Annotated in this window: 68 protein-coding genes and 1 pseudogene; 52 read left to right on the top strand and 17 right to left on the bottom strand. The window is 70.2% G+C overall.

Going from position 1 to position 53,996, the window contains the following annotated elements; translation table 11 throughout:
• Positions 1–32: 32 nt before the first annotated feature.
• Positions 33–1,109: a hypothetical protein gene (locus tag IF47_RS0121845; protein WP_031510617.1), complete on the bottom strand. Its 1,077-nt coding sequence runs from the start codon at positions 1,107–1,109 to the stop codon at positions 33–35.
• 144 nt (positions 1,110–1,253) lie between these two features.
• Positions 1,254–2,033 carry a helix-turn-helix domain-containing protein gene (locus IF47_RS0121840; RefSeq protein WP_031510616.1) on the bottom strand — a complete coding sequence of 260 codons (780 nt, stop codon included), beginning with the start codon at positions 2,031–2,033 and terminating at the stop codon, positions 1,254–1,256.
• Between the two features lie 321 nt (positions 2,034–2,354).
• Here IF47_RS0121840 and IF47_RS0121835 point away from each other — a divergent pair, with 321 nt between their 5' ends.
• Positions 2,355–3,188, top strand: coding sequence for an alpha/beta fold hydrolase (locus IF47_RS0121835; protein ID WP_031510615.1), 834 nt, complete (start codon positions 2,355–2,357; stop codon positions 3,186–3,188).
• An 86-nt stretch (positions 3,189–3,274) separates the two neighbouring features.
• Entirely contained in the window at positions 3,275–3,664 is a 390-nt protein-coding gene (locus IF47_RS28075) for a hypothetical protein (protein WP_037733112.1), read from the top strand.
• Positions 3,665–3,695: 31 nt separating this feature from the next.
• On the opposite strand, the gene IF47_RS0121825 is transcribed toward IF47_RS28075, so the two are convergent.
• Both IF47_RS0121825 and IF47_RS0121820 read right to left on the bottom strand, forming a co-directional pair.
• Positions 3,696–5,465, bottom strand: coding sequence for a pentapeptide repeat-containing protein (locus tag IF47_RS0121825; RefSeq protein WP_031510613.1), 1,770 nt, complete (start codon positions 5,463–5,465; stop codon positions 3,696–3,698).
• A gap of 184 nt (positions 5,466–5,649) precedes the next feature.
• Positions 5,650–6,276 (bottom strand): hypothetical protein, encoded by a 627-nt coding sequence (locus tag IF47_RS0121820; protein ID WP_157840017.1) that lies wholly within the window; start codon positions 6,274–6,276, stop codon positions 5,650–5,652.
• Between the two features lie 77 nt (positions 6,277–6,353).
• Here IF47_RS0121820 and IF47_RS30840 point away from each other — a divergent pair, with 77 nt between their 5' ends.
• The 4 genes from IF47_RS30840 to IF47_RS0121805 all read left to right on the top strand — a co-directional run bounded on the left by IF47_RS30840 (position 6,354) and on the right by IF47_RS0121805 (position 10,085).
• Positions 6,354–6,704 carry a hypothetical protein gene (locus tag IF47_RS30840; protein ID WP_157840016.1) on the top strand — a complete coding sequence of 117 codons (351 nt, stop codon included), beginning with the start codon at positions 6,354–6,356 and terminating at the stop codon, positions 6,702–6,704.
• A 124-nt stretch (positions 6,705–6,828) separates the two neighbouring features.
• Positions 6,829–7,716 (top strand): helix-turn-helix domain-containing protein, encoded by an 888-nt coding sequence (locus IF47_RS0121815; protein ID WP_051718075.1) that lies wholly within the window; start codon positions 6,829–6,831, stop codon positions 7,714–7,716.
• Positions 7,713–7,919: a DUF397 domain-containing protein gene (locus tag IF47_RS0121810; protein ID WP_031510609.1), complete on the top strand. Its 207-nt coding sequence runs from the start codon at positions 7,713–7,715 to the stop codon at positions 7,917–7,919. The genes IF47_RS0121815 and IF47_RS0121810 overlap by 4 nt, the downstream gene beginning before the upstream one ends.
• Before the next feature lie 276 nt (positions 7,920–8,195).
• On the top strand, positions 8,196–10,085 hold the full coding sequence (locus IF47_RS0121805) for a DUF2075 domain-containing protein (protein ID WP_031510608.1): 1,890 nt from the start codon (positions 8,196–8,198) through the stop codon (positions 10,083–10,085).
• A gap of 20 nt (positions 10,086–10,105) precedes the next feature.
• Here the strand turns inward: IF47_RS0121805 and IF47_RS31110 are convergent, their stop codons facing one another.
• The 9 genes from IF47_RS31110 to IF47_RS0121760 all read right to left on the bottom strand — a co-directional run bounded on the left by IF47_RS31110 (position 10,106) and on the right by IF47_RS0121760 (position 16,221).
• Positions 10,106–10,273, bottom strand: coding sequence for a hypothetical protein (locus IF47_RS31110; protein ID WP_169745234.1), 168 nt, complete (start codon positions 10,271–10,273; stop codon positions 10,106–10,108).
• A 17-nt stretch (positions 10,274–10,290) separates the two neighbouring features.
• A complete protein-coding gene (locus tag IF47_RS0121795; protein WP_031510607.1) occupies positions 10,291–10,599 on the bottom strand; it encodes a DUF6881 domain-containing protein in 309 nt (102 codons plus the stop codon).
• A 1-nt stretch (position 10,600) separates the two neighbouring features.
• Positions 10,601–11,449, bottom strand: a complete 849-nt coding sequence (locus IF47_RS0121790) for a hypothetical protein (protein WP_051718047.1) — start codon at positions 11,447–11,449, stop codon at positions 10,601–10,603.
• 86 nt (positions 11,450–11,535) lie between these two features.
• Entirely contained in the window at positions 11,536–12,057 is a 522-nt protein-coding gene (locus tag IF47_RS0121785; protein ID WP_051718044.1) for an SUKH-3 domain-containing protein, read from the bottom strand.
• A gap of 60 nt (positions 12,058–12,117) precedes the next feature.
• A complete protein-coding gene (locus tag IF47_RS28890; RefSeq protein ID WP_051718041.1) occupies positions 12,118–12,591 on the bottom strand; it encodes an SUKH-3 domain-containing protein in 474 nt (157 codons plus the stop codon).
• 74 nt (positions 12,592–12,665) lie between these two features.
• Positions 12,666–13,625, bottom strand: a complete 960-nt coding sequence (locus IF47_RS0121775; protein WP_245641189.1) for an SUKH-3 domain-containing protein — start codon at positions 13,623–13,625, stop codon at positions 12,666–12,668.
• Complete coding sequence (locus tag IF47_RS0121770) at positions 13,622–14,011, bottom strand: YwqJ-related putative deaminase (protein WP_031510602.1); 390 nt, start codon at positions 14,009–14,011, stop codon at positions 13,622–13,624. Before IF47_RS0121770 ends, IF47_RS0121775 begins: the two co-directional genes overlap by 4 nt.
• On the bottom strand, positions 14,004–14,477 hold the full coding sequence (locus tag IF47_RS0121765; protein WP_031510601.1) for an SUKH-3 domain-containing protein: 474 nt from the start codon (positions 14,475–14,477) through the stop codon (positions 14,004–14,006). Before IF47_RS0121765 ends, IF47_RS0121770 begins: the two co-directional genes overlap by 8 nt.
• Before the next feature lie 25 nt (positions 14,478–14,502).
• Positions 14,503–16,221, bottom strand: a complete 1,719-nt coding sequence (locus IF47_RS0121760) for a YwqJ-related putative deaminase (protein WP_031510600.1) — start codon at positions 16,219–16,221, stop codon at positions 14,503–14,505.
• 693 nt (positions 16,222–16,914) lie between these two features.
• Here IF47_RS0121760 and rpsJ point away from each other — a divergent pair.
• The 34 genes from rpsJ (at position 16,915) to IF47_RS31255 (ending at position 37,983) form a co-directional block, all read left to right on the top strand.
• Entirely contained in the window at positions 16,915–17,223 is a 309-nt protein-coding gene (gene rpsJ, locus IF47_RS0121755; RefSeq protein ID WP_004571821.1) for a 30S ribosomal protein S10, read from the top strand.
• 14 nt (positions 17,224–17,237) lie between these two features.
• A complete protein-coding gene (gene rplC / locus IF47_RS0121750) occupies positions 17,238–17,885 on the top strand; it encodes a 50S ribosomal protein L3 (protein ID WP_031510599.1) in 648 nt (215 codons plus the stop codon).
• 8 nt (positions 17,886–17,893) lie between these two features.
• Entirely contained in the window at positions 17,894–18,547 is a 654-nt protein-coding gene (gene rplD, locus IF47_RS0121745; protein ID WP_031510598.1) for a 50S ribosomal protein L4, read from the top strand.
• Positions 18,547–18,870 carry a 50S ribosomal protein L23 gene (gene rplW / locus IF47_RS0121740; RefSeq protein ID WP_031510597.1) on the top strand — a complete coding sequence of 108 codons (324 nt, stop codon included), beginning with the start codon at positions 18,547–18,549 and terminating at the stop codon, positions 18,868–18,870. Before rplD ends, rplW begins: the two co-directional genes overlap by 1 nt.
• 40 nt (positions 18,871–18,910) lie before the next feature.
• Positions 18,911–19,747 (top strand): 50S ribosomal protein L2, encoded by an 837-nt coding sequence (gene rplB, locus IF47_RS0121735; RefSeq protein WP_031510596.1) that lies wholly within the window; start codon positions 18,911–18,913, stop codon positions 19,745–19,747.
• Positions 19,748–19,761: 14 nt separating this feature from the next.
• A complete protein-coding gene (gene rpsS, locus IF47_RS0121730) occupies positions 19,762–20,043 on the top strand; it encodes a 30S ribosomal protein S19 (RefSeq protein ID WP_031510595.1) in 282 nt (93 codons plus the stop codon).
• A gap of 46 nt (positions 20,044–20,089) precedes the next feature.
• The gene (rplV, locus tag IF47_RS0121725) at positions 20,090–20,437 is read left to right on the top strand and encodes a 50S ribosomal protein L22 (protein ID WP_037733110.1); all 348 of its coding nucleotides are present in this window, start codon (positions 20,090–20,092) and stop codon (positions 20,435–20,437) included.
• Positions 20,437–21,267 carry a 30S ribosomal protein S3 gene (gene rpsC / locus IF47_RS0121720; RefSeq protein ID WP_031510593.1) on the top strand — a complete coding sequence of 277 codons (831 nt, stop codon included), beginning with the start codon at positions 20,437–20,439 and terminating at the stop codon, positions 21,265–21,267. The genes rplV and rpsC overlap by 1 nt, the downstream gene beginning before the upstream one ends.
• Positions 21,268–21,272: 5 nt before the next feature.
• The gene (rplP, locus tag IF47_RS0121715) at positions 21,273–21,692 is read left to right on the top strand and encodes a 50S ribosomal protein L16 (RefSeq protein WP_031510592.1); all 420 of its coding nucleotides are present in this window, start codon (positions 21,273–21,275) and stop codon (positions 21,690–21,692) included.
• Complete coding sequence (gene rpmC, locus IF47_RS0121710) at positions 21,692–21,916, top strand: 50S ribosomal protein L29 (RefSeq protein WP_031510591.1); 225 nt, start codon at positions 21,692–21,694, stop codon at positions 21,914–21,916. Before rplP ends, rpmC begins: the two co-directional genes overlap by 1 nt.
• Complete coding sequence (rpsQ, locus tag IF47_RS0121705) at positions 21,916–22,206, top strand: 30S ribosomal protein S17 (RefSeq protein ID WP_031510590.1); 291 nt, start codon at positions 21,916–21,918, stop codon at positions 22,204–22,206. Before rpmC ends, rpsQ begins: the two co-directional genes overlap by 1 nt.
• Before the next feature lie 100 nt (positions 22,207–22,306).
• Positions 22,307–22,675, top strand: a complete 369-nt coding sequence (gene rplN / locus IF47_RS0121700; protein ID WP_031510588.1) for a 50S ribosomal protein L14 — start codon at positions 22,307–22,309, stop codon at positions 22,673–22,675.
• A gap of 3 nt (positions 22,676–22,678) precedes the next feature.
• Positions 22,679–23,002 (top strand): 50S ribosomal protein L24, encoded by a 324-nt coding sequence (gene rplX, locus IF47_RS0121695; RefSeq protein ID WP_031510587.1) that lies wholly within the window; start codon positions 22,679–22,681, stop codon positions 23,000–23,002.
• Positions 23,002–23,565 carry a 50S ribosomal protein L5 gene (gene rplE / locus IF47_RS0121690; protein ID WP_031510586.1) on the top strand — a complete coding sequence of 188 codons (564 nt, stop codon included), beginning with the start codon at positions 23,002–23,004 and terminating at the stop codon, positions 23,563–23,565. The genes rplX and rplE overlap by 1 nt, the downstream gene beginning before the upstream one ends.
• A gap of 3 nt (positions 23,566–23,568) precedes the next feature.
• Positions 23,569–23,754 carry a type Z 30S ribosomal protein S14 gene (locus IF47_RS0121685; RefSeq protein ID WP_014144326.1) on the top strand — a complete coding sequence of 62 codons (186 nt, stop codon included), beginning with the start codon at positions 23,569–23,571 and terminating at the stop codon, positions 23,752–23,754.
• 268 nt (positions 23,755–24,022) lie between these two features.
• Complete coding sequence (gene rpsH, locus IF47_RS0121680) at positions 24,023–24,421, top strand: 30S ribosomal protein S8 (protein ID WP_031510585.1); 399 nt, start codon at positions 24,023–24,025, stop codon at positions 24,419–24,421.
• Between the two features lie 24 nt (positions 24,422–24,445).
• Complete coding sequence (rplF, locus tag IF47_RS0121675; protein WP_031510584.1) at positions 24,446–24,985, top strand: 50S ribosomal protein L6; 540 nt, start codon at positions 24,446–24,448, stop codon at positions 24,983–24,985.
• 3 nt (positions 24,986–24,988) lie between these two features.
• Positions 24,989–25,372, top strand: coding sequence for a 50S ribosomal protein L18 (gene rplR / locus IF47_RS0121670; RefSeq protein WP_031510583.1), 384 nt, complete (start codon positions 24,989–24,991; stop codon positions 25,370–25,372).
• Positions 25,373–25,416: 44 nt separating this feature from the next.
• Positions 25,417–26,022, top strand: coding sequence for a 30S ribosomal protein S5 (gene rpsE, locus IF47_RS0121665; protein WP_031510582.1), 606 nt, complete (start codon positions 25,417–25,419; stop codon positions 26,020–26,022).
• A complete protein-coding gene (gene rpmD / locus IF47_RS0121660) occupies positions 26,022–26,204 on the top strand; it encodes a 50S ribosomal protein L30 (protein WP_031510580.1) in 183 nt (60 codons plus the stop codon). Before rpsE ends, rpmD begins: the two co-directional genes overlap by 1 nt.
• Before the next feature lies 1 nt (position 26,205).
• On the top strand, positions 26,206–26,670 hold the full coding sequence (gene rplO / locus IF47_RS0121655; RefSeq protein WP_031510579.1) for a 50S ribosomal protein L15: 465 nt from the start codon (positions 26,206–26,208) through the stop codon (positions 26,668–26,670).
• Between the two features lie 198 nt (positions 26,671–26,868).
• A complete protein-coding gene (gene secY / locus IF47_RS0121650; protein ID WP_031510578.1) occupies positions 26,869–28,191 on the top strand; it encodes a preprotein translocase subunit SecY in 1,323 nt (440 codons plus the stop codon).
• The gene (locus IF47_RS0121645; protein WP_031510577.1) at positions 28,191–28,844 is read left to right on the top strand and encodes an adenylate kinase; all 654 of its coding nucleotides are present in this window, start codon (positions 28,191–28,193) and stop codon (positions 28,842–28,844) included. The genes secY and IF47_RS0121645 overlap by 1 nt, the downstream gene beginning before the upstream one ends.
• A 130-nt stretch (positions 28,845–28,974) precedes the next feature.
• On the top strand, positions 28,975–29,811 hold the full coding sequence (gene map, locus IF47_RS0121640; RefSeq protein WP_031510576.1) for a type I methionyl aminopeptidase: 837 nt from the start codon (positions 28,975–28,977) through the stop codon (positions 29,809–29,811).
• Between the two features lie 318 nt (positions 29,812–30,129).
• The gene (gene infA, locus IF47_RS0121635; protein ID WP_003948620.1) at positions 30,130–30,351 is read left to right on the top strand and encodes a translation initiation factor IF-1; all 222 of its coding nucleotides are present in this window, start codon (positions 30,130–30,132) and stop codon (positions 30,349–30,351) included.
• A gap of 59 nt (positions 30,352–30,410) precedes the next feature.
• Positions 30,411–30,524, top strand: coding sequence for a 50S ribosomal protein L36 (gene rpmJ, locus IF47_RS0121630; protein WP_003956441.1), 114 nt, complete (start codon positions 30,411–30,413; stop codon positions 30,522–30,524).
• A 199-nt stretch (positions 30,525–30,723) separates the two neighbouring features.
• Positions 30,724–31,104, top strand: coding sequence for a 30S ribosomal protein S13 (gene rpsM, locus IF47_RS0121625; protein WP_031510575.1), 381 nt, complete (start codon positions 30,724–30,726; stop codon positions 31,102–31,104).
• A gap of 63 nt (positions 31,105–31,167) precedes the next feature.
• The gene (gene rpsK, locus IF47_RS0121620; RefSeq protein WP_004571845.1) at positions 31,168–31,572 is read left to right on the top strand and encodes a 30S ribosomal protein S11; all 405 of its coding nucleotides are present in this window, start codon (positions 31,168–31,170) and stop codon (positions 31,570–31,572) included.
• Positions 31,573–31,600: 28 nt separating this feature from the next.
• Positions 31,601–32,227: a 30S ribosomal protein S4 gene (gene rpsD, locus IF47_RS0121615; RefSeq protein ID WP_031510574.1), complete on the top strand. Its 627-nt coding sequence runs from the start codon at positions 31,601–31,603 to the stop codon at positions 32,225–32,227.
• A gap of 126 nt (positions 32,228–32,353) precedes the next feature.
• Positions 32,354–33,376, top strand: coding sequence for a DNA-directed RNA polymerase subunit alpha (locus tag IF47_RS0121610; protein WP_031510573.1), 1,023 nt, complete (start codon positions 32,354–32,356; stop codon positions 33,374–33,376).
• 178 nt (positions 33,377–33,554) lie between these two features.
• Positions 33,555–34,118 carry a 50S ribosomal protein L17 gene (rplQ, locus tag IF47_RS0121605; protein WP_031510572.1) on the top strand — a complete coding sequence of 188 codons (564 nt, stop codon included), beginning with the start codon at positions 33,555–33,557 and terminating at the stop codon, positions 34,116–34,118.
• A gap of 90 nt (positions 34,119–34,208) precedes the next feature.
• The gene (truA, locus tag IF47_RS0121600) at positions 34,209–35,066 is read left to right on the top strand and encodes a tRNA pseudouridine(38-40) synthase TruA (protein WP_031510571.1); all 858 of its coding nucleotides are present in this window, start codon (positions 34,209–34,211) and stop codon (positions 35,064–35,066) included.
• Between the two features lie 153 nt (positions 35,067–35,219).
• Positions 35,220–36,143, top strand: coding sequence for a D-alanyl-D-alanine carboxypeptidase family protein (locus IF47_RS0121595; protein ID WP_031510570.1), 924 nt, complete (start codon positions 35,220–35,222; stop codon positions 36,141–36,143).
• Positions 36,144–36,261: 118 nt separating this feature from the next.
• The gene (locus IF47_RS31255) at positions 36,262–37,983 is read left to right on the top strand and encodes a hypothetical protein (RefSeq protein ID WP_211257246.1); all 1,722 of its coding nucleotides are present in this window, start codon (positions 36,262–36,264) and stop codon (positions 37,981–37,983) included.
• Between the two features lie 76 nt (positions 37,984–38,059).
• Here the strand turns inward: IF47_RS31255 and IF47_RS0121585 are convergent, their stop codons facing one another.
• Positions 38,060–38,926, bottom strand: coding sequence for a hypothetical protein (locus IF47_RS0121585; RefSeq protein ID WP_157840015.1), 867 nt, complete (start codon positions 38,924–38,926; stop codon positions 38,060–38,062).
• A 54-nt stretch (positions 38,927–38,980) separates the two neighbouring features.
• On the opposite strand from IF47_RS0121585, the gene IF47_RS0121580 reads away from it, so the two are divergent.
• The 5 genes from IF47_RS0121580 (at position 38,981) to IF47_RS0121560 (ending at position 44,081) form a co-directional block, all read left to right on the top strand.
• Positions 38,981–40,600: an ABC-F family ATP-binding cassette domain-containing protein gene (locus tag IF47_RS0121580; protein ID WP_031510567.1), complete on the top strand. Its 1,620-nt coding sequence runs from the start codon at positions 38,981–38,983 to the stop codon at positions 40,598–40,600.
• Between the two features lie 277 nt (positions 40,601–40,877).
• Positions 40,878–41,321, top strand: coding sequence for a 50S ribosomal protein L13 (gene rplM, locus IF47_RS0121575; protein WP_031510566.1), 444 nt, complete (start codon positions 40,878–40,880; stop codon positions 41,319–41,321).
• Positions 41,322–41,358: 37 nt separating this feature from the next.
• The gene (rpsI, locus tag IF47_RS0121570; RefSeq protein ID WP_031510565.1) at positions 41,359–41,871 is read left to right on the top strand and encodes a 30S ribosomal protein S9; all 513 of its coding nucleotides are present in this window, start codon (positions 41,359–41,361) and stop codon (positions 41,869–41,871) included.
• A 261-nt stretch (positions 41,872–42,132) separates the two neighbouring features.
• On the top strand, positions 42,133–43,491 hold the full coding sequence (gene glmM / locus IF47_RS0121565) for a phosphoglucosamine mutase (protein WP_031510564.1): 1,359 nt from the start codon (positions 42,133–42,135) through the stop codon (positions 43,489–43,491).
• Between the two features lie 53 nt (positions 43,492–43,544).
• Entirely contained in the window at positions 43,545–44,081 is a 537-nt protein-coding gene (locus tag IF47_RS0121560) for a GNAT family N-acetyltransferase (protein WP_051718038.1), read from the top strand.
• Here the strand turns inward: IF47_RS0121560 and coaA are convergent.
• Positions 44,064–45,107 carry a type I pantothenate kinase gene (coaA, locus tag IF47_RS0121555; RefSeq protein WP_051718069.1) on the bottom strand — a complete coding sequence of 348 codons (1,044 nt, stop codon included), beginning with the start codon at positions 45,105–45,107 and terminating at the stop codon, positions 44,064–44,066. The two genes, IF47_RS0121560 and coaA, sit on opposite strands and share 18 nt — an antisense overlap.
• A 223-nt stretch (positions 45,108–45,330) precedes the next feature.
• Between coaA and IF47_RS0121550 the strand changes: the two genes are divergently transcribed.
• From IF47_RS0121550 to tsaE, 7 genes are read left to right on the top strand one after another with little or no spacing between them, the layout of a single operon-like run.
• The gene (locus IF47_RS0121550; RefSeq protein ID WP_051718066.1) at positions 45,331–45,516 is read left to right on the top strand and encodes a hypothetical protein; all 186 of its coding nucleotides are present in this window, start codon (positions 45,331–45,333) and stop codon (positions 45,514–45,516) included.
• A gap of 35 nt (positions 45,517–45,551) precedes the next feature.
• Entirely contained in the window at positions 45,552–47,399 is a 1,848-nt protein-coding gene (gene glmS, locus IF47_RS0121545) for a glutamine--fructose-6-phosphate transaminase (isomerizing) (protein WP_031510560.1), read from the top strand.
• Positions 47,400–47,429: 30 nt separating this feature from the next.
• The gene (locus IF47_RS0121540) at positions 47,430–47,798 is read left to right on the top strand and encodes a holo-ACP synthase (RefSeq protein ID WP_031510559.1); all 369 of its coding nucleotides are present in this window, start codon (positions 47,430–47,432) and stop codon (positions 47,796–47,798) included.
• A gap of 43 nt (positions 47,799–47,841) precedes the next feature.
• The gene (locus IF47_RS0121535) at positions 47,842–49,386 is read left to right on the top strand and encodes an NAD(P)H-hydrate dehydratase (protein WP_078592032.1); all 1,545 of its coding nucleotides are present in this window, start codon (positions 47,842–47,844) and stop codon (positions 49,384–49,386) included.
• Positions 49,387–49,398: 12 nt separating this feature from the next.
• A complete protein-coding gene (alr, locus tag IF47_RS0121530) occupies positions 49,399–50,571 on the top strand; it encodes an alanine racemase (RefSeq protein WP_031510557.1) in 1,173 nt (390 codons plus the stop codon).
• A 7-nt stretch (positions 50,572–50,578) separates the two neighbouring features.
• Positions 50,579–51,838 carry an alpha/beta fold hydrolase gene (locus tag IF47_RS0121525; RefSeq protein ID WP_078592029.1) on the top strand — a complete coding sequence of 420 codons (1,260 nt, stop codon included), beginning with the start codon at positions 50,579–50,581 and terminating at the stop codon, positions 51,836–51,838.
• Positions 51,753–52,349, top strand: coding sequence for a tRNA (adenosine(37)-N6)-threonylcarbamoyltransferase complex ATPase subunit type 1 TsaE (tsaE, locus tag IF47_RS0121520; protein WP_051718037.1), 597 nt, complete (start codon positions 51,753–51,755; stop codon positions 52,347–52,349). Before IF47_RS0121525 ends, tsaE begins: the two co-directional genes overlap by 86 nt.
• Before the next feature lie 367 nt (positions 52,350–52,716).
• Here tsaE and IF47_RS0121510 read toward each other — a convergent pair whose 3' ends face one another.
• Both IF47_RS0121510 and IF47_RS0121505 read right to left on the bottom strand, forming a co-directional pair.
• On the bottom strand, positions 52,717–53,283 hold the full coding sequence (locus IF47_RS0121510; RefSeq protein WP_245641186.1) for a DUF6328 family protein: 567 nt from the start codon (positions 53,281–53,283) through the stop codon (positions 52,717–52,719).
• Between the two features lie 147 nt (positions 53,284–53,430).
• Positions 53,431–53,898 (bottom strand): annotated as a pseudogene (locus IF47_RS0121505) (SDR family NAD(P)-dependent oxidoreductase); the annotation flags it as partial.
• Positions 53,899–53,996: the final 98 nt, after the last annotated feature.

The following is a 53,996-nucleotide window of genomic DNA, read 5'->3' as shown; positions in this document are numbered from 1 at the left end:
CCACGGGAGGGTGTGTGGCAAGCCCCGGAAGCTCACTGGATCAGATCGGTGTGCGGGTGCTCGGGGGAGGTCGGGCAGACGTAGAGCTGCATGTTGTCGGTGCTGCCCACTTCCACCTTCGTCGGCTGCGCGGGGGACTGGCCGGCGCGATGGCCGGCGGCGTAGGCGGCGGCTTGGTCTTCGTACGGCGCCCAACCGCGTCGCTCGCCACCGTCCCATTCGAAGGAGGCGATGGTCAGCAGCGGGACCATCAGCGCCTCGCACACACCGCAGTACCGCGGGGAGGGGTCGGTGCGGTCCCAGGGCGGCCAACCGCCGACCTTCCAGCCGGGAGCGTCGGCCAGGTTGCCGTCGTAGAACTCCTCCGGATATTCCGCATACGCGCTGTCCACGCCCACGTCGGCCGCCTGCCAGCGACTCCAGTCGTTCACCGCCTGCCGCATCTCCGGGCTCAGATCGAGACTGCGGGGGTACTCGGTGACGGTTTCCGGTGCCAGTAGACACGGCTCCGGCACATAGCCTTCCCAGTCCGCCTCGAACGGTTCCGGCGGAGTGGCGAGGATGTCGACGACCTCGGCGGCGGACCGCCAGAACAGCGCGGTCGCGGGCTTGTAGTGCGGATAGTGGTCGTAGGGACACCAGAGGACCTGGAGCAGATCGGCCTGTCCGGGTGGCCGCAACAGGGGCACGTCACGCAGATACAACTGGGCCACGGGCAACAAGGGGACCGGGCGGTCCGCGGGCCACGGCGGGCCGGCGTCGAGTCGCTCCCCGCGTGCTTCGGCGTTCCGTTCCCTGAGCGCTTCTTCCTCGGGCGTGAACTCGGGACCACGAGGGTCCTGGTGCAGCCGGGCCCGCCTGCGCCTGTCGAGCCGCACTTCCGCCGGCGACCGGCGGAATCCACTGTCACGGTGCAGGTGCGAGTCCTCGCAGTGCGGCCACGGTTCCTCGGCCGGCCACAGCAACGGCCCCCCGACCGAGCTGTCCCGGACCGAAGGCGATCCCGGGCGGGGATGCAGCCGGATCGCGGGACGCGCCAACGGAGCCAGCTCGGGAAAGACCGCGGTCACATCGACAGGCCGCGGCGGAGTGGTGCGTACGAAGACCATGCCGGTGATCCTGTCACCGGCCACCGACAGCCCCTGCCGCCTCGACCGGTGTCGGCGCTCGACCGGCCGCACCACCCACCGACCCGGCCACGGTGACAACAGGTCTGCCCACGAGCCGGAGGCGACCGCCGGGGCGCGGGGACGTCAGGCGGCGGTGATCGTCACGCCCTGGGACAGCAGCCGGCTGGGCCGGAAGCCGAACATGGCGTGGAAGGAGCTGCTGAAGTGGGAGGGGCCGGCGAAGCCCGCTTCCACGGCCGCCGTGCTCAGGTCCGGCCGGGTGTCCAGCAGGGCGGCCACCCGCAGCATCCGCGCCCACAGCCGGTAGCGGCGGAACGTCGTCCCCGTCTGCTCCCGGAACAGCCGGAGGAACGCCGACACCGACAGCCCGGCCTCCGCGGCCAGTTCCGCCGCCGGAAGCCGCTGCCCGGCGTCCTCCGTCATCCGGCGGGTGACCTTCCGGATGCGGGGGTCCGGGGCGTGGGCGCGGTCGTCGGGGCCGGCGAGGTCCAGCCAGCGCCGGGCGGTCGCGGCCGGGGTGCCGCCGTCCATGGTGGCGGCCAGCCGCGCGAGCCGGTGTCCGTGCCTGTGTGCCAGGGCGAGTTCGGGGCTTCCGCCCGCCGTCATCAGGCGGCAGGCCCGCTCCCGAGCCGAGGCGGGGTCCAGGTAGCAGAACGCCATCCGTTCACCGTGGGTGGTGATGCGGTGCCGTACCCGGGCCGCGACCAGTGCGGTGCGGGCGGTGTGACGGGTGCCGTCCTCCAGGTGGACGGTGAACTCCGCGTCGACGCCCACCGCCAGGCAGCTCACCGTCCCCGCGTGGACGTCCAGCTCCAGGGACGGGCCGACGTACAGCGCCTGGCCGGGCCATAACCACAGCGCGGGCCGGTCGCGGCACGTTTTCGAAAGCGGCGCCGATGACATGCGGGCATGCTAGTGCTGCGACCGTACAGGTCCGCCGGGGTGGTGGTCGGAGCGGTTGGGTGGGTGGTGACGTCCGTTCCGTCTGCCGGAGGCGTGGTGGCCGAGCCTGTGCGGGTGGGCAAACCGACCGATCAGGAAGGGCGCGAGCTTCAGCGGATCGTGCGCCGGGGAAGTACCAACTCGTGCGCCGCCGGCGGGCGATGACGCTGCCGACGCCCCACTGCCGCATCCACGGTGCCGCCCGCTTCCACCGGACGCGGAAAGAACAAGGCCGAACCGTGCCTCATCCCCCACGGACGCAACCGAGAGGAACAGCCCCCCGTGAGTACATGGCAACTGTCCGAGACGTTCCGCAGCACATCGGGCGACGTCCGCTGGGGCAGCCTCGGCCACCCCGGCCAGGATCCGGTCGTGCTCCTGCACGGCACGCCCTTCTCCTCCTATGTCTGGCGTGCCGTCGCACGCGCGCTCGCCCGCCATCACCAGGTGTTCGTGTGGGACATGCCCGGTTACGGGGCCTCGGAGAAGTTCGCCGGCCAGGATGTCTCCCTGGCCGCCCAGGGCAGGGTCTTCACCGAGTTGCTGGCGCACTGGGGCCTTGAGGAACCATTGGTGGTCGCCCACGACTTCGGTGGTGCCGTCTCCTTGCGGGCGCACCTGCTGCACGGAGCTCGCTACCGAGCACTCGCGCTGGTCGACGCGGTCGCGTTGGCCCCGTGGGGCACCTCGTTCTTCCGACTCGTCGGCGAGCACTCCGAGGTCTTCGAACAACTGCCGCCCGCGCTGCACCACGCTCTGGTGCGCGAGTACACAAGCTCGGCCAGCAGTACCGGCCTGCAACCTGCCGTCCTCGACCGGCTCGTCCAGCCCTGGCTCGGTGACCTCGGTCAAGCGGCCTTCTACCGGCAGATCGCCCAGGCCGATCAGCTCCACACCGACGAAGTGCAGGACAAGTACGGCGAGATCGGCTTCCCGACGTTGGTGTGCTGGGGCCAGGACGACACCTGGCTCCCCCCGGAGAAAGGACGGGAACTCGCCGCCCGCATCCCGGGCGCGCGATTCGAACCGATTGCCGGTGCGGGCCATCTCGTCCAGGAGGACGCACCTGCCGAACTCACATCCGCTCTGATGGCCTTCCTCCAGCGCCCGCTCTGACGCCCGACACAAGCCGGTGGACCTTCCCGGTCACCGCACCGGTCGGTGCTCCGGCCGCCCCTCCTCGGCCCTCCGGAAGGATCTCCATGTGGCTCGACCGTGCCGCGACCGCCCTGCTCCTCCTCGTCGGGGCGGTGAACCTCCTCCCCGGCCTCGTCGCGTTCGCGCCGTCCCGGATCGCGACGGCGTACGGGGTGCGGGTCGACGGACCCGGCTCCGCCGACCTGACGGTCCTCCTCCGCCACCGGGCCGTCCTGCTGGGGCTCGTCGGTCTCGCCCTGCTCTGCGCGGCGTTCGTCCCGTCGCTGCGTGCCGTCGCCGTCACGGCCGGGGCGGTCAGCATGGGGTCGTTCCTGCTGTTCGCGTACTCCACGCCGGGTCTGGGCGGCGCGACGATGCGCGTGGCGCGGATCGACGTGGCGGCGCTCGCGCTGCTGGCCGTCGCCGCCGTCCTCACCTGGCGGGAGGGCTCCTGAGCCGCCCCCGGCCGGGCGCCGGTTCCGGCGGTCAGCGTTTGACGCGGCTGCGGACGGCCAGGACGGCGAGGCCGAGCAGGACGGGTTCGGCGAGACGGGAGGCCATCTCGGTGTAGGTGCCGGCGGTGGTCAACTCCTGGCCGGAGGAGCGGAACACCACCGAGTTGATCACCACCCGCAGGGACTTCTCGAACCGCTCGGTGGTGACGCGCTCGGGCCAGGGCCCGGTGGGGTTGACCGGGGCGGGGGTGTCGGTGGTGAGGGTGATGCGGTGGCCGGTGAGGGTGCCGGTGCCGGCCGGTTTCGGATCGTCCTGCGGCAGCCCCCACAACATCATCACCAGGACGGTGACGGCCATCGCGCCCAGCAGCCAGCCCAGCGCGCGGGAGGCCCGCAGCCCGTAGCCGGAGACCGCCCAGTACGCGGTGAGCAGGAAGCGTTCGGCGCGGGGGGTGCCGGCGCGGTCGTGGCGGCGCATCTCCATCTCGCCGTAGTAGAAGTCGGCCGCTCCCGGCTCGTTCTTGCCGTCCTCGAACGCCTTGCGCAGCGCCCGGTACACCGGGGCCAACACGACCGGCTCCAGCACCTCCTCCCCCTCCGGCGCGGGCGTCCAGCCGTCCGCTCCGATGTCGCGGGCGGCGCGCCAGTGGTGTTCTTCGGCCAGCGTCTGGCGCGGGGTCCAGCGCACCGGCCATATACCGCGCCGACGCAGCCCGGCAGGGACTGCGGCAAGACGGCAGTGCCCCTCCAGCCGCAGTTGGTCGAGGTGGATGGTCCCGGCGAACCGACACCCGGTGAGGTCGATGTCGGTGAGCACCAAGTGGGCCGCATCCACGCCTCGCAGCGACACCGCCCGCACCCGAGGGCCGGTCAGCCCGGACTCGGCCAGTTCCTCGCCGTTCACGATGAAAGGCCGGGCGTGGGCGGAGACGCTGACCGGGTACTCCATGACCGCGTCTGTGAGATCCACCTCGGCATGCCTCAACCGCAGCGCGGCGGTGGAGGCCCATCGTGTCCGGCGGCAGCGCACGGCCGCCGCTGCCGCCTCGATGGTCACGGCCCGCTCGAACACCGCCTCCGACAGATCCAACATCCCGGTGCACACCAGCGGTCCCACCATGGCTGCGTGTTCGAGCACCGCCCCGTGGAACAAGACGTCGCCGTTGACCTCTGCTCCATCGAACCCGACATCGCCACCGATCTCCGCGTCACGGAACCAGATGCCGTTACCAGCCCGCACCTTGCTGAACTCGATGTTGCCGTTGATCTTTGCTCTGTCGAACCCGGCATTGCCATCAACCCGTGCTTCGATGAACCAGGCGTTGCCGTTGATCTCTACTCCATCGAACCCGACATCGCCACCGATCTCCACTTCGACAAACCAGGCGTCGCCACTGATCTTCGCTTTGCCGAACCAGGCGTCGTCGCCGATTTCCGTTCCGACAAACCAGGCGTCGCCACTGATCTGCACCTTGTCGAAATCGACGCTGCCATCGAACTTTGCCACGCTGAACCGGGCGGTGCCGAGGCGGGGGTGTCCGGTGGTGGGGTCGCGTAGGGCGTCGAGTAACCGGTCCAGTAGATCTTCGGTGAAGTGGGTGCCGCTGTGGTTGATGTCGTCGCCGGGGGAGAGGGTGGCCAGGTAGGCGGCGAGGTCGGTCTCGTTCAGGTGGGCCAGGCAGGCGGTGTGGCCGGGGACGTGGATACCACGGCAGCCGACCGGGTCCTCTGCGGTGGCACCGTGGCCGCAGTGCGGCCAGTTCGGCGGGTCCGGGGGCGGTTCGGGGCTCGGGGTTGCCATACCCGGAGGACGATCGAGCGTGGTCGGATAGTTGCCCGCCCCGCTCCCGAGGCCGAGACACGGCGCGTCCCGGCTTCGCCGGAAGCGGTGAAGCCAGGACGCCGGGGGCCTGGAAGCGCGGACGTGGAGGGCGGTCTCCCCAGGGGATTCGCCCCGTGGTGGTGCCGCGCGGTGGCGGTGGTCGTCACATCAGGAGGTAGATGAGCCCCAACCCGATCGCTCCGCCCAGAACCATGCCACCGAGGAAGGCCGCCACGACCTTCCGTTCCGGGCCGGTGGTCATGCGTTCCACTTCTTCGCGGGCCTGGTCGTAGGCCTTGGTGCGGGTGGAGTCCGAGGAGTGTTCCCACTGTCGGATCCGTTCCGCGGTGTTCTGCAGGGTCTCCAGGGAGAGGGGGCCGTTGAGGTCCTGCTCGATGCGGCGTCGCAGCATCTCGCCTTCGACCAGGCCGTGGCGCAGCGTGGTGATGGTGCGGGGCACCGAGCCTTCCCCCGGCATTCCGATGGGAACCCCGATCCCCATCTGCCAGGAAGGTTCCTGAATGGTGTAGTGGGGGTGTCCCGGCCACCAGGGCGGGCACAGGTCCGGCATCAGCATCGCCTTGAACTGCGGCCACATCGAAGCCGCCAGGCGAATGGTGTCGTCCTCGGAGATGTCCTGGAAGCGCGATTCCAGGATCTGCTTGGTCCAGGCGATGTTCGGGTCGAGGGCGGCGAAGTGCTCGATGTCCTCCAGCCAGCGCTGGAACGCCTGTTGCGCGTCCAACTGGAGAGAAACACCGTTCCGCAGCCGATTTTCCTGGGTGGTCACACTCACTGCCGAACCCCCTGCAGTGTGGGAACTCCTGCTGTCTTCCCGGAGGGTTGGAATTCCGAGGAGACGCGTGTATGCGCGAGGTGACTGCCGGGCATGCCGTCGCAGCGCTGTTCACCATGCTGGCACGGGCACTCTCCGACCGCATCCCGAGACCGCTGTGGCCGACGGTGACCGATCGGCCACCCGGAGGGAATGGCCTACCGATTCCGGCGTCGGGATTTCCAAGGCGGGTTGACGCCGGTCGGAGTGCGGAGAAGGGCGGGCCGTCGCCGTCGTGTACCGCGCTGTACCAGCCGGAACATTCGAACCAGGAATCAGGTGTTTTTTACGACCCCTTAGAGGTTCGAATTGAAGCGGAATATCCGGTTCGAGTGATTTCCTGGTTTGTGCGTCGTGAAATGGCGATTCCGCGCCTAACGTGATCGGCAACGGCGTTCGTGCGGAGGGCGGTTGTACGAGTGCGGGCCGATTCTGTGCGGCTTGTGCGGCGTGACGTGCCGAGAGCGGGCGCTGTTGGACACGAGCACGAACGGAGGGAAGGGGCACATGACTGTGGACAGTGAGTACACGGCCCGCAAGGACCACACGACGGACGGCGCGGACGACGCGTCCTGGGAGGCCGACTGGGACGACGAGTACGGCCCGGTGGTGCGGGCCGCCGGCCGTCAGCTCAAGCTGTGGCGGGAAGCGGCCAACCTGACGCAGGCGGAGTTGGGCGAGGCCATCGGGTACAGCATGGCCATGGTCTCGGCCGTGGAGCGGGCCAAGCGTCTGCCACACCCGGAGTTTCTGGCCAAGGCGGACGAGTTCCTGGGCGCGGGCGGCAAGCTCGCCGCGCTGCGCAAGGACATGGAGGAGGCCCGCTACCCGAAGAAGGTCCGGGATCTGGCCAAGCTGGAGGCCGAGGCCGTCGAGTTGGGCGCGTACGGCAGCCACAACATCCATGGCTTGTTGCAGACGGAGGAGTATGCGAGGGCGCTGTTCGACATGCGGAGGCCCGCTTATTCCAAGGACGACCTCGAGCGGCACGTGGCGGCTCGTCTGGCTCGACAAGGGATCTTCGAGCGGACGCCTACTCCCACACTGACTTTTGTCCTGGACGAGGCAACGCTCCGACGCCCGCTCGGGGGCAGAATGGTCCTGCGCCGCCAGCTCGAACACCTGCTTGAGATCGGACAGTTGAGGCATGTCGAGATCCAAGTGATGCCGCTGAACCGTGAGGACCATGCCGGGATGGGAGGTCAACTCCAAGTGCTGAAGCTCAGGGACGGGGCAACGGTGGGGTACTCCGAGGCGCAGCTCATCACCCACCTGGTCTCCGATCCCAAAGAGGTGCAGGTGCTTGAGCTGAGGTATGGCATCATCCGCGCCCAGGCTCTCAGCCCACGGGAGTCGTTGGCCTTCATCGAGAAACTGCTGGGAGAGATCACATGACGCTCACGCCCTCTGCCGGAGACGGCTCCGCGCTGAACTGGGTCAAGAGCAGCTACAGCGGCAGCGACAACAACGACTGCGTCGAGGTCGCGACCACCCCTGGCACCATCCACGTCCGCGACTCCAAGAACGTCCAGGGTCCGCAGCTCGCCTTCGCACCGGGCGCGTGGGCTGACTTCCTGTCGCACGCGGCACGTCGCTGACGCCAACCGCCCGCGCCCCGTGCCCGACCCCCACCGGACACGGGGCGCGTCGCTGTGCGGGCGATCAGAAAAGCCCGCCAGAGTAGGCGGACAGCCCATCCTGGCACTCTTCAACCGGCTTTGAAGTCAAGGGAGAACCCCCCGCCATGCCCACCGCACGGGTACGCTTGATCGCATCGTCATAGCGGCCCGACGGGCTTCCGTTCCACCTCCGGTGGAGTCTCGAAGGACATGCCCCCACCCGCACGAGTTCTTCGTGTTGCCTGGGGGATTTCCTTGTTGTTCCGCGCGTCCGCCGGGACGGTTGCCGTCATGGCCCTTGACGGTTCACTCTTCTTGCATCTGACCGAGCAATTCGTCCACACACACGGCCATCGTCCCAGTTTCTCCGAGGCGCGTTCCTGGGAGCGGAGCATCCCTGTCCTGGCCTCGGCACTCAACGACGCGGGCCTTGGTGATGTGGAGGTCATGCTCGAGTACGCGCTGCCACTGAACAGCAAGCGTGCCGACGCCGTGCTCGCCGGAGTGCACCCGGTCACCGGAGAGCCGTCATACGTCGTGGTCGAGTTGAAGCAGTGGGGACAGGCCACACCGGACGAGGACGACCCGATGCTGTGCCATATCGACGCGTATACCCGTCCCGTCCTCAATCCCATCGAGCAGGTCCGCCGCTACTGCGACTACCTCGCCAACTTCAACGGGGCCATCGCCGATCATCCGGAGCGCCTCAGCGGTGTCGCCTATCTCCACAACGCCACCGAGTTCGGCGTGAGCGGTCTGCGCGAGGTCGAGACCGACGACCGCGGTCAGCTCTACACCGCCGAACGCAGGGGGGAGTTCATCGACTACCTCCGCGCCAAGCTGAGTGAGAAGCATTCCGGTGCCCATGCGGCCGACGAACTCTCCTCGGGCAGGAAAGTCCCCTCCAAGCAATTGATGTCCGTCGCCGCTCAAGAGGTACGCGAACGTGAGCAGTTCGTCCTCCTCGACGAGCAGCAGGTCGCTTACCGCATGGTGCTCAACGCTGTCCACAGGTCCAAGCAGTCCGACCACAAGGAGGTCGTGGTCGTCACCGGCGGACCCGGCACCGGCAAGAGCGTCATCGCACTCTCTTTGCTCGGTGAGCTGTACCGGCAGGGCATCCCGGCCCTGCACGCCACCGGCTCCCAGTCGTTCACCAAGACCATGCGCAAGGTCGCGGGCGCCCGCAAGCGCGAGGTACAGGATCTGTTCAAGTACTTCAACAGCTTCACAACGGCCGAGAAGAACTCCCTTGACGTCCTGATTTGCGACGAGGCGCACCGCATCCGCGAGACCTCCGCCAATCGCTACACCCCGGCCGCCCAGCGCACCGGCAAGCCGCAGATCGAGGAACTCATCGACGTCGCCCGCGTACCCGTCTTCCTCCTGGACGAGCATCAGGTCGTGCGGCCCGGCGAGATGGGCACGGTGGCCGAGATCAAGGCGGCTGCCGCCTCGAAGGGCCTCGCCTGCCGTGTGGTGCCGCTGGACAGCCAGTTCCGCTGCGGCGGCAGCGATGCCTACCTGCGATGGGTGGTACGGCTCCTCGGGTTGGAGCCTGGAGGACCGGTGATGTGGGAACCCGATGGACGGATGCGGCTCCTGGTCGCCGACAGCCCCGAGGAGATGGAGGCGTTCCTGGAGAGCCGCCGTGCCCAGGGCTACGGTGCTCGTATCTCCGCCGGCTACTGCTGGAAGTGGTCGCCGGAACCGAAGCCGGGCGATCCGCTCCCGGCGGATGTGGTGATCGGCAACTGGGCCCGTCCCTGGAACCTGCGGGGCGACCGCTCCGTCTCCGGCGCACCCCCGTCCGCCCTGTGGGCCACCGATCCGGCCGGTTTCGGCCAGGTCGGCTGCGTCTACACCGCGCAGGGCTTTGAGTACGACTGGTCGGGTGTCATCATCGGACCAGACCTGGTCTGGCGGGGCGATGGGTGGGTTACGGACCGTACGGCGTCGAAGGACCCGGTGTTCAAGAAGTCCACGCCGGACGCCGATGTGGACCGCCTGATCCGCAACACCTACAAGGTGCTGCTGACCCGGGGCATGGTCGGGACGGTGATCTACTCGACGGACCCGGAGACGCGGGAGAAGCTGCGGGAGTTGGTCGGGGCGGAGCGGGCGGTGGCCACCGCGTTCGTCTGACAGCACACCGTCCGGCGCTGTCAGACGCCTCGCTCGACAGTGTCGGATGCCGCGCCGCCGGACTCGTCGGGCTTGCTGGACCACAGCTCCGCGCGGAACAGCCGCAGACACATCTGCACCAGACGGTGGCCCAGGTGAAGCAGCACCACGTCCGTGCGGTCCCGGGCGTCCGACTCCTCAAACGCCACCGGGCGTTCAGCGCCGGTCAGCAGGTGGCGCAGGCTCTCGTTGCGGGCGTGGGCGGCGCGGCCCGCCGCCAGACGTCCTCGAACGCGCGGCGGTCGATCACACGGGCGGAGAACTCCTCCTGGGCCGCCACCTCGCCGATGTCGCCGAACGGGATCTCGGCGAGGAAGACGTCACCCGACTCGTGCTCGGCGTCCGCCCGCAGCAGACGCCCGTCCCGGTAGCCCTGCACCCTCCGCGTCTCCCACCGGTCGGGGCCGATCTCGCTGTAGAGGACCACGGGCTCCTCGGCGAAGCCGTGATGCCACTCGACCTTCCAGTACTCCACCTCACGCTCCTCCACGCTTCCGCACGCTCCCGACGGCGCGGCCCTGGTCCTCGACGGGACACCAGCTCTCGCTGCCGCCGTCCCACTCCTTGCTGTCGACGGTCAGCAGGAGCTCCATCGGCCGCCCGCACGAGGAGCAGTCCATGGGGGCGGGGTCGGTCAGGTGCCACGAGGCGAAACCGCCGACCTTCCAGCCCGGCGCGATGGAGAGGGCCACCTGGTAGAGGTCCATGTCGTCACAGCCCTCCCACTCCTCGATGCGCTCCTGGAGATTCTCGGGGAGCAGGCCGCGGAACTCGTGCTCCACCACCTGTTCGGGATGGAGCACACAGGGCTCGGGCAGATAGCCCCGGTAGCCGACGATCTCCGGCTCCGGCGGCTCGGCCGGCGGGCCGGGGACGTCCGAGGCCGCGCGCCACCGCAGGTGGACGCCCACGGTGCCCGACTCCCGGTGCCCGTCGTACGGGCACCACAGGAGTTGGAGGAGGTCGCAGCCCTCCGGCACCTTCAGGTCCGGGACGTCCCGGCGGAACAGTTGGGCGACGGGCAGCAGGGGAGTGGGGGCGGTCTCCCCCAGCCAGGGGGCGTGCTCGCCTGGCTCCAGACCGTCGAGGATCTCCCGCTCCGCCTCGGTGGGACCCGGCCGCTCGCCGTGATCGCGCCGGTGGCGCTCCCGGCACACCGGCCACGGCTCGTCCGCCGGCCACAGGAAGGGCCCGCCCACCGAGCTGTGGTGCGCGGTGGGCGTGCCGGGGCGCGGGTGGAGGCGTGTGGCGGTGCGTCGGTGGCGGGACAGTTCGGGGAACAACGCCTCGACGTCCACCGGGCGTCCGGGCGTGGTGCGCGGCATGGTGCGAGGGCTCCTCGTGTGGTGGGGGAGACAGGGTCAGGGGAAGGCGGCGTCCGGTCCGTGGCCGTCGAAGATCGCGAGGCGGGTCATGACGCGCCTCCGCCCGCCGGGGTGTCGAAAGCCTCCGGGGCGCGGTGGTCCTGGTGGTCCTCCACCGGAGCCTGGTCGCCGGTCATCAGACTCGACAGTGCCCGCGTCTCACCGGCGCCCAGGAACGACGGGCCGGTGTGGTGGAGGTAGAAGAACCGACCGAGGCCGTCGGCGAGCACCAGACCGTTCTCGACGGTCTCGTAACCCACGGGGAACAGGTCCCGCCCGAGGTACTCGGCCAGATCCGCGATCCGCTCGGCGTCGCCCTCGTAACCCACCGCGGGGTTGGCGACGAACCTCCTCTCCGGAGCCAGGGGGAGGGGGAATTCGAGGGGCGCGAACGACCGCAGGAAACGGATGGCCCGGTCGGACGGCCGCAGCGGGAATCCCTGGCGCGCCGAATCCTCCACCCGCCACCGGACGAGACGGTCCGCCTCGGCCGTCTCGTCCCGACCGGGGAACCAACCGCCCGCACGCAGCAGGCCGTCGATCGTCCGCCGGGGAAGCGGAGGTCTCACGGCGGGGGTTCCTTTCCCGCGACGCGGCGGCGATCGGGGTGTGGTGGTGCCGGGAGGCCGTCAGGCATAGAAGTCCTCCGCGTCCTGTGTGTCGCCCTTCTTGAAGTTCCAGACGGCCTGGAGCGCGTCGTCGGCCAGGTAGTAGTTGCCCGTGTGGTGCATGACGAAGAACCGGCCCAGGCCGTCCACCAGCAGAACGGCACCGTCGTAGGAGTCGTACCCCAGCGGGAAGAGTTCCTCGCCCAGCTCGCGGGAGAACTCCTCGATGTTCTCGGCGTCTCCCTCGAAGGCGAATCCGGGGTCCGCGTAGAAGTGGTTCTCGGGGGTGTAATGGAAGCGGATCTTGAGTCCCCCGTAGTTCCGCACGAAGGCGCGCGCGTGGTCCGAGGGGGTGTAGGAGACCCCGTACTCGGCCGCCTGCTCCTGCGCCTTCCGGATGAGCACGTCCGCCTCGGCGCCGATGTCACGCTCCGGGCTCCACCCGTACCGGCGGAACCAGGCCTCGGCCTCCTGCCGAGCGGAAGAACCCTTCATCGCCCTCTCTCCTCTCTCGACCTTGTCAAGCTCCTCCGCCCCTGCCCGAGTCGGGCGACGACCGCCGGGCGCGGTCACCGCGCGCCGGAGGCGTAGGCGTCGAGCGCGTGGGCGGCGGCCGTCACCGACTCCCCGGCCGAGCCGACGGACGCTCCGGGACCGGCGGTCAGGGTGAGGGAGAGGGGCGCGGCGGAGGACGAGCCGTCCACGGAGATCCGGCAGTCCACCGACGCCAACGGCATGGTGGCACGCGGCGGAGGCAGCACCGAGACGGCCAGTTCCGCGCCGTGCAGGGCGACCCCGGCCTTCTCCATGGCCTCGGACACCTCCCGTGCCAGGAGATCCGTGTTCTCCTCCAACGAGGAAGGGTGCAGATCGAACCGCTCGTCGAACGCCACGGCCCCGAAGCCGCGCAGCGTCGTGACGGTGACGCGCAACGCCCTGGCGCTGCGGACACCGTGGTGGTGCAGGACGTAGACGGCGACCATGGCCGCCCGCAGCGCGTCGCCCACCGGGGCGTCCCCGTCACGGGGAAGACGCCACTGCCACCGGCGGCTCTCCAGCCGGATCGGCGCGTGCCCCCACGCCAACGCTTCGAGACCGGCCGCCGGCGAGTCGCCCAGCAGCCACCATCCGCCGTGGTCCACGGCGAAGAGGCGGCCCGACTCGTCCACGGCGAGCAGCGAGTCGCCGTCCGTACGGCCGAAGGGGAAGAGACGCACGCCGAGCGCCTCCGCCAGTTCACCGAAAGCGCGGTGGGCGTGCTGGGCCAGGGCGGGATCGACGACGGCTCCCGTGGCGGCGCAGTCCCTTCCCGGGCCGGCCGGCGCGACACGCAGACCGTGGAACTCGCACAGCGCCCGCTCGGCGGCCCCGAAGAGTTCCCACCCCGAGGAGTTCCGCCCCGAGCGCAGGGGGACGACGCTCAGCACCTCCAACAGCGCCGTCATCGCCTGCCCCCGCACGTTCCTGCCGGGGCTCCACCCACCGGACCGCAGCGCCGGATACTCCATGTCACGCACGCACACGCTCACGCGCTCAGAATCCGCACGGACAACCTCTCCAGGAGGGCCGTGCACGAGCGGCACACCGGGGCGGGCTGCCCGTGCTCGGGGTCGCCGTGCTCACGGATCTTCCGGGACATGATCGCCGAGCCCTCGAAGTGCGGAAGCGCCTCGTCGAGGGTGATGGTGCGGCCGTCCCCGCGCTCCTCGTCCAGGAGCCACAACTGGTCGGAGACGAGCGCGGACTCGGCGCAGTAGCCGATGAACGGCTCACGGGATTCGGCGGGGAGGGCGTCGAAGAACTCCCGCACCGCCGGATGCAGCTCCGGCTTTCCCTCACCGAACAGGTTCGTCTGGCTCACCACCGTGTCCCGGACGAGCAGGGAAGAGGCGACGCCGGGAATGTCGTCAGGCATAGAAGTCCTCCGCGTCCTGCATCTCCGCCCGCATGAAGTTCCAGACGGCCTGGAGCGCGTCGTCGGCCAGGTAGTAGTTGCCCGTGTGGTGCATGAGGAAGAAGCGGCCTCGGCCGTCCACCAGCAGGACCGCGCCGTCGTAGGTGTCGAACCCCAGCGGGAAGAGTTCCTCGCCCAGCTCGCGGGAGAACTCCTCGATCTCCTCGGCCTGGCCCACATAGGGGAAATCCGGTCTCGCGACGAAGTGGTTCTCGGGGCTGTCGTCGAAGAAAATCCTGAGACCCCCGTAGTTCCGCACGAAGGCGCGCGCGTGGTCCGAGGGCGTGAAGGAGACCCCGTACTCGGCCGCCTGCTCCTGGACTTTTCGGATGAGCGTGTCCGCCTCGGCGCCGATGTCACGCTCCGGGCTCCACCCGTACCGGCGGAACCAGTCCTCGGCCTCCTGGCGAGACGAAGGAAACCTCATTTCTCCCTCTCCTTTTCCTCTCTTCTCACTTGTGGGCGGTCACTCCGAGAGCAGGAAGCATGTGTTCGCAGGAGCGGCACGGCTTCTTGTACTCGCCGTGGGAGAGAGGTTCTTCGATGCTTCTGGACTCACCGATCTGCCGCGTGTGGATCATGGCTCCCTTCAGCGCTTCGCGTGCGTCCTCCGCCGTGCGGATCTTCGTTCCGTCGGGATCGAGCTGATGCAGCCGGTCGGAAACGAGGGAGACTTCCGCGCACTTCCCGTGTCCGATTCCCGCCTTTTTCCCCTTGGCGGTGAGCTCGTCCTCCACCTGTTTCAATACGTCCGCGACGACGGGATGGGTTTCGGGGAGCTTCATGCCGTGCTTCTTGGTGGTGCTCGTGTGCGACGTGATGACGCCGTCGTGCAGGAGGCTACCCGAGCACCCCGCGGCGAGCCGGTCCTTTCCGATCGGGTAATCGCCCTTCTCTCTCCTGGGCTCGTCGCGCGCCGCGTTGGCGAGGGTCATCGACTCCTCCTCCAGAACCCGTACGCGCTCCTCCTGGGAGAGGTGCCTCACGTCCAGGGCCTCGCCCCGGTGGTGCCTCATCTTCCCGGCGCTGCGTCCGTGCCAGTCCGGCTGCGGGTCCAGGGGGCGGCGCTCGGGGCGGCCGTCGCCGCCTCCGCCTCCGCCGCCGCCCGGCGGGTCCTTCGGGCCGCCGCCGTCCGGTTTCCTCTTGCCGTCGTCTCCGTCGGGAGCCTTGAGGTTGTCGAACTTGTCCTTGGTGTGCTTCTCGTTGGTCTTGTGGGAGTCGGAGATGTTCCGCACGCCCTTGGGCAGGGCGCCGCCCAGGTGGTCGCCGAGCTGTTTGGTGGCCTTCTCCAACGCCGCCATGCCCCGGTCGGCGACCTCGTTGACGAGATTGGCGATCTCGTCCTTGCCGCGGGTGCGGCCCTGGTGCCCGCGGGCGGTGGTCAGCTTCCCGGAGGTGCGGCCCTTCATGGAGGTGCTGACCCCGTTGAGCTTGACGGCGGCCCGGTCGTGCTCGTCCTCGTCGATGTCGAGCTTGCCGAGCAGACCGCCCATGCTGGGCGGGGGGCCGTCGCCGGCGGAGGCCAGGTTGAGGCCCTCCTTCAGCCCCTCCTTGCCCGCGTCGCCGACCTTGCTCATGTCCACGCCGTCCTGGACGCCCAGCCCGTCGGCGGCGAGCTGGATCACCAGTTCGGCGGCCATGTTCTCCAGCGCGGTCACCGCCGGCTCGGACATCGCGGTGACGATCTCCTCCACCGCCAGGTCCGCGGCCTCCTTCAGGGCGCGTTTGACCGCGACCCGACAGGCCTGGATCGCGCCGGCGCTCAGCAGGGTGGACAGGCCGGCGGTGAACGGGGCGGCGGCCAGGCCGATGCCGATGGAGGCGGCCAGGGCGACCAGCTCGGCGACCGCGACCGCCTTGCGGCCCTCGATCACCAGGGCGGCGGCGTCCAGCGCGTCCGCGAGGACCCGGGCGGCGTCGGCGAGGTCCTTGAGGTGTTTGTCCTTGACCTTGCCCCAGTAGCCGTTCAGGGCGGTGAGCGCCTCGCTGTCACCGGAGGAGATCAGCCGCTGCATGCTCTGGTGGGCGGCGTGGGCGTCCTCGTCGACGTCGTCGGCGAAGTCCCGCAGGTCCTTCGCCATGTCCCGGTAGGCGTCCTCGTCGACGTTGGGCCACCCCACGCCGATGATGTCGAGCATCGCGTCCGCGCCCTCGGGCAGCACGTATCCCATGGCTCAACTCCCCCCGGCAGAACAAGAGTTCGCGCTGCTCAGGGCACTGTGCCACAGCAAGGGACACCGGCGGTCCCCGAAGTCGTCACGCTTCTGTCACCGTCGGTGCTCGTCGCCGGCCCGACGCCCGCCCGCCGTCCGCCCCCGGAGGCGCCGGCGCGCGCCGGCGTGCGGCGCGTATGGTGTCGAGGAGCGACATGGAGTGGTCATACCGTCGGATCGCGGGACGATGTGACTCCTGTGTGGCCCCTGTGCGAGGGGCCGTGTACGGGGAGCCACGAAGATCGGACGGGTGTCCGGCAGCGGAGTGGTTGAGCGGTGCCCCCGCGGGGTACCTCTATTCGCCTCGATTGGCGACCCGCATGGGCGATATGGCACACTGTCCAAGTTGCTCGGTTGAGTGCCGATGCTGCGCGCCTCCCGCCGGGAGGACCGGAAGCGAGTCCCAATGTATTCGTCGCTCCTCATCAGGTGCGGAAGTACGGGAATCTTCCGGGAAGCGTGGGCGGGGCACCAGCCAGGCGCCCGGTGGGTGTTCTCCCCGGCCGGCGGTCTCGGCGCCGCATCCCCCATACAGGGAAATCCCCAGGGATATCCATGTCAGCAGGGGTGCGACACGCCCGACCGCGTGGGTCGGAGAGAAGCAACCATCGGGTCCCAGAGCGTGACGAGAGACAGGACTACGAAGTAGCCATGGCGGGACAGAAGATCCGCATCCGGCTCAAGGCCTACGACCACGAGGTCATCGACACCTCGGCGAAGAAGATCGTCGAGACGGTGACCCGCACTGGTGCGTCGGTCGCGGGCCCGGTGCCGCTGCCCACTGAGAAGAACGTGTACTGCGTCATCAAGTCGCCGCACAAGTACAAGGACTCGCGCGAGCACTTCGAGATGCGTACCCACAAGCGCCTGATCGACATCCTCGACCCGACGCCCAAGACCGTTGACTCGCTGATGCGCCTGGACCTGCCGGCCGGCGTCGACATCGAGATCAAGCTCTGAGAGGCCCGGTAGAGATGACCACCAAGCAGATCAAGGGTGTCCTGGGCGAGAAGCTCGGCATGACCCAGGTCTGGGACGAGAACAACCGTGTCGTCCCGGTGACCGTCGTCAAGGCCGGCCCCTGTGTCGTCACCCAGGTGCGCACCGCAGACAGGGACGGCTACGAGGCCGTCCAGATCGCCTTCGGCGAGATCGACCCGCGCAAGGTGAACAAGCCCCTCAAGGGTCACTTCGACAAGGCCAACGTGACCCCGCGCCGCCACCTGGTGGAGCTGCGCACCGCCGACGCCGGCGAGTACGAGCTCGGCCAGGAGATCACCGCCGAGGTGTTCGAGGCCGGCGTCAAGGTCGACGTGACCGGCAAGAGCAAGGGCAAGGGCACCGCCGGTGTCATGAAGCGCCACGGCTTCGGCGGCCTCGGCGCCGGCCACGGCACGCAGCGCAAGCACCGCTCGCCCGGTTCCATCGGCGGCTGCGCCACCCCGGGCCGCGTGTTCAAGGGCCTGCGCATGGCCGGCCGCATGGGCAACGAGCGGGTCACCACCCAGAACCTGACCGTCCACGCCGTTGACGCGGAGAAGGGTCTGCTGCTCATCAAGGGCGCGGTTCCCGGTCCGAACGGCGGCCTCGTCCTGGTCCGTACCGCGGCCAAGGGGGCTTGAGGTAACCGATGAGCACCATTGACATCCTTTCGCCGGCAGGCGACAAGGCCGGGACCGTCGAGCTCCCCGAGGAGATCTTCGACGCCAAGGTCAGCGTTCCGCTGATCCACCAGGTCGTCGTCGCGCAGCTGGCCGCTGCCCGCCAGGGCACGCACAAGACCAAGACCCGCGGCGAGGTCCGCGGCGGTGGCAGGAAGCCGTACCGCCAGAAGGGCACCGGCCGCGCCCGCCAGGGCTCGATCCGCGCTCCGCAGTTCGCCGGTGGTGGCGTCGTGCACGGTCCCGTGCCGCGCGACTACTCGCAGCGGACCCCGAAGAAGATGAAGGCCGCCGCCCTGCGCGGTGCCCTCTCCGACCGGGCCCGCCACAACCGCATCCACGTCGTCACCGACGTGATCGAGGGCGAGAACCCGTCCACCAAGGCCGCCAAGGCCCTGTTCGGCAAGATCAGCGACCGCAAGAACGTGCTGCTGGTCGCCGAGCGGACCGACAAGGCCGCGTGGCTGTCCGCGCGCAACCTGCCCCAGGTGCACATCCTGGAGCCGGGCCAGTTGAACACCTACGACGTGCTCGTCTCCGACGACGTGGTCTTCACGAAGGCCGCCTTCGAGAGCTTCGTGGCCGGCCGCAAGGCCGTCGAGCGCGAAGGGAGCGACGCCTGATGACCGAGGCGACCGTCACCAGCAAGACCTTCACCGACCCCCGCGACATCCTGATCAAGCCGGTGGTCTCGGAGAAGAGCTACGCGCTGCTGGACGAGAACAAGTACACGTTCGTCGTCGACCCGCGTGCCAACAAGACCCAGATCAAGCAGGCCGTCGAGGCGGTCTTCTCGGTCAAGGTCACCGGGGTCAACACGATCAACCGGCAGGGCAAGCGCAAGCGCACCCGCACGGGCTACGGCAAGCGCGCCGACACCAAGCGCGCCGTCGTGACCCTCGCCGAGGGCGACCGTATCGACATCTTCGGCGGTCCGGTCTCCTAACCGGAGGTCGAGCCGTCCGATATCGGACGAGGACTGAGAAATGGGTATCCGCAAGTACAAGCCGACGACTCCGGGCCGTCGTGGCGCCAGTGTCGCCGACTTCGTCGAGATCACGCGGTCCACGCCGGAGAAGTCGCTGGTCCGCCCCCTGCACAGCAAGGGCGGCCGTAACAACACCGGTCGTGTGACCGTCCGCCACCAGGGCGGTGGCCACAAGCGCGCCTACCGGGTGATCGACTTCCGTCGGCACGACAAGGACGGCGTGCCGGCCAAGGTCGCGCACATCGAGTACGACCCGAACCGCACCGCGCGCATCGCGCTGCTCCACTACGCCGACGGCGAGAAGCGCTACATCCTCGCGCCGGCCGGCCTGAAGCAGGGCGACCGGGTCGAGAACGGCCCGAACGCCGACATCAAGCCGGGCAACAACCTCGCGCTGCGCAACATCCCGGTCGGTACGACCCTCCACGCCATCGAGCTGCGTCCCGGTGGCGGCGCGAAGTTCGCCCGCTCCGCCGGTGCCTCCGTGCAGTTGCTGGCGAAGGAGGGCCGCATGGCCCACCTGCGCATGCCGTCCGGTGAGATCCGCCTGGTCGACGTCCGCTGCCGCGCCACCGTCGGCGAGGTCGGCAACGCCGAGCAGTCGAACATCAACTGGGGCAAGGCCGGCCGTATGCGCTGGAAGGGCGTCCGCCCGAGCGTCCGCGGTGTGGTCATGAACCCCGTCGACCACCCGCACGGTGGTGGTGAGGGCAAGACCTCCGGTGGTCGTCACCCGGTCTCGCCGTGGGGCAAGAAGGAAGGACGTACGCGCTCGCCCAAGAAGGCCAGCAACAAGTACATCGTCCGCCGCCGCAAGACGAACAAGAAGCGCTAGGAGGCGGGTTTTCGATGCCGCGCAGTCTCAAGAAGGGGCCCTTCGTCGACGACCACCTGATCAAGAAGGTGGACGCACAGAACGAAGCCGGCACCAAGAACGTCATCAAGACCTGGTCCCGCCGCTCGATGATCGTCCCGGCCATGCTGGGCCACACGATCGCGGTGCACGACGGCCGCAAGCACGTCCCGGTGTTCGTCACCGAGTCGATGGTCGGCCACAAGCTCGGCGAGTTCGCGCCGACCCGCACCTTCCGCGGCCACGAGAAGGACGACCGCAAGTCGCGTCGTCGCTGATCTGCGGAAAAAGCGAAGACCAATGACTGACACCGAAGGGACAACCATGGAAGCCAGGGCCCAGGCGCGGTACATCCGCGTCACGCCCATGAAGGCCCGCCGCGTGGTGGACCTCATCCGTGGCCTGGACGCCACGGAGGCTCAGGCGGTCCTGCGTTTCGCCCCGCAGGCCGCGAGCGTTCCGGTCGGCAAGGTGCTCGACAGCGCCATTGCCAACGCCGCGCACAATTACGACCACACGGACGTCGACAGCCTGTACGTCTCCGAGGCGTACGTCGACGAGGGCCCGACCCTGAAGCGGTTCCGCCCGCGCGCCCAGGGGCGCGCCTACCGGATCCGCAAGCGGACCAGCCACATCACCGTGGTCGTCAGCAGCAAGGAAGGAACCCGGTAATGGGCCAGAAGGTAAACCCGCACGGGTTCCGGCTCGGCATCACCACGGACTTCAAGTCCCGCTGGTACGCCGACAAGCTGTACAAGGACTACATCAAGGAAGACGTCGAGATCCGCCGCCTGCTCACGCAGGGCATGGAGCGGGCCGGCATCTCCAAGGTGGAGATCGAGCGCACCCGTGACCGCGTCCGCGTCGACGTTCACACCGCCCGTCCGGGCATCGTGATCGGCCGCCGCGGCGCCGAGGCGGAGCGCATCCGCGGCCGGCTCGAGAAGCTGACCGGCAAGCAGATCCAGTTCAACATCCTCGAGGTCAAGAACCCGGAGACGGACGCTCAACTGGTGGCCCAGGCCGTCGCCGAGCAACTGTCCTCCCGCGTCTCCTTCCGCCGTGCGATGCGCAAGTCGATGCAGAGCACGATGAAGGCCGGCGCCAAGGGCATCAAGATCCAGTGCGGTGGCCGTCTCGGCGGCGCCGAGATGTCCCGCTCGGAGTTCTACCGCGAGGGTCGCGTTCCCCTGCACACCCTCCGCGCCAACGTCGACTACGGCTTCTTCGAGGCCCGGACGACCTTCGGCCGGATCGGTGTGAAGGTCTGGATCTACAAGGGCGACGTCAAGAACATCGCCGAGGTCCGTGCCGAGAACGCCGCCGCCCGCGCCGGCAACCGCCCGTCGCGCGGTGGCAGCGACCGCCCGCGCCGCGGTGGCGAGCGCGGTGGCCGCGGCCGCAAGCCGCAGCAGGAGAGGACCGAGGCTCCCAAGGCCGCCGAGGCGAACACCTCCGCTCCGGCCGCCGAGAGCACCGGCTCCGCCGGAAAGGAGGCCTGACCGTCATGCTGATCCCCCGCAGGGTCAAGCACCGCAAGCAGCACCACCCGAAGCGCAAGGGCATGGCCAAGGGTGGCACCGAGGTTGCTTTCGGCGAGTACGGCATCCAGGCCGTCACCGGCGCCTATGTGACGAACCGGCAGATCGAGGCCGCTCGTATCTCCATGACGCGGCACATCAAGCGTGGCGGCAAGGTGTGGATCAACATCTACCCGGACCGCCCGCTGACCAAGAAGCCCGCCGAGACCCGCATGGGTTCCGGTAAGGGTTCGCCGGAGTGGTGGGTCGCGAACGTCAAGCCCGGTCGGGTGATGTTCGAGCTGTCCTACCCGAACGAGAAGATTGCTCGTGAGGCGCTCACCCGCGCTGCTCACAAGCTTCCGATGAAGTGCCGGATCGTTCGGCGCGAGGCAGGTGAGTCGTGATGGCGGCCGGTACCAAGGCGAGCGAGCTGCGCGAGCTGAGCGACGAGGAACTCGTCGTGAAGCTGCGCGAGGCCAAGGAGGAGCTCTTCAAGCTCCGTTTCCAGGCGGCGACCGGACAGCTGGAGAACAACGGCCGGCTGAAGGCCGTCCGTAAGGACATCGCCCGGATCTACACCTTGATGCGGGAGCGCGAGCTCGGCATCGAGACGGTGGAGAGCGCCTGATGAGCGAGACGAATGTGACTGAGACTGCCAACAAGAAGCAGCGCGGCTTCCGCAAGACCCGTGAGGGTCTGGTCGTCAGCGACAAGATGGACAAGACCGTCGTCGTCGCCGTCGAGGACCGCGTCAAGCACGCCCTGTACGGCAAGGTCATCCGCCGTACGAACAAGCTCAAGGCGCACGACGAGCAGAACGCCGCGGGTGTCGGCGACCGCGTCCTCCTGATGGAGACCCGGCCGCTGTCCGCGACCAAGCGCTGGCGCGTCGTCGAGATCCTCGAGAAGGCCAAGTAATCCCCGAGACCTCTCCTCGGGACGAGTTCCGCCAGGCTCGGCGAGGTGCGTGTGCCGCACACGCACCCGCCGGGAACCGGCAGACGATCAGGAGATAGACGTGATCCAGCAGGAGTCGCGACTGCGCGTCGCCGACAACACGGGAGCCAAGGAGATCCTTTGCATCCGTGTTCTCGGGGGCTCCGGCCGCCGCTACGCGGGTATCGGTGACGTCATCGTCGCCACCGTCAAGGACGCGATCCCCGGTGGCAACGTGAAGAAGGGCGACATCGTCAAGGCCGTCATCGTGCGCACCGTCAAGGAGCGCCGCCGCCCGGACGGCTCTTACATCCGCTTCGACGAGAACGCGGCCGTCATCCTCAAGAACGATGGCGACCCCCGCGGCACCCGTATCTTCGGCCCGGTGGGCCGTGAGCTGCGCGAGAAGAAGTTCATGAAGATCATCTCCCTCGCGCCGGAGGTGCTGTAACCGATGAAGATCAAGAAGGGCGACCTGGTCCAGGTCATCACCGGCAAGGACAAGGGCAAGCAGGGCAAGGTCATCGCGGCCTTCCCCCGCGAGGACCGCGTCCTGGTCGAGGGCGTGAACCGGGTCAAGAAGCACACCAAGGCCGGACAGACCGCCCGGGGCTCCAAGACCGGCGGCATCGTGACGACCGAGGCCCCGATCCACGTGAGCAACGTGATGCTCGTCGTGGAGAAGGACGGGAAGAAGGTCGCCACCCGCGTCGGTTACCGCTTCGACGACAAGGGCAACAAGATCCGCGTTGCCAAGCGGACCGGTGAGGACATCTGATGACTACCGCGACCAACGTGCAGCCGCGTCTGAAGGCGCGCTACCGCGAGGAGATCGCGGACAAGCTGCGTGACGAGTTCAAGTACGAGAACGTCATGCAGATCCCCGGTCTCACCAAGATCGTGGTCAACATGGGCGTGGGCGAGGCCGCTCGCGACTCCAAGCTGATCGAGGGCGCCGTCCGCGACCTCGCCACGATCACCGGCCAGAAGCCGGCCGTGACCAAGGCCCGGAAGTCCATCGCGCAGTTCAAGCTGCGCGAGGGGCAGCCGATCGGTGCCCACGTCACCCTGCGGGGCGACCGGATGTGGGAGTTCCTGGACCGCCTGCTGTCGCTGGCGCTGCCGCGCATCCGCGACTTCCGCGGACTGTCGCCGAAGCAGTTCGACGGCCGCGGCAACTACACCTTCGGTCTCACGGAGCAGGTCATGTTCCACGAGATCGACCAGGACAAGATCGACCGGGTCCGGGGCATGGACATCACCGTGGTCACCACGGCGAACACCGACGAGGAGGGCCGCGCCCTGCTGCGTCACCTCGGATTCCCGTTCAAGGAGGCCTGAGCCGTGGCTAAGAAGGCTCTGATTGCCAAGGCGGCCCGCAAGCCGAAGTTCTCGGTGCGCGCGTACACGCGGTGCCAGCGCTGCGGCCGTCCCCACTCCGTCTACCGCAAGTTCGGCCTGTGCCGCGTGTGCCTTCGTGAGATGGCCCACCGCGGCGAGCTGCCGGGCGTCACCAAGAGCTCCTGGTAACCCGCCCCGACTCGGCCGGCGTCCCCCACGGGGGCACGGACGAGCAGGCGGGCCCACCAGGGCCCTAGGTCAACCTGGTCGGCGAGAGCCCGGCCCACACGCCGTGAAGGCGGTGGAACAGGCGCTCGCCGACCACGGCCGCCCGCGCGGGCAGACAAGCCCGCTATCGAAAACGACTACGCCGTAGGTCCCCGCACCACCCGTCCGGCCCCGCTCGGGCGAACGAGGAGCGGAGGAAACCCCGGCGAGAGAGGCCCAAGGCCATCACATGACCATGACCGATCCGATCGCAGACATGCTGACGCGTCTGCGAAACGCGAACTCGGCCTACCACGACACCGTCGTGATGCCGCACAGCAAGATCAAGGCGCACATCGCGGAGCTCCTCCAGCAGGAGGGCTACATCACCGGCTGGAAGGTCGAGGACGCCCAGGTGGGCAAGAACCTCGTCCTGGAGCTGAAGTTCGGCCCGAACCGCGAGCGTTCGATCGCCGGCATCAAGCGCATCAGCAAGCCGGGTCTGCGGGTCTACGCAAAGTCCACCAACCTGCCGAGGGTGCTCGGCGGCCTGGGCGTGGCGATCATCTCCACCTCCCACGGTCTCCTCACCGACAAGCAGGCGCAGAAGAAGGGCGTGGGTGGGGAAGTCCTCGCCTACGTCTGGTAACGGAAGGGAACGGAGGAAAAGCTCATGTCGCGTATCGGCAAGCTCCCCATCCAGGTTCCCGCCGGTGTGGACGTCACCATCGATGGCCGTACGGTCGCCGTGAAGGGCCCCAAGGGCACCCTGACGCACACCGTCGCCGCGCCCATCGAGGTCGCCAAGGACGAGGACGGCACGCTCCGTGTCACCCGCCCGAACGACGAGAACCGGAACAAGGCCCTCCACGGCCTGTCCCGCACGCTGGTGGCGAACATGATCACTGGCGTGACCCAGGGTTACACCAAGCAGCTCGAGATCAGCGGTGTCGGTTACCGCGTCCAGGCCAAGGGCTCCAACCTGGAGTTCTCCCTGGGCTACAGCCACCCGATCCTCGTCGAGGCCCCCGAGGGCATCACCTTCAAGGTCGAGACCCCGACCCGGTTCAGCGTCGAGGGCATCGACAAGCAGAAGGTCGGCGAGATCGCCGCGCGGATCCGCAAGCTCCGCAAGCCCGACCCGTACAAGGCCAAGGGTGTCAAGTACGCGGGCGAGGTCATCCGCCGCAAGGTCGGAAAGGCTGGTAAGTAAGCCATGGCATACGGTGTGAAGGTCGCCAAGGGCAGCGCGCGCAAGTCCGCCGCCATCAAGCGTCGCCACATCCGCGTCCGGAAGAAGGTCTCGGGCACTCCCGAGCGTCCCCGCCTGGTGGTGACTCGGTCGAACCGCCACATGGTGGCGCAGGTGATCGACGACATCGCGGGTCACACGCTCGCCTCGGCCTCGACGCTGGACGACTCCATCCGCGGCGCCGAGGGCGACAAGAGCGCCCTGGCCCAGAAGGTCGGCGCCCTGGTCGCCGAGCGGGCCAAGGCCGCGGGCATCGAGGCCGTCGTGTTCGACCGCGGCGGCAACAAGTACGCCGGGCGGATCGCCGCCCTGGCCGATGCCGCCCGAGAGGCCGGGCTCAAGTTCTGAGCCGGTCCCTACGCACAGCGGACGCATAGAGAGAGGTAATTCCAATGGCTGGACCCCAGCGCCGCGGTGGCGGCGCCGGTGGCGGCGAGCGGCGGGATCGGCGGGACCGGCGGGACGGTGGCGCGGCCGCCGAGAAGACCGCGTACGTCGAGCGGGTCGTCGCGATCAACCGCGTCGCCAAGGTTGTGAAGGGTGGTCGTCGCTTCAGCTTCACCGCGCTGGTCGTGGTGGGCGACGGTGACGGCACCGTGGGTGTCGGATACGGCAAGGCCAAGGAGGTGCCGGCCGCCATCGCCAAGGGTGTGGAGGAGGCCAAGAAGCACTTCTTCAAGGTCCCCCGCATCCAGGGCACCATCCCCCACCCGATCCAGGGTGAGAAGGCCGCGGGTGTCGTGCTGCTCAAGCCGGCCTCGCCCGGTACCGGTGTGATCGCCGGTGGCCCGGTGCGTGCCGTGCTGGAGTGCGCGGGCATCCAGGACGTGCTGAGCAAGTCGCTCGGCTCCGCCAACCCGATCAACATCGTGCACGCCACGGTGGCCGCTCTGCGGGGCCTGCAGCGCCCCGAGGAGATCGCCGCCCGCCGTGGTCTGCCGCTGGAGGACGTTGCGCCGGCCGCTCTGCTGCGGGCGCGGGCTGGGGTGAGCGCCTGATGGCTCGCCTGAAGGTCACCCAGGTCAAGTCCTACATCGGCAGCAAGCAGAACCACCGCGACACCCTGCGTTCCCTCGGCCTCAAGCGAGTGAACGACACGGTCGTCAAGGAGGACCGCCCCGAGATCCGCGGCATGGTGCACACCGTCCGCCACCTCGTGACGGTCGAGGAGGTCGACTGAGATGGCTGAATCTCGGACGAACAACCCGTTGAAGATCCACAACCTTCGGCCCGCCCCGGGCGCCAAGACCGCCAAGACCCGTGTCGGTCGCGGTGAGGCGTCCAAGGGCAAGACCGCCGGTCGTGGCACCAAGGGCACCAAGGCCCGCTACCAGGTTCCGGAGCGCTTCGAGGGTGGGCAGATGCCGCTGCACATGCGGCTGCCCAAGCTCAAGGGCTTCAAGAACCCGTTCCGTGTCGAGTACGAGGTCGTCAACCTCGACAAGCTGGCGGCCCTGTACCCCGAGGGCGGCGAGGTCACCGTTTCCGACCTGGTCGCCAAGGGCGTGGTGCGCAAGAACCAGCCTGTGAAGGTGCTGGGCAACGGCGATGTCTCCGTGGCCCTGCAGGTGACCGTCGACAAGGTGTCCGGCTCCGCCAAGGAGAAGATCACCGCCGCCGGCGGCACGGTCACCGAGCTCGCCTGAGCCCGATGACGTGACAAACCGGGGGCGCCCAGGAACGGGCGTCCCCGGTTGGTCGTTCCAAGGGGGGCACGGTCGCCGGTAAGGTGGCGTGCACTGTTGACCTCCACGGGCATCACCCTGTGGAATCTGAACCGTTTTATTCGTTGATCCTCACGACCGTAACCTCTCGCGGATGACGCGGGGGGCGCAGGAGGCACCGTGCTCACCGCGTTCGCCCGGGCGTTCAAGACGCCCGACCTGCGCAAGAAGCTGCTGTTCACCCTTGGCATCATGGTGCTCTTCCGCCTCGGGGCGCACGTACCCGTCCCGGGTGTCAGCTTCGAGAACGTCAACCTGTGCGTGAAAGAGGCCGAGGCGGCGGGCGCCGGTGCCGGTCTCTTCGGACTGGTCAACATGTTCAGCGGTGGAGCGCTGCTGCAGTTGACCATCTTCGCGCTCGGGATCATGCCCTACATCACGGCGAGCATCATCCTGCAGCTGTTGGTGGTGGTGATCCCGAGGCTGGAGGCCCTGAAGAAGGAGGGGCAGACCGGCCAGGCGAAGATCACGCAGTACACCCGGTACCTGACGGTGGCGCTCGGTGTGCTCCAGGCCACCGGCCTGGTGGCGACGGCTCGCAGCGGCAGCCTCTTCGCGCAGTGCAGTGTCCGTGACCAGATCATCCCGGACGACTCGATCTTCACGACGATCACCATGGTGATCGTGATGACCGCCGGCACCACGCTGATCATGTGGCTGGGTGAGCTGATCACCGACCGCGGCATCGGCAACGGCATGTCGATCCTGATGTTCGTCTCGATCGCCGCCGGCTTCCCCGGCGCCCTGTGGGCCATCAAGCAGCAGGGCAACCTGGCGGACGGGTGGATCGAGTTCGGTGTGGTGATCGTCTGTGGTCTGGCGATGGTCGCCCTAGTGGTCTTCGTCGAGCAGGCCCAGCGCCGCATTCCGGTGCAGTACGCCAAGCGGATGATCGGGCGCCGCTCGTACGGCGGCACCTCCACCTACATCCCGTTGAAGGTGAACCAGGCGGGTGTGATTCCCGTCATCTTCGCCTCGTCGCTGCTCTACATCCCGGCGCTGATCGTCCAGTTCAGCAACTCGCAGGCGGGCTGGGCCAACTGGATCAGGACGAATCTGCAGGAACAGGATGCTCCGCTCTACCTGATCACGTACTTCCTGCTCATCGTCTTCTTCGCCTTCTTCTACGTCGCCATTTCCTTCAACCCCGAAGAAGTTGCCGACAACATGAAGAAGTATGGTGGTTTCATTCCGGGTATCCGGGCCGGTCGCCCCACGGCCGAGTACCTGAGCTATGTGCTGAACCGCATCACGTGGCCCGGGTCGCTCTACCTGGGGCTGATCGCCATGGTGCCCACCGTCGCGCTGGTGTTGTTCAACGCGGATCAGAACTTCCCGTTCGGCGGGACCAGCATCCTGATCATCGTGGGTGTGGGTCTGGAGACCGTGAAGCAGATCGAGAGCCAGCTTCAGCAGCGCCATTACGAAGGGTTCCTCCGCTGATGCGAATCGTCCTCGTCGGACCGCCCGGCGCGGGAAAGGGCACGCAGGCCGCGTACCTGGCCAAGAACCTGTCCATCCCGCACATCTCCACTGGCGACCTCTTCCGCGCCAACATCAGCCAGGGCACTCAGCTCGGGCAGAAGGCGCAGGAGTACATGCGAGCCGGACAGCTCGTACCTGACGAGATCACCATCGGGATGGCCAAGGACCGGATGGCGCAGCCGGATGCCGAGGCGGGTTTCCTGCTGGACGGCTTCCCGCGGAACCTGGGCCAGGCCGAGGCGCTGGACGGCATCCTGCGCGAGACGGGGACGAAGCTGGACGCGGTGCTCGACCTGGAGGTCCCCGAGGACGAGGTCGTCCGGCGGATCGCCGGGCGGCGGATGTGCCGCAAAGACAGCAGCCACATCTTCCACGTGGAGTACACCCCGCCGAAGATCGAGGGCGTCTGCGACATCTGCGGTGGTGAGCTGTACCAGCGTGAGGACGACAAAGAGGAGACCGTCCGCAAGCGCCTGGAGGTCTACCACACCGAGACCGAGCCGATCATCGACTACTACAAGGCCCAGGGCCTGGTGGTGACCATCTCGGCGCTCGGCAAGGTCCCCGAGGTGACCAAGCGCGCCATGGAGGCGCTCGGACGCGTCGCCTGACCGCGACGAGGACGACGGCCGGCCGCGGTGCCCCATTCGGGTGCCGCGGCCGTATCGTGTAGGGAATGGGCCCGACGCCGCCGCGTCGGGCGGACGTTGCAGGAACCGAAAGCTGGAAGGCGTCAGCCGCATGGTGGAGATCAAGACCCCCGAGCAGATCGCGAAGATGCGCGCGGCCGGGCTGGTCGTCGCCGCGATGCACGCGGCGTGCCGCGAGGCGGCTGTGCCGGGAGCGACGACCAAGGATCTGGACGAGGTCGCCGCCAAGGTGCTCGCCGACCACGGGGCCAAGCCGAACTTCCTCGGTTACGGCGGGTTCCCCGGCAACATCTGCACCTCCGTGAACGACGTGGTCGTCCACGGCATCCCCGACCGGGAGACGGTCCTGAAGTCGGGCGACATCATCTCCATCGACGCGGGCGCCATCGTCGACGGCTGGCACGGCGACGCGGCGATCACCGTCTTCGTCGGCGAGGGGCACGCCCCGGAGCTGCACGAGCTGAGCCGGGTCACCGAGGAGTCGATGTGGGCCGGCATCGCGGCGATGCGCAAGGGCAACCGGCTGGTGGACGTCTCCAAGGCGATCGAGGGCTACATCCGCCGCCAGCCCCGTCCGGCCTCCGGCCGCTACGGGATCATCGAGGACTACGGCGGCCACGGCATCGGCAGCCAGATGCACATGGACCCGCACCTGCTGAACTACGTGGACCGCCGGCGCGGTCGCGGCCCGAGGCTGGTGCCGGGGATGTGCCTGGCGATCGAGCCGATGGTCAGCCTGGGCAGCCCGAAGACCCACGTGCTGGACGACGACTGGACGGTCAAGACGGACGACGGCTCCTGGTCCTGCCACTGGGAGCACTCGGTCGCGCTGACCGAGCAGGGGCCGCTGGTGCTGACCGCGCCGGACGGCGGCAAGGCGAAGCTGGCCGAGTACGGCATCACGGCCGCCCCCGACCCGCTCGCCTGAGCGCGCACACCCCTTCACGCGCCCCGGGGCGGCTCTCCGGGGCGCGTTCCGGGCGCCCTCCCGGGTTCGAGGTCCGGGCTCAGGGGTTCGGGGTCCGGGTTCGGGGGTTCGGGGGTTCGGGTTCGAGCCGGTGGTTCCGAGGGTCCTGCTCCGGGACTCGTGGTGCGGACCCCGCATAAGGATCTTCCGGGATGGGCATACATCCCCGATTCGTCTTTCACCACCAGGTGCCGTAGACTGGATCGTCGGTCCATGTGTGCCTGCGTGCACCCACGGGCCGATCCAGGTAGCCGATCCCGGAAGGTGAAGCGCTCAGGCATGGCCAAAAAACAAGGGGCCATCGAAATCGAGGGCACCGTCGTCGAGTCTCTCCCGAACGCCATGTTCAAGGTGGAGCTTCAGAACGGGCACCAGGTCCTCGCGCACATCAGCGGCAAGATGCGGATGCACTACATCCGCATCCTTCCCGACGACCGTGTCGTGGTGGAGCTGTCTCCCTACGACCTGACGCGTGGGCGGATCGTCTACCGCTACAAGTAGATCTTGCCCTCACCCCGCGCGCCGCGGGGTGGTGGCCTGACCCGGAGAACCTCACATCCATGAAGGTCAAGCCGAGCGTCAAGAAGATCTGCGACAAGTGCAAGGTGATCCGCCGTCACGGTCGGGTCATGGTGATCTGCGACAACCTGCGCCACAAGCAGCGCCAGGGCTGAAGCACGACCCTCGCCTCGCACCTCGCGGTTCTTCGCGCGACGCAAGCGACAAGTAGATACGCAGTCACCCGACCCCCCGCCGTGATCTCTCACTGTTGGTGGGGACGACACCCCCGGACGGAGGCCGGGGACCCGGCTCGTACTCGCTACGGGAACGGTGCTGCGGAAGACCTCCGACACGAAACCAGGAGCCACGTTCATGGCACGCCTCGAAGGCGTTGACCTCCCGCGCGACAAGCGCGTGGAGGTCGCCCTCACCTATGTCTTCGGCATCGGTCGCACGTTGTCCCAGCAGACGCTTGCGAACACCGGTGTGAACCCGGACACGCGCGTTCGTGATCTGACCGAGGAAGAGCTGGTCCGGATCCGCGAGTACGTGGAGGCCAACATCAAGACGGAGGGTGACCTCCGTCGTGAGATCCAGGCCGACATCCGCCGCAAGGTGGAGATCGGCAGCTACCAGGGCCTGCGTCACCGTCGCGGTCTGCCCGTCCGGGGCCAGCGCACCAGCACGAACGCCCGCACCCGCAAGGGCCCGCGTCGCGCGATCGCCGGCAAGAAGAAGCCGGGCAAGAAGTAGTCCTCACCGGACGCCGAACAGTGGTCCGGACTGTAGGACCGACCACCTCCACGGGAGAGATACATGCCTCCGAAGGGCCGTACGGCCGGCGCCAAGAAGGTGCGCCGCAAGGAGAAGAAGAACGTCGCCCACGGGCACGCTCACATCAAGAGCACGTTCAACAACACCATCGTTTCCATCACCGACCCCACCGGCAACGTGATTTCCTGGGCTTCGGCCGGTCACGTGGGCTTCAAGGGTTCGCGCAAGTCGACCCCGTTCGCCGCGCAGATGGCCGCCGAGTCGGCTGCCCGTCGCGCGCAGGAGCACGGGATGCGCAAGGTCGACGTGTTCGTCAAGGGTCCCGGCTCCGGCCGTGAGACCGCGATCCGCTCCCTCCAGGCCACCGGCCTCGAGGTCGGCTCGATCCAGGACGTCACCCCGACCCCGCACAACGGCTGCCGCCCGCCGAAGCGTCGCCGCGTCTGATCCAGGCTGAAGTAGGAGATACACGAACATGGCGCGTTACACCGGGGCCGACTGCAAGCGTTGCCGTCGGGAGAAGCAGAAGCTCTTCCTCAAGGGAGCCAAGTGCGAGAGCGCTAAGTGCCCGATCGAGATCCGTCCTTACCCCCCGGGTGAGCACGGGCGCGGGCGCACCAAGGACAGCGAGTACCTGCTGCAGAAGCGTGAGAAGCAGAAGGCCGCTCGCATCTACGGAGTCCTGGAGAAGCAGTTCCGCGGGTACTTCAACGAGGCGAACCGCAAGCAGGGCAAGACGGGTGAGAACCTGCTGCAGATCCTCGAGTCCCGCCTGGACAACGTGATCTACCGGGCCGGCTTCGCCAAGTCCCGCGACCACGCCCGTCAGCTCGTCCGTCACGGGCACATCCAGGTGAACGGTCGCAAGACCGACATCCCGTCGTTCCGGGTCTCCCCGAACGACATCGTCGAGGTCCGTCCCTCCTCCCGTACCCTGACCCCCTTCCAGGTGGCTCAGGCGGAGGCCGGCGAGAAGACCGTGCCGGCGTGGCTGGAGGCCATCCCCTCCAAGCTGCGGGTCCTCGTCCACTCGCTGCCCGAGCGCCAGGTGATCGACACCCAGGTGCAGGAGCAGCTCATCGTCGAGCTGTACTCGAAGTAACGGCTCGCGGTACGGGCGGTGCGGTACGCACGTGTCGCACCGCCCGTACCCTTGCAGTAGATATCGGGCCTCCTGCCCGATGCTCGGCATCAAATAGCGGTTGCCGAAGACTGGAGGCACATTCCCATGCTGATCGCTCAGCGTCCGTCACTGACCGAAGAGGTCGTGGACGAATTCCGTTCCCGGTTCGTGATCGAGCCGCTGGAGCCGGGCTTCGGCTACACCCTCGGCAACTCCCTGCGTCGCACGCTCCTCTCCTCGATCCCCGGTGCTGCCGTGACCAGCATCCGGATCGACGGTGTCCTGCACGAGTTCACCACCGTGCCGGGCGTCAAGGAGGACGTCACCGACCTGATCCTCAACATCAAGAGCCTCGTCGTCTCCTCCGAGCACGACGAGCCGGTCGTGATGTACCTGCGCAAGCAGGGTCCGGGTCTGGTCACCGCCGCCGACATCGCCCCGCCGGCCGGTGTCGAGGTCCACAACCCCGACCTGGTTCTCGCCACGCTGAACAGCAAGGGGAAGCTGGAGATGGAGCTGACCGTCGAGCGCGGTCGCGGCTACGTCTCCGCAGCGCAGAACAAGCAGGCCGGCCAGGAGATCGGCCGCATCCCGGTCGACTCCATCTACTCGCCGGTCCTCAAGGTCACCTACAAGGTCGAGGCGACCCGTGTCGAGCAGCGCACCGACTTCGACAAGCTGATCGTCGACGTCGAGACCAAGGAGTCCATGCGTCCCCGTGACGCCATGGCGTCCGCCGGCAAGACCCTGGTCGAGCTGTTCGGCCTGGCCCGCGAGCTGAACGTCGACGCCGAGGGCATCGACATGGGTCCGTCCCCGACGGACGCCGCGCTCGCCGCCGACCTGGCCCTGCCGATCGAGGAGCTGGAGCTGACCGTCCGCTCCTACAACTGCCTCAAGCGCGAGGGCATCCACTCCGTGGGCGAGCTGGTCGCCCGCTCCGAGGCGGACCTGCTCGACATCCGCAACTTCGGTGCGAAGTCGATCGACGAGGTCAAGGCGAAGCTGGCCGGCATGGGCCTGACCCTCAAGGACAGCCCGCCCGGATTCGACCCGACCGCCGCCGCGGACGCCTTCGGCACCGACGACGACGCGGACTCCGGTTTCGTCGAGACCGAGCAGTACTGACGTACTGAGGCCGGTTCCCACCGGCACTCCGACCGGGCGCGGTGCCGACCGCGCCCGGTCGGCCCACGCTTCCGGGGCCGCCGCTGCCGCGCGCTCCGGGTTCCGGCGGACACAAGTCCGTACGGACACTGACATCGGTACCTGATACGGCCGGTGCAGACACGAGAGGAACGGATCAATGCCGAAGCCCCCCAAGGGCGCCCGCCTCGGTGGCGGCCCCGCGCACGAGAAGGCCATGCTGGCGAACCTCGCCACCAACCTCTTCGAGCACGGCCGCATCAAGACCACCGAGGCCAAGGCCCGTCGGCTGCGCCCGGTGGCGGAGCGTCTGATCACCAAGGCGAAGAAGGGCGACCTTCACAACCGCCGCCAGGTGATGCGGACGATCCTCGACAAGAGCGTCGTCCACACGCTCTTCACCGAGATCGCCCCGCGCTACGAGAACCGTCCGGGTGGCTACACCCGCATCACCAAGATCGGTAACCGCCGTGGCGACAACGCGCCCATGGCCGTCATCGAGCTGGTGGAGGCCCTGACCGTGCAGCAGGAGGCCGTCGGCGAGGCCGAGGCCGCCACGAAGCGCTCCGTCAAGGAGCAGGAGCAGGCCAAGGACGCCGCGGGTGACGAGGCACTGAAGAGCCTCAAGAAGGACGAGGCCGAGGAGAAGGCCGAGACCACCGAGGCTCCGGCCGAGGAGAAGGCGGCCGACGAGAAGGCCGACGAGGAGAAGAAGGACGCCTGAGACGTCCTCGGACCCTCGCACCGAGCGAAGCGTGGCGGACCCGTCTCCCGACCGGGAGCGGGTCCGTCGCCGTTTGAGAGGATCACCGGCGTGAGCGACGAAGTGGAGCCCGGACACGTGCGGGTCCGGCTGGACCTGTCCTACGACGGCAGCGAGTTCTCGGGCTGGGCACGGCAGCGCGGCCGGCGCACCGTACAGGGCGAGTTGGAGGACGCGCTGCGGACCGTGACCCGCTCGGAGCGGACCTTCGAGCTGACGGTCGCGGGCCGCACCGACGCGGGCGTGCACGCCCGCGGCCAGGTGGCGCACGTCGACCTGCCCGAGGAGGTGTGGGAGACGCACCGGGAGAAGCTGCTGCGCCGGCTGGCCGGACGGCTTCCGCACGACGTGCGGGTCCACCGGGTCACCGAGGCGCCGGCCCACTTCAACGCGCGCTTCTCGGCGATCTGGCGGCGCTACGCCTACCGGGTCTGCGACCACCCGGGCGGGGTGGACCCCCTCCGGCGCGGCCACGTCCTCTGGCACGACTGGCCGCTGGACGTGGACGCCATGAACGCCGCGGCGAAGGGGTTGTTGGGGGAGCACGACTTCGCGGCCTACTGCAAGCGGCGCGAGGGCGCGACCACCATACGCACGCTCAGGGAGTTGAGCTGGGAGCGGCTGCCGGACGGCACCGTGGAGGCGAGAGTCGTCGCCGACGCCTTCTGCCACAACATGGTCCGCTCGCTGGTCGGCGCGCTGCTCTTCGTCGGCGACGGCCACCGGCCGCCGTCGTGGCCCGCCGAGGTGCTGGCCGCGGGCGTGCGGGACTCGGCCGTCCACGTGGTCCGGCCGCACGGGCTCACCCTGGAGGAGGTCGGCTACCCGGCCGACGAGCTGCTGGCCGCGCGCAACGCCGAGGCGCGCAACCGTCGCACGCTCCCCAGTGTGGCGGCGGGCTGCTGCTGACGGCTTGGCGGCTTGAGCCCTTGACGGCTTGGCCGTGCCGACCGCTGCCGAGCGGGTTGGCCTGAACCCGACGGCAACCGCTCCTCCCGTCCGATCGTCTGATGGTCGGGGCCCGTGACGCGCGGGCCCACGATCATGACGACGGAGCATCCATTGAGATCTCGAACGAGGGGCGCCCGCCGGGCGGGCGTGGTGGCGGTGACGGCGGGAGCCGTGCTGGTCACAGGACCGCTGGTGGCGCCGGCGCAGGCGGCCGAGGGACCGTCCGGCGTCAAGGCCAAGGGCGCCTTCCTCCTGGACAACGGCCCCAACAAGACGCTGTGGAGCAAGGCCGCCGACACGAAGCGCGAGATGGCCAGCACCACCAAGATCATGACGGCGGTGGTGGTCGTCACCACCAAGAACGTCGATCTGAACCGCAAGGTCACGGTCAAGAAGGCCTACCGCGACCACGTCGCCAAGCACGGCGCCAGCACCGCGGACCTGAAGACGGGCGACCAGCTCACCGTGCGGCAACTGCTGTACGGCCTGATGCTCCCCTCCGGCTGCGACGCGGCGTACGCGCTGGCCGACACCTTCGGCAGCGGCAGCACCACGGCGGCCCGCACCAAGTCGTTCGTCTCCAAGATGAACAAGAAGGCCGCCGACCTGGGGATGAAGAACACGAAGTTCGACTCCTTCGACGGCATCCCCACGTCGGGCAACAACCACTCGACCCCGCGCGACCTGGCGAAACTGGCACGGCACGCGCTGGCGAACACCACCTTCAAGACGGTGGTCAAGTCGACCGGCACCGTCCAGAAGGCGACCAACGGGCGCACGTACACCTGGTACAACACCAACAAGCTGCTCGGCTCGTACAAGGGCGTCATCGGCATCAAGACGGGCACGGGCAGCAAGGCCGGACCCTGCCTGGTCTTCGCGGCGACCCGTGACAAGCGCACGGTGGTCGGTGTGATCCTCAACAGCTCCGACCGCTACCCGGACGCGACGAGGATGCTCGACTGGGCCTTCAAGCAGAAGACCCCCACCAAGGTGACCCTGCGTCAACTCCCGCCGGGCGCCCAGCAGGACTGACGTCCCGCCGCCGCCCCGGCCCGGCCGGGGCGGCACCGCCGGGGGCACGGGCACCGATGCGGGATCGTCACCGAAAACGGATGGCCGGGGCGGCGACGATGGGCTTGGATGCCGTTCCGTGGCCGAGCTTCCGTTCCTCCTGTCCTTCCCCCGCCTCCTGCGTCACCTCCCCCACGTCGGGGCCGACCTGCCGCCCGACGAGGCCGTGACCCTGGACGCCCCCGACGCGCCGCTGCGCGAGGCGCTGGTCGCCGTCGGGAAGGGGGACTTCACCGTCGCCCGCGACCTGCTGGCCTCGACGCGGCGCGGCGCGCGGTGGGAGCGGCGCGACCGGTACGTCTCGGAGCTCGCCGACCACGCGCTGCACCGTCCCGGCTGGCTGGACGCCTGGCTCGCGGAGGACCCCGACGACCCCGACGCCTGGCTGGTCCGGGCCGATCTGGCCATCGGCCGGGCGTGGGAGATACGGACCGCGGCCCGTGCCCGGCACGTCTCGCGCGAGCAGTTCCAGGCCTTCCACACCCTGCTGCGGGACGCCGTCCCCACCGTCGAACGGGCGGTGGAACTCAACCCCGAGGACCCGGTGCCGTGGCGGGTGGCGATCAACCACGCCATGGGCTCGCAGGCCCCGCGCGAGATCTTCGACGGCTACCTGATGGAGGTCATGGACCGGGACCCGGGGCACTACGGCTGCCACGCCAGTGCCCTGCAGTACCTGTGCGCCAAGTGGTACGGCTCCCACCAGGAGATGTTCGAGTTCGCGGAGAGCGCGGCGGACCGCGCCGAACCCGGCGCGCTGCTGAACGCCCTGCCGATCCAGGCCGTCACCGAGTACGTCCTCCAGGGCGACGAGGAGGACGAGATCCCCGAGGAGCGCGTCACGGCGGCCGTGGAGCGGACGCTGGAGCTGTCCGCCCACTACGAGCCCGGCGACCCGGTGGCCGCCGGATTCCGCAACCACCTGGCGCTCGCGCTGATCCGCGCCGGTCGCCTGGAGGATGCGCTGGAGACGTTCCGCGCCATCGGCGTGCACGCGCGCGCCCACCCCTGGAAGTACGAGAACTCCGACGCGCTGGCGGAGTTCCTGGAGATGCGCCAGGGCGTGCGGGTGCTGATCGCGCGCCGCACCCCCTTCTTCGCCAAGCCGGCCCCGCGTCCGGAGCCGGCGGGCACGGGACCGGCGGACGCGGGCGCCCCGTGGCGGCCGAGGGCCGTCGCCGTGTGCTCGGCGCCCCCGCGCGCGGTCGAGGAGGCGGCGCTGATGACCGGCCTCGACCTGCGTCTGGCCCCCGCGCCCGGCGCCCGCACCTTCGTGGAGTTGGCGGTCTCCGCCGCCACCGGCCCCCGCGGCGGCGTGAGCGGCGCGCTGCTGGGCGAGGGAAGCCTGACGGAAGCGGCGTCCACCATCACCCGGGCGGAGAAGTGGCCCGCCCTGGTGCTGCACCGCACCGGCGACCGGTACGGGATCACGCTGCTGCGCGACGGGAAGAAGGTCGTCTCCCACGAGTGGGACCTGGCCGCGCCCGTGCCGGACTTCGCGAGGGCGTCCGACGTGGCGAAGGCGCTCGCCGACGCGTACGGCGTCCGGGACATCCGTCCGCTGACCGCCCTGCTGCGCACCGACGGCGCGGGAGCCGACCACCTGACCGCGCACCTGACCGAGGTGTGCGCGGCGCTGGGACTGCCGCCGCTGCCGGAGGGCTTCGGGGAGCGGACGGAGATCCTCGACGGAGCGCGCGGGTCGAAGCTGGTGCGGCGCCGCTCGTTCTTCGCCGCGATCAAGGAGACGCTGAGCTCGGACGGCGACCGGGACAAGGGGAACCCGACGCTCTCCCTCTGACCTCTCTCTGACTTCCCTCTGACCGTCTCCGGCCCGCGCCCGGAAGCCGCGGTTCCCGGCGCGGCCCGGCTTCGCGTCAGCCCTGCGAGACCGAGGCCTCCGCCTGCTCCTGACCGCGTTCGAGGAGGCGGGCGAAGGCGAAGTCCGCCGCGTCCCGACCGACCTGGCGGGCGGCCTCGGTGGCGGCCTCGGAGACCGTGACGCTCTTGCCGTCGGTGTAGCCGGAGATGGTGAAGTACGCGTAGCGGCCCAGCGCGTTGGCGGAACTGGCGCAGACCACGCCCCGGCAGAAGGTGGGGACGCCCGCGCCCGGCAGCGAGGCGACGTTGGGCCTGGCCTGGTCCTTGGCCTTCGACGCCGCCTCGGCGCTGTCGAAGACGGCGACGCCGACGGTCACCGCCATCCCGTCGCGCTGGTACGTCACCCGGATCAGCTCGCGGCAGCCGTTGTTCGTCAGCACCGTGCCGAGGGCGCCCTGGGCGGCGGAGGCGCAGCTCTTGGTGGCGGCGGTGGCCCCCTTGGCGTACTTCCGGCCGTTGGCGGTCATCGAGTCGCCGGGGAAGAGCGTGGCGGCGCTGAGCGGGGCGGTGTCCTTCGCCGGGTCGGAGAGGAAGTCCCGCGGGTCCGGCGGCGGAGGGGGCGGGGGCTCGGAGGAGAAGGTCGGCTCCGGCTGCTCCGGGGTGGGCGGCAGGCTCTCGGACGGCGGGAGCGACGCCGACGGGCCGTCGGACGCCTTGGCGCCGGACCCGCCCTCGTTGACGACGGCGGTCGCCACGATCGCGGCGATGACCGCCGTGGCCACCGCCCCGCCGCCGATCATCAGCCACCGGCGACGGCGGGCGCGGGCCCGCTCGGTCTCCTCGGCGAGTGCGGCCCAGTCCGGTGTGGACGGTGTGGACGGTCCGCCGGGGCTCCAGCCCGGCCCCCCCTGCCCAAAGCTCATGGGCGCATCTTATTCGCTTGCCGTGGCCGCCGACCCCCGGCCAGAGTCGTGGACATGGGACACGTGGATGCGGCACACCTGGAGTACCACCTGCCCGACGGGAGGGTGCTGCTGAACGACGTCTCGTTCCGGGTGGGCGAGGGCGCCTCGGTGGCGCTGGTGGGCGCCAACGGCGCCGGGAAGACCACCCTGCTGCGGCTGATCTCGGGGGAGTTGAAGCCGCACGGCGGCACGGTGACGGTCGGCGGCGGGCTCGGGGTGATGCCGCAGTTCGTCGGTTCCGTGCGGGACGAGCGGACGGTCCGCGACCTGCTGGTCTCGGTGGCCCGGCCGCGCGTCCGCCGGGCGGCGGAGGCGGTGGACGCCGCCGAACTGGCGATCATGGAGGTGGACGACGAGGCGGCCCAGATGGCGTACGCGCAGGCCCTCGCGGACTGGGCCGAGGCCGGCGGGTACGAGGCCGAGATCGTCTGGGACATGTGCACCACGGCCGCGCTGGGCGTCCCCTACGAGAAGGCGCAGTGGCGCATGGTGCGCACCCTGTCCGGCGGCGAGCAGAAACGGCTGGTCCTGGAGGCGCTGCTGCGCGGCCCGGACGAGGTGCTGCTGCTGGACGAGCCGGACAACTACCTCGACGTCCCCGGCAAGCGGTGGCTGGAGGAGCGGCTGAACGAGACCCGCAAGACGGTCCTGTTCGTCTCCCACGACCGGGAGCTGCTGGCGCGGGCGGCGCAGAAGATCATCAGCGTGGAGCCGGGCCCGGCCGGATCGGACGTGTGGGTGCACGGCGGCGGCTTCGCCACCTACCACCAGGCGCGGAAGGAGCGCTTCGCCCGCTTCGAGGAGCTGCGGCGGCGCTGGGACGAGCAGCACGCCAAGCTCAAGCAACTGGTGAACACTCTCAGACAGAAGGCCGCCTACAACGACGGGCTCGCCTCCCGCCTCCAGGCGGCGCAGACCCGGCTGCGGAAGTTCGAGGAGGCGGGGCCGCCGCAGGAGCCCCCGCGCGAGCAGGACATCCGGATGCGGCTGCGCGGCGGACGCACCGGGGTGCGGGCCGTCACCTGCTCCGGGCTGGAGCTGACCGGGCTGATGAAACCGTTCGACCTGGAGGTCTTCTACGGCGAGCGGGTCGCGGTGCTCGGCTCCAACGGGTCGGGCAAGTCGCACTTCCTGCGGCTGCTGGCGGGCGGCGACGTCGCCCACACGGGGGAGTGGAAACTGGGCGCGCGGGTCGTGCCCGGCCACTTCGCGCAGACACACGCTCACCCCGAGCTGGAGGGGCGCACCCTGCTCGACATCCTGTGGACCGAGCACGCCAGGGACCGGGGCGCGGCGATGTCCGCGCTGCGCCGCTACGAGCTGGACCGCCAGGCCGAGCAGCCCTTCGGGAAACTCTCGGGCGGCCAGCAGGCCCGCTTCCAGATCCTGCTGCTGGAACTGGCCGGCTCGACGGCGCTGCTGCTGGACGAGCCCACCGACAACCTGGACCTGGAGAGCGCCGAGGCGCTCCAGCAGGGCCTGGAGGCGTACGAGGGGACGGTGCTGGCGGTGACGCACGACCGCTGGTTCGCCCGGTCCTTCGACCGCTTCCTCCTCTTCGGCGCGGACGGTCGGGTGCGGGAGGTGTCGGAGCCCGTCTGGGACGAGGGGCGGGTGGCGCGGGCACGCTGACGCGACCGGCGCGCCCCGCTCACCGAGCGTGGGCGGGCCCGGACCGCGCGCGTCCGATGGAGGGGCGCTTTGACCCGTGCGGCGGACGGCCGGTATCCTGCTGGTTCGTTGTGCGTATTGGCTTGCTCGTTCTCACGTGAGAGGCCGTTACGCCTGGTCCACCAGGACGATGACCAGCGACCCGCATCGGCTTGCGTCACCGACGTGTGGTCAAGGCTGTCGTGATCTCCGGTGACCTTGTCAGGAAACACTCACTGAAGAAGCGAAGGCTACGACCGTGCGTACGTACAGCCCCAAGCCCGGCGACATCCAGCGCCAGTGGCACGTCATCGACGCCACAGATGTCGTCCTGGGCCGTCTGGCCTCCCAGGCCGCCACCCTTCTGAGGGGCAAGCACAAGCCGGTGTACGCGCCGCACGTTGACGCTGGTGACTTCGTCATCATCATCAACGCCGACAAGGTGCACCTCTCCGGCAACAAGCGGACTCAGAAGATGGCCTACCGCCACTCCGGCTACCCGGGTGGTCTGCGGTCCGTCCGCTATGACGAGCTCCTCCGCAAGAGCCCCGAGAAGGCTGTGGAGAAGGCCGTCAAGGGCATGCTCCCGAAGAACACCCTGGGCCGCCAGATGCTCTCGAAGCTGAAGGTCTACGCGGGCGAGAACCACCCGCACGCTGCCCAGCAGCCGGTCCCGTTCGAGATCACCCAGGTCGCGCAGTAGTCCGGCCACCCAAGACGAAGAGAAGCTGAGGAGAACCGTGGCCGAGACCACCCCCGAGACCCCGATCGAAGAGGTCGAGGACGTCGAGCACTACACCACCGAGACGCCCGAGGGCGTCGAGGAGTACACCACCGAGTCGCTTGCCTCCCGCTTCGGTGAGCCGCAGCCTGCCGCCGGCACCGGTCGCCGCAAGAACGCGGTGGCCCGTGTCCGCATCGTGCCGGGCAGCGGTCAGTGGAAGATCAACGGTCGCACCCTGGAGGCCTACTTCCCGAACAAGGTGCACCAGCAGGAAGTCAACGAGCCGTTCAAGGTTCTCGAGCTGGACAACCGTTACGACGTCATCGCCCGCATCAGCGGCGGCGGCGTCTCCGGCCAGGCCGGCGCGCTCCGCCTGGGCGTCGCCCGTGCGCTGAACGAGGCGGACGTGGACAACAACCGCGGCCCGCTGAAGAAGGCCGGCTTCCTGACCCGTGACGCTCGCGCCGTCGAGCGGAAGAAGGCCGGTCTGAAGAAGGCCCGCAAGGGCACCCAGTACAGCAAGCGCTGATCCGAGCGCAGCCTGCCGGGACACCTGGCATTCGTCGATGAGCGCCCCGACAGCACCGTCACAGTGCGTCGGGGCGTTCGTCTTCCATGACGCGTTCGGTGGCGCGGCCCCCCGGGCGGGGGTGTTCCTCCTGCGCCCGGTGGGGTGGCCGAGGGCCTGCCGGACGCGCGGTCGTGTCGTGAACGCGGCCAAGAGGCGTATATCTGGATGAACCGGGCCCGCGGCAGGCCCGACCTCGGCTTGGAACTCGGAGGAACCACGGTGGGAAGACTCTTCGGAACGGACGGTGTGCGCGGAGTCGCCAACGCCGACCTGACCGCCGAAATGGCGCTCGGACTGTCGGTCGCGGCGGCGCACGTGCTCGCCGAGGCGGGTACGTTCGCGGGCCATCGGCCGGTGGCCGTGGTCGGGCGTGATCCGCGAGCGTCCGGGGAGTTCCTGGAGGCCGCCGTGGTGGCCGGGCTGGCCAGCGCGGGCGTGGACGTGCTGCGGGTGGGCGTGCTGCCGACCCCGGCCGTGGCGTACCTGACCGGCGCGCTCGGCGCCGACCTGGGCGTGATGCTCTCCGCCAGCCACAACCCGATGCCCGACAACGGCATCAAGTTCTTCGCCCGCGGCGGTCACAAGCTCGCCGACGAGCTGGAGGACCGCATCGAGCAGATCTACCGCGAGCACGCCTCCGGCGAGCCCTGGGACCGGCCGACCGGCGCCGGCGTGGGCCGGGTGAAGGAGTACGACGAGGGCTTCGACAAGTACGTCGCCCACCTGGTCGGCGTCCTGCCCAACCGGCTCGACGGGCTCAAGGTCGTCATCGACGGCGCGCACGGCGCGGCGGCGCGGGTCTCCCCGGAGGCGTTCGCGCGCGCGGGCGCCGAGGTGATCACCATCTCCACCGAGCCCGACGGGCTCAACATCAACGACGGCTGCGGCTCCACGCACCTGGACGGCCTGCGCGAGGCCGTGGTCCGGCACGGCGCCGACCTGGGCGTGGCGCACGACGGCGACGCCGACCGCTGCCTGGCCGTGGACGCGGACGGCGAGGAGGTCGACGGCGACCAGATCCTCAGCGTGCTGGCCCTGGGGATGAAAGAGGCCGGGACGCTGCGGGGGAACACCGTGGTGGCCACGGTGATGTCCAACCTGGGCTTCAAGCTCGCCATGGAGCGCGAGGGCGTCGAGCTGCGCCAGACGGCGGTCGGCGACCGCTACGTCCTGGAGGAGATGAAGCGCGGCGGCTACTCGCTGGGCGGCGAGCAGTCCGGGCACGTGATCGTCCTGGACCACGCCACCACCGGCGACGGCACCCTGACCGGTCTGCTGCTGGCCGCGCGTGTGGCCGCCACCGGCCGCCCGCTGGCGGAGCTGGCGTCCGTCATGGAGCGCCTGCCGCAGGTGCTGATCAACGTGCGGGACGTGGACAAGAGCCGGGTCGCCTCCTCGGCCCGGGTGGCCGCGGCCGTGACCGAGGCGGAGCGGGAGCTGGGCGAGACCGGCCGGGTGCTGCTGCGGCCCTCCGGCACCGAGCCGCTGGTGCGGGTGATGGTCGAGGCCGCGGATCTGGAGCAGGCCCGCACGGTGGCCGGTCGGCTGGCCGACGAGGTCAAGTCCGCGCTGGGTTGACGCCGCGTCACGGGCGCGCGGCCGGCGGGCGGCACCGCGTAGGGTTTCCGCCCATGGTGAGACTGGAGCGGCTCCGGGCCGACCACGCGCCCGCCCTGTCGGCTTTCGAGCGGGAGAACCGCGCGTGGTTCGCGCGGTCCGTCGCGGACCGGGGGGACGCGTACTTCGCGGAGTTCGACGCCCGGCACGCCGCCCTGCTCGCCGAACAGGAGACGGGGGCGTGCCACTTCCACGTCGTCGTCGACGAGGACGGGGAGCTGGTCGGCCGCGTCAATCTGGTGGACGTGGCCGAGGGCGGCGCGGAACTCGGCTACCGCGTCGCCGAGCGGGCCGCCGGCCGGGGCGTCGCGACGGCCGCGGTGCGGGAGGTGTGCCGGTTGGCCGCGAGGCGGTACCGGCTCTCGACGCTGTGGGCGGTCACCACCCTCGACAACCCCGCCTCCAGGGCCGTGCTCGAACGCACCGGGTTCGTCGTCGACGGGTCCGCCCGACCGGACGGCCGGCCGGGCGTCCGGTACCTGCGCCGCCTGGACGACCTCGACGGGCGGCCGGTCCCGGGGGCCGGCGCGCCCTCAGAGCTTGCGCAGTGACAGGCGCTGGACTTTGTGGTCCGGGCCCTTGCGCAGGACGAGACTGGCCCGGCCCCGGGTGGGGACGATGTTCTCCTCCAGGTTGGGCCGGTTGATCGTCCGCCAGATCCGACGCGCGTAGTCCAGCGCCTCCTCCTCCGACACCTGCGTGTACCGGCGGAAGTACGAGGACGGGTCCTGGAAGGCCGTCTCGCGCAGCTTGCGGAAGCGGCCCAGGTACCACCGCTCGATGTCCTCCGTCCGCGCGTCCACGTAGACGGAGAAGTCGAAGTAGTCGGCGAGCGCGAGCCGGGTGCGGCCGTCCTTGCCCGGGAGGGCGGGCTGGAGGACGTTCAGGCCCTCCACGATCAGGATGTCGGGGCGCCGCACCGTCAGCCTCCGGTCGGGGACGATGTCGTAGATCAGGTGCGAGTAGACGGGGGCGGTGACCTCCTCCCGGCCCGCCTTGACGTCGGCGACGAAACGGGTGAGCGCGCGGCGGTCGTAGGACTCGGGGAACCCTTTGCGCGACATCAGCCCACGCCGCCGCAACTCCGCGTTGGGGAACAGGAACCCGTCCGTGGTCACCAGTTCCACGCGCGGATGCTCGGGCCAGCGGGCCAGCAGCGCCCGCAGCAGGCGCGCGGCGGTGGACTTGCCCACCGCGACGCTGCCCGCGACCCCGATCACGAACGGCGTGCCGCGCTGGGCACCGTGGCCGCCCGCGTCGCCGAGGAAGGTGTTGAGCGCGCCGCGCAGCCCGTGGGTGGCGCCGACGTACAGGTTGAGCAGACGCGACAGCGGCAGGTAGACGTCCCGCACCTCGTCCAGGTCGATGACGTCGCCGAGGCCCCGCAACTCCTCCACCTCCGCGGCGGTCAGGGGCAGGGGCGTCTTCTCGCGCAGCGCGCTCCACTCGGCGCGTGAGAGATCGACGAAGGGGCTCGTGTCGGAGCGGCCACGGCGCTGCGGTGCCGAGGCAGGCGCCGAGGTGGACGCCGAGGTGGGCGCCGAGGTGGGTGATGTCGACGGAGCCGGCGAGGTGATGAGGGCGGACACGGGCCCATTGTGGTGCGCGCACGGGCCGGCTCACCGGGCGACGAGGTGTGATCAATGGCACAGAAAGCGGCGGAGGAGGGCTGTACGGAACCGTCCGGGGCCGTTAGGTTGACCGTAATCGCACGCTCGTCCCGTGTGTTACGGGTCGGAGGGTCCCGTCATGTCGTTGTCGTTCCGTCGTTTCCGTGCGGCTCGTCACCGTCACGCCGCCGTGCCCGCGGCCCGCGCCTCCCGCGCCTGGGAGGACTCCGTCGACGAACTCCCCGACGAGGACCTCGGCGAGGATCTGCGGGACGCCCTGGAGTTGTACCGGCCCGGCAGCAAGCCGCGCTGCGAGGAGTCGGAGTACCTGGAGATCATCGAGGGCGCGATAGACCGAATAGCGCGAGGGCGCTGACCACGATCACACGCTCCGCCCCTTAGGCTGCCCACATGTGCGGAATCGTTGGTTATGTAGGAGGGCAGTCCGCCCTCGACGTCGTCATCGCGGGGCTGAAGCGGTTGGAGTACCGCGGCTACGACTCGGCGGGCGTGGCCGTTCTCGCCGACGGCGGCCTGGCGGCCGCGAAGAAGGCCGGGAAGCTGGCCAACCTCGGCAAGCTCCTGGACGAGCGCCCGCTCCCCAGCGGCACCACCGGCATCGGCCACACCCGGTGGGCCACGCACGGCGGGCCGACCGACGCCAACGCGCATCCGCACCTGGACAACTCCGGACGGGTCGCGGTCGTCCACAACGGCATCATCGAGAACTTCGCCGCACTCCGCGCCGAGCTGACCGAACGAGGCCACCACCTGACCTCCGAGACCGACACCGAGGTCGTGGCCCACCTGCTCGCCGAGACCTTCTCCTCCTGCGGCGACCTCGCCGAGGCGATGCGGCAGGTGTGCCGCCGTCTGGAGGGCGCCTTCACCCTCGTCGCGGTGCACGCGGACGAGCCGGACACCGTGGTCGGCGCCCGGCGGAACTCGCCGCTGGTGGTGGGCGTCGGCGACGGCGAGAACTTCCTCGCCTCCGACGTCGCCGCGTTCATCGCCCACACCCGCGAGGCGATCGAGCTGGGCCAGGACCAGGTCGTGGAGCTCAAGCGGGACCAGGTGACGGTCACCGACTTCGACGGCGCCCCCGCCGACGTCCGCACCTACCACGTGGACTGGGACGCCTCGGCCGCCGAGAAGGGCGGCTACGACTACTTCATGCTCAAGGAGATCGCCGAGCAGCCCAAGGCGGTCGCCGACACCCTCCTGGGCCGCATCGACGAGTCCGGTCAACTGACCCTGGACGAGGTGCACATCCCCGACCACGTGCTGCGCGAGGTCTCCAAGGTCGTCATCGTGGCCTGCGGCACCGCCTACCACGCCGGGATGATCGCCAAGTACGCCATCGAGCACTGGACCCGCATCCCCTGCGAGACCGAGCTGGCCAGCGAGTTCCGCTACCGCGACCCGATCCTGGACCAGCGCACCCTGGTCATCGCCATCAGCCAGTCCGGCGAGACGATGGACACCCTGATGGCGCTGCGCCACGCCCGCGAGCAGGGCGCCAAGGTGCTGGCCATCTGCAACACCAACGGCTCGACGATCCCGCGCGAGTCCGACGCGGTGCTCTACACCCACGCCGGCCCCGAGGTCGCGGTCGCCTCCACCAAGGCGTTCCTGACCCAACTGGTGGCCTGCTACCTGGTCGCCCTCTACCTGGGCCAGGTGCGCGGCACCAAGTGGGGCGACGAGATCCGCTCGGTGATCCGCGAACTGTCCGAGATCTCCACGCAGGTCGAGAAGGTCCTCGGCACGATGGGGCCGGTGCGGGAGCTGGCCAGGGAGCTGGCCGACAAGAACACCGTGCTCTTCCTCGGCCGCCACGTGGGCTACCCGGTGGCCCTGGAGGGCGCGCTCAAGCTCAAGGAACTGGCGTACATGCACGCCGAGGGCTTCGCCGCCGGGGAGCTCAAGCACGGCCCGATCGCCCTGATCGAGGACGACCTGCCGGTGGTCGTGGTCGTGCCGTCGCCGCGCGGCCGGTCCGTCCTGCACGACAAGATCGTCTCCAACATCCAGGAGATCCGGGCCCGGGGCGCGCGGACCATCGTCATCGCCGAGGAGGGCGACGACACGGTCGTGCCGTACGCCGACCACCTGGTGCGCATCCCCGCCACGCCCACCCTGCTCCAGCCCCTGGTGGCCACCGTGCCGCTCCAGGTCTTCGCCTGCGAGCTGGCCACGGCCCGCGGCAACGAGGTGGACCAGCCGCGCAACCTGGCCAAGTCGGTGACGGTGGAGTGAGGTCACGGTGACGCGGGCGGGGGGACCGCGGTGATCGTCGGGGTGGGCATCGACGTCGCCGAGATCGACCGCTTCGCCGCCGCGCTGGACCGCACCCCGGCCCTGGCCGACCGCCTGTTCGTCCCGGCCGAGCTGCTGCTCCCCGGCGGGGGGCGGCGCGGGGTCGCCTCCTTGGCGGCGCGGTTCGCCGCCAAGGAGGCCCTGGCCAAGGCCCTGGGCGCGCCCGGCGGGCTGCTGTGGACGGACGCCGAGGTGGTGGCGGCCGACAACGGCCGGCCGTCGCTGCGGGTGCGCGGCACGGTCGCCGCCCGCGCGGCCGAACTGGGCGTGCGGCACTGGCACGTGTCCCTCAGTCACGACGCCGGGGTGGCCTCCGCCGTGGTGATCGCGGAGGGGTGATCGCGGAGGGGTGACCCGGCGGGGGAGCGGTCACACTGTGGGCATGAGAGATGCCTACAGCGTGCAGACCGTACGGGCCGCCGAGCGGGAGTTGATGGCGCGGCTGCCGCCGGGGACGCTGATGAAGCGCGCCGCCGCCGGACTGGCCGCGGCCTGCGCCGGACTGCTCGGGCGGACGTACGGCACCCGGATCGTCCTGCTGGTGGGCAGCGGCGACAACGGCGGGGACGCGCTGTTCGCCGGGGCGCTCCTGGCGCGGCGCGGCGCCGGGGTGACCGCCGTGCCGCTCAACCCCGAAAGGACGCACGCCGCCGGGCTCGCCGCGCTGCGGGCGGCCGGCGGCCGGGTCGTGGCGGCGCCCTCCGCCCCCGTCGAGGGCGTGCCCGCCGACGTCCCCGCCCTGATCCACCGGGCCGACCTCGTCGTGGACGGCATCGTCGGGATCGGCGGCAAGGGCGGGCTGCGGCCCGACGCGGTGAGGATCCTGGACGTCGTCCGGGACGCCGGGGTGCCGATCGTCGCCGTGGACCTGCCCAGCGGCGTCGACGCCGACACCGGCGAGGTGCGCGGCGTGGCGGTGCGGGCGGCGGCGACGGTGACCTTCGGCGCGTACAAGCCGGGGCTGCTGGTCGACCCGGCGCGCGAGCACGCCGGGGCGGTGCGGCTGATCGACATCGGCCTGGGCCCCCACCTGGAGGCGGCCGAACCGGTCGTCCGCGCCCCGCGGCACGCGGACGTGGCCGCGCTGCTGCCCCGTCCGGCGGCCGAGAGCGACAAGTACCGGCGCGGCGTCGTCGGGATCGCGGCCGGCTCCGCCCGCTACCCGGGCGCGGCCGTGCTCGCCGTGGCGGGCGCGCTGCGCGGCGGCGCGGGGGCCGTGCGGTACGCCGGGCCCGCGACCGACGCGGTGATCGCCCGCTTCCCCGAGGCGCTGGTCTCCGCCGGTCCGCCCGCCGAGGCGGGCCGCGTGCAGGCGTGGGTCGTCGGCCCCGGACTGGGCGACGGACCGGAGGCGGCAGAGGCCGTGCGCCAGGTCCTGGCGTTCGACCTGCCGGTCCTGGTGGACGCCGACGGTCTGCGGGTGATGGGTGCCGAGCAGGTCCGGGACCGGACGGCGCCGACGGTGCTCACCCCGCACGCCGGGGAGGCGGCGGCGCTGCTGGGGACGGAACGCGAGGAGGTCGAGGCGGCGCGACTGGCGTCCGTCCGGGAACTGGCGCGACGGTACCGGGCGACGGTGCTGCTCAAGGGCTCCACCACCCTGATCGCCGAGCCGGGCGGGGACCGTCCCGTGCGGGTCAACCCCACCGGCACCGGCTGGTTGGCGACGGCCGGCAGCGGCGACGTGCTCTCCGGGCTGATCGGTTCGCTGCTCGCCGCCGGGCTCGCGGCCCCCGACGCGGCGACGGCGGGGGCCTACCTCCACGGCCTCGCGGGCCGGCGGGCGGCCCCCCTGACCGGCGCGCTCGACGTGGCGGCGGCCCTGCGGCGGGTCTGGGCGGACGTCGCGGACGACGACCCTCACGGACGACGATCCTCGCGGACGACCGCCCTCCGGCGGGGCCGGGAGGCGGGCGGGGGGACCTGAGACACTGAGGGCGTGAACGCTACGAGCGAACTCCCTTCTCCCACCGGGACGACCTCCCACCGGGTCAGCGCCGAGATCGACCTCGAGGCGCTGCGCGGCAACGTCCACACGCTCTCCGAGCACGCCGGCGGAGCCGGACTGATGGCCGTGGTGAAGGCCGACGCCTACGGCCACGGGATGATCCCCTGTGCCCGCGCCGCGCGACAGGCCGGAGCGGCCTGGTTGGGAGCGGCCACCCCCGACGAGGCACTGGCGCTGCGCGCCGCGGGGGACCGCGGCCGGTTGATGTGCTGGCTGTGGACGCCGGGCGGGCCGTGGCGCGAGGCGATCGAGGCGGACATCGACGTCTCGGCGAGCGCACTGTGGGCGCTGGAGGAGATCGTGGCCGCCGCCCGCGCCCTCGGCCGCACCGCCCGCGTCCACCTGAAGATCGACACCGGGCTGGGCCGCAACGGCTGCCGACCCGCCGACTGGCCCGATCTGGTCGCCGCCGCGCGGGTCGCCGAGAAGGAGGGCACGGTCGAGGTCGCCGGGGTGTGGTCGCACTTCGCCTGCGCCGACGAGCCCGGCCACCCCTCCATCGCCGCGCAGCTCGGCGTCTTCCACGAGGCCCTGGCCGTCGCCGCCCGCGCCGGACTCGATCCGGAGGTGCGGCACATCGCCAACTCCCCGGCCACGCTCACGCTCCCCGAGGCGCACTTCGACCTGGTGCGCACCGGCATCTCGGTCTACGGGCTCTCCCCCTCGCCCGAGGTCGGCCTGCCCCGGGACTTCGGGCTGCGGCCGGTGATGACCCTGCGCGCCGCCCTCGCGAACGTCAAGCGGGTCCCGGCCGGGCACGGGGTGGGTTACGGCCACCACTACACCACCTCCGGCGACACGACCCTCGCCCTGGTCCCGGCCGGCTACGCCGACGGCGTCCCCCGGCACGCCTCCGGCGTCGGGCCGGTGCTGGTGGCGGGGAAGTGGCGGACGATCGCCGGACGGGTGGCCATGGACCAGTTCGCGGTGGACCTGGGCGGGGACGCGGCCGAGGCCGGGGACGAGGCGATCCTCTTCGGCCCCGGCGACCGCGGCGAGCCGACGGTCGAGGACTGGGCGCGCGTGGTGGGCACCATCTCGTACGAGATCGTGACCCGGATCGGCGCCCGGGTGCCGCGCGTCCACCGCAACGTGGACGTGTGACCCGGACATGACCAGCGCGTCGGGGAGGGAGTGGGCCCGCCGGGCCGGCACGGCCGGTGCGGTGCTGGGCCTCGCCGCGGCCGGGGCCGCCGTGGGCGTGGCCGTCGAGCGGCTCACCGTGCACCGCGCGATCAGCCGCAGGGCACGGCTGGCCCTGGACGCCGCGGCCCCCTACGGCACGCTGCGCGGCACACCGGGCCGGGCCGTCGCCGACGACGGCACGGAGCTGTACTTCGAGACGGACGCCCCCGTCGGCGCCCCGGACGGTGATCCCGCCGGTGATCCGGACGGCGCCGTCGGCGGCACCGTCGACGGCACCGTCGACGGGGCGCCCACGGTCGTCTTCAGCCACGGCTACTGCCTGGCCCAGGACGTCTGGCACTTCCAACGCGCCGCCCTGCGCGACCTCGAACCGAGCACGCCCCCCACGCCCGCCCTGCGCGCCGTCTACTGGGACCAGCGCGGTCACGGCCGCTCCGGGCGCGGACAGGTCGGCGAGACGGTGACCATCGACCGGCTCGGGCACGACCTGAAGGCGGTGCTCGACGCCGCCGTGCCCACCGGGCCGGTCGTCCTCGTCGGCCACTCCATGGGCGGCATGACGATGATGGCGCTCGCCGCCCTGTACCCGGAGTACGTCGCCGAGCGCGTCGCCGGCGTGGCCCTCGTCGGCACCTCCGCGGGCGGGCTGGCCGAGGCGACGTACGGGCTGCCCGCCGCCGGGGCGCGGGCGCTGAAGCGGATGGCGCCGGGCGTGCTGAAGACCCTGGCGGCGCGGGCCGACCTGGTGGAGCGCGGGCGCCGCGCCACCGCCGACCTCTTCGCGGGCCTGGTCAAGCGGTACTCGTTCGGCACGCGCGACGTCGATCCCGCGGTGGCGCGCTTCGCGGAACGGCTGATCGAGTCGGTGCCGGTCGACGTGGTCGCGGACTTCTACCCCGCCTTCGCCGAGCACGAGAAGACCGCGGCGCTGGCCGCCTTCGACAGCGGACGCCCCGCGCTGATCCTCACCGGCGACCGGGACCTGCTCACCCCGCGCGAGCACAGCGAGGCGATGGCCGAGGCCCTGCCCCACGCCGACCTGGTGGTCGTGGAGGGCGCGGGGCACCTGATCATGCTGGAGCGGCCCGACCTGGTCAACGACCATCTGGCCGCGCTGCTGGCGCGTACCATCCAGACCCATGGAGACACCGCACCACCCGACCGTGGGGACCGCCCCCGAGACGGCTTCGGGGAGCACCGTACGGATCACCGTCGCCACCCCTGACCGCATGCGGGAGGTGGGGCGCGCACTGGCCGGGCTGCTGCGGCCCGGCGACCTCGTCCTGCTCACCGGGGAACTGGGCGCGGGCAAGACCACCCTGACCCGCGGACTGGGCGAGGGGCTGGGCGTGCGCGGCGCGGTGACCTCGCCGACCTTCGTCATCGCCCGGGTGCACCCACCGCTCGGCGACGGCCCCCCGCTGGTGCACGTGGACGCCTACCGGCTCGGCGGAGGGCTGGAGGAGATGGAGGACCTCGACCTGGACGTCTCGCTGCCGGCGTCGGTGGTGGTCGTGGAGTGGGGCGAGGGCAAGGTCGAGGAGCTGTCGGAGGACCGGCTGCACGTGGTCATCGAGCGCGCCGTGGGAGCGGACGCGCCGGTCGCGGCGGCGGACGGGACGGCGGAGGGGACGGGGGACGGGGTGGGGGACCACGACGTCCGGACGGTGACGGTCACCGGCGTCGGCGCGCGGTGGGCCGGGCAGGACCTGTCCGGCCTCGGACGGTCCGCGTAGCCCGCCCGCCTCCCGAGTGCGTTCCGACAGTGTTCCGACAGGCTGTCGGCAAGATGTTGCACGGGGCGTCGCCGCCGTGGTCACATGGGAGACCAGGAGACGGTCGGGCCCGCCCGGCCGCACCCGCCCCGGAAGCCAGGAGGACCCCATGGAGGCCCACCGACGAGAGCCGGAACCCGGCACGAGGACCGAGCCCGCCCGGACGTCCGACCTTCGACCGAGGCGCGCCCCGGTGCCGATGAGCGAGCTGCTGGAGTCGTGCGCGGCGGCCGACGCCGTCTCGACGCCCCCGTCCTTCGACCACGACCCCCGGGAGGGGGAGGAGGCCGAGGCGGCCTGACGCGGCCCCCGGCGAGGTCGGGCGCGGCTACCGGTGGGCGGCGGCCCCCTTGGTGGCGCGGGCCCAGGCGGGCAGCAGGAACCACACGGCCACGAACCACAGGAAGAGCCCGCCGACGATCCACCAGGCCGTGGCGTTGTGCAGCACCACCCGCAGGATCAGCAGCAGCGCGCAGGTGACGGTGCACAGCAGCAGCACCAGTCCGGAGATGGTCAGCCGGGACGCCCACTCCACCGTCTGGGGCTTCATCCGGTGCCCGGTGACGAAACGGTGCAGGGCGACCGGGGCGATCAGCGTCCCCGTGGCCGCGGACCCGAGGACGACCGTGACGACGTAGATGGTGCGGTCCGTCGACCCCAGGTCCTCGAAGCGCTCGGTGAAGGCGACGCTCAGCAGGAAGCCGAGCAGGATCTGGATGCCCATCTGAGCCACCCGGACCTCTTGGAGGAGTTCCGTCCACCGCCGGTCCGCGCGCTCCTTCTCGGTCTCGTGGTACGCCGTCTCGTGGTGCGCCGTCTCGTGGTGCGTCGCGGAGGGGCGCTCCCCCGTGATTCCGCCGGCCGTACTGTCGGGGCTGTCGGGCTCCGCTCTCACTCTCCGCCTCCCGAACGTATGTCCTGCGCTCACTCTTTGGTGTGATGAGCGTTTGTTCGGCGGGGTGTGTCGGCAAACATGCGGCTCGCGCGGTCGGAAGCGCGCAGGGGCAGGCAGGCGGGTCGGGCCGGCGGGTCAAGCCGGGGGTCAGGGCAGGATCGCGTCCACATAACCCCCGTCGACCCGGACGGCGCCGCCCGTCGTCGCCGAGGCCAGGGGCGAGGCGAGGTAGACGACCATGTTCGCGATCTCCTCCGGCTCGATCAGCCGCTGGATCAGCGACTGCGGCCGGTGTTCGCGCATGAAGACGCGCTGCGCCTCGTCCCAGGGCAGGTCGGGGCCCACCAGTTCGCGGACGAACTCCTCCACCCCGCCGGTGTGGGTCGGACCGGCGAGGACGGAGTTCACGGTGACCCCGCTCCCCGCCACCTCCTTCGCCCACCCCCGGGAGACGGCGAGCAGCGCGGTCTTGGACATGCCGTAGTGGATCATCTCCACCGGGGTGACGACGGCCGAGTCACTGGCGATGTACTGCACGCGGCCCCACGACCGGCTCACCATCCCCGGCACGTACGCGCGTGTCAGACGGACGGCCGACAGGACGTTCACCTCGAATTGACATCCTCCCCGACCTAAAGGCCGGGGATTCCCGCCTGCTCCCACCGGATGGGTGAGGGCTTCGGGTGGGTTCCTGCTTCGCTGCGCGGTGCGGG

Source organism: Streptomyces megasporus (assembly GCF_000718985.1).
Taxonomy (GTDB): Bacteria; Actinomycetota; Actinomycetes; order Streptomycetales; family Streptomycetaceae; genus Streptomyces; species Streptomyces megasporus.
The sequence above is the reverse complement of the archived record's forward strand: the minus strand, read 5'-3'. Positions and strand labels throughout refer to the sequence as shown.

Bases quoted from the DNA above. Each gene is read 5' to 3' on its own strand.
- IF47_RS0121845 (WP_031510617.1), bottom strand. From the start codon at position 1,109: ATGGTCTTCGTACGCACCACTCCGCCGCGGCCTGTCGATGTGACCGCG.
- IF47_RS0121840 (WP_031510616.1), bottom strand. From the start codon at position 2,033: ATGTCATCGGCGCCGCTTTCGAAAACGTGCCGCGACCGGCCCGCGCTG.
- IF47_RS28075 (WP_037733112.1), top strand. From the start codon at position 3,275: ATGTGGCTCGACCGTGCCGCGACCGCCCTGCTCCTCCTCGTCGGGGCG.
- IF47_RS0121825 (WP_031510613.1), bottom strand. From the start codon at position 5,465: ATGGCAACCCCGAGCCCCGAACCGCCCCCGGACCCGCCGAACTGGCCG.
- IF47_RS30840 (WP_157840016.1), top strand. From the start codon at position 6,354: ATGCGCGAGGTGACTGCCGGGCATGCCGTCGCAGCGCTGTTCACCATG.
- IF47_RS0121815 (WP_051718075.1), top strand. From the start codon at position 6,829: ATGACTGTGGACAGTGAGTACACGGCCCGCAAGGACCACACGACGGAC.
- IF47_RS0121810 (WP_031510609.1), top strand. From the start codon at position 7,713: ATGACGCTCACGCCCTCTGCCGGAGACGGCTCCGCGCTGAACTGGGTC.
- IF47_RS0121790 (WP_051718047.1), bottom strand. From the start codon at position 11,449: ATGCCGCGCACCACGCCCGGACGCCCGGTGGACGTCGAGGCGTTGTTC.
- IF47_RS28890 (WP_051718041.1), bottom strand. From the start codon at position 12,591: ATGAAGGGTTCTTCCGCTCGGCAGGAGGCCGAGGCCTGGTTCCGCCGG.
- IF47_RS0121770 (WP_031510602.1), bottom strand. From the start codon at position 14,011: ATGCCTGACGACATTCCCGGCGTCGCCTCTTCCCTGCTCGTCCGGGAC.
- IF47_RS0121765 (WP_031510601.1), bottom strand. From the start codon at position 14,477: ATGAGGTTTCCTTCGTCTCGCCAGGAGGCCGAGGACTGGTTCCGCCGG.
- IF47_RS0121760 (WP_031510600.1), bottom strand. From the start codon at position 16,221: ATGGGATACGTGCTGCCCGAGGGCGCGGACGCGATGCTCGACATCATC.
- rpsJ (WP_004571821.1), top strand. From the start codon at position 16,915: ATGGCGGGACAGAAGATCCGCATCCGGCTCAAGGCCTACGACCACGAG.
- rplC (WP_031510599.1), top strand. From the start codon at position 17,238: ATGACCACCAAGCAGATCAAGGGTGTCCTGGGCGAGAAGCTCGGCATG.
- rplD (WP_031510598.1), top strand. From the start codon at position 17,894: ATGAGCACCATTGACATCCTTTCGCCGGCAGGCGACAAGGCCGGGACC.
- rplW (WP_031510597.1), top strand. From the start codon at position 18,547: ATGACCGAGGCGACCGTCACCAGCAAGACCTTCACCGACCCCCGCGAC.
- rplB (WP_031510596.1), top strand. From the start codon at position 18,911: ATGGGTATCCGCAAGTACAAGCCGACGACTCCGGGCCGTCGTGGCGCC.
- rpsS (WP_031510595.1), top strand. From the start codon at position 19,762: ATGCCGCGCAGTCTCAAGAAGGGGCCCTTCGTCGACGACCACCTGATC.
- rplV (WP_037733110.1), top strand. From the start codon at position 20,090: ATGGAAGCCAGGGCCCAGGCGCGGTACATCCGCGTCACGCCCATGAAG.
- rpsC (WP_031510593.1), top strand. From the start codon at position 20,437: ATGGGCCAGAAGGTAAACCCGCACGGGTTCCGGCTCGGCATCACCACG.
- rplP (WP_031510592.1), top strand. From the start codon at position 21,273: ATGCTGATCCCCCGCAGGGTCAAGCACCGCAAGCAGCACCACCCGAAG.
- rpmC (WP_031510591.1), top strand. From the start codon at position 21,692: ATGGCGGCCGGTACCAAGGCGAGCGAGCTGCGCGAGCTGAGCGACGAG.
- rpsQ (WP_031510590.1), top strand. From the start codon at position 21,916: ATGAGCGAGACGAATGTGACTGAGACTGCCAACAAGAAGCAGCGCGGC.
- rplX (WP_031510587.1), top strand. From the start codon at position 22,679: ATGAAGATCAAGAAGGGCGACCTGGTCCAGGTCATCACCGGCAAGGAC.
- rplE (WP_031510586.1), top strand. From the start codon at position 23,002: ATGACTACCGCGACCAACGTGCAGCCGCGTCTGAAGGCGCGCTACCGC.
- rpsH (WP_031510585.1), top strand. From the start codon at position 24,023: ATGACCATGACCGATCCGATCGCAGACATGCTGACGCGTCTGCGAAAC.
- rplF (WP_031510584.1), top strand. From the start codon at position 24,446: ATGTCGCGTATCGGCAAGCTCCCCATCCAGGTTCCCGCCGGTGTGGAC.
- rplR (WP_031510583.1), top strand. From the start codon at position 24,989: ATGGCATACGGTGTGAAGGTCGCCAAGGGCAGCGCGCGCAAGTCCGCC.
- rpsE (WP_031510582.1), top strand. From the start codon at position 25,417: ATGGCTGGACCCCAGCGCCGCGGTGGCGGCGCCGGTGGCGGCGAGCGG.
- rpmD (WP_031510580.1), top strand. From the start codon at position 26,022: ATGGCTCGCCTGAAGGTCACCCAGGTCAAGTCCTACATCGGCAGCAAG.
- rplO (WP_031510579.1), top strand. From the start codon at position 26,206: ATGGCTGAATCTCGGACGAACAACCCGTTGAAGATCCACAACCTTCGG.
- IF47_RS0121645 (WP_031510577.1), top strand. From the start codon at position 28,191: ATGCGAATCGTCCTCGTCGGACCGCCCGGCGCGGGAAAGGGCACGCAG.
- map (WP_031510576.1), top strand. From the start codon at position 28,975: ATGGTGGAGATCAAGACCCCCGAGCAGATCGCGAAGATGCGCGCGGCC.
- infA (WP_003948620.1), top strand. From the start codon at position 30,130: ATGGCCAAAAAACAAGGGGCCATCGAAATCGAGGGCACCGTCGTCGAG.
- rpmJ (WP_003956441.1), top strand. From the start codon at position 30,411: ATGAAGGTCAAGCCGAGCGTCAAGAAGATCTGCGACAAGTGCAAGGTG.
- rpsM (WP_031510575.1), top strand. From the start codon at position 30,724: ATGGCACGCCTCGAAGGCGTTGACCTCCCGCGCGACAAGCGCGTGGAG.
- rpsK (WP_004571845.1), top strand. From the start codon at position 31,168: ATGCCTCCGAAGGGCCGTACGGCCGGCGCCAAGAAGGTGCGCCGCAAG.
- rpsD (WP_031510574.1), top strand. From the start codon at position 31,601: ATGGCGCGTTACACCGGGGCCGACTGCAAGCGTTGCCGTCGGGAGAAG.
- IF47_RS0121610 (WP_031510573.1), top strand. From the start codon at position 32,354: ATGCTGATCGCTCAGCGTCCGTCACTGACCGAAGAGGTCGTGGACGAA.
- rplQ (WP_031510572.1), top strand. From the start codon at position 33,555: ATGCCGAAGCCCCCCAAGGGCGCCCGCCTCGGTGGCGGCCCCGCGCAC.
- IF47_RS0121585 (WP_157840015.1), bottom strand. From the start codon at position 38,926: ATGAGCTTTGGGCAGGGGGGGCCGGGCTGGAGCCCCGGCGGACCGTCC.
- IF47_RS0121580 (WP_031510567.1), top strand. From the start codon at position 38,981: ATGGGACACGTGGATGCGGCACACCTGGAGTACCACCTGCCCGACGGG.
- IF47_RS0121560 (WP_051718038.1), top strand. From the start codon at position 43,545: ATGGTGAGACTGGAGCGGCTCCGGGCCGACCACGCGCCCGCCCTGTCG.
- glmS (WP_031510560.1), top strand. From the start codon at position 45,552: ATGTGCGGAATCGTTGGTTATGTAGGAGGGCAGTCCGCCCTCGACGTC.
- IF47_RS0121535 (WP_078592032.1), top strand. From the start codon at position 47,842: ATGAGAGATGCCTACAGCGTGCAGACCGTACGGGCCGCCGAGCGGGAG.
- IF47_RS0121525 (WP_078592029.1), top strand. From the start codon at position 50,579: ATGACCAGCGCGTCGGGGAGGGAGTGGGCCCGCCGGGCCGGCACGGCC.
- tsaE (WP_051718037.1), top strand. From the start codon at position 51,753: ATGGAGACACCGCACCACCCGACCGTGGGGACCGCCCCCGAGACGGCT.